At 60.4% G+C, this 57033-nt stretch carries 50 protein-coding genes, 2 tRNA genes and 1 pseudogene (2 of these 53 only partly in view); 34 read left to right on the forward strand and 19 right to left on the reverse strand.

Going from position 1 to position 57033, the window contains the following annotated elements; all coding sequences use genetic code 11:
* The 3 genes in view from AC2CGI_RS02980 to AC2CGI_RS02990 are tightly spaced (at most 50 nt apart) and all read left to right on the forward strand, a layout consistent with a single transcriptional unit that may run on beyond the window.
* On the forward strand, positions 1–3 hold the end of the coding sequence (locus AC2CGI_RS02980; RefSeq protein ID WP_015378472.1) for an SDR family NAD(P)-dependent oxidoreductase. 831 nt of this gene lie to the left of the window's left edge; 3 of the gene's 834 nt are visible here — the last part of the coding sequence; the start codon falls outside the window, past its left edge; the stop codon is at positions 1–3.
* A 20-nt stretch (positions 4–23) separates the two neighbouring features.
* Entirely contained in the window at positions 24–674 is a 651-nt protein-coding gene (locus AC2CGI_RS02985; RefSeq protein WP_076740657.1) for a flavodoxin family protein, read from the forward strand.
* A gap of 50 nt (positions 675–724) precedes the next feature.
* The gene (locus AC2CGI_RS02990) at positions 725–1852 is read left to right on the forward strand and encodes an NADH-dependent flavin oxidoreductase (protein ID WP_021505879.1); all 1128 of its coding nucleotides are present in this window, start codon (positions 725–727) and stop codon (positions 1850–1852) included.
* 191 nt (positions 1853–2043) lie between these two features.
* Here AC2CGI_RS02990 and AC2CGI_RS02995 read toward each other — a convergent pair.
* A tRNA-Asn gene (locus AC2CGI_RS02995) sits at positions 2044–2119 on the reverse strand.
* A gap of 433 nt (positions 2120–2552) precedes the next feature.
* On the opposite strand from AC2CGI_RS02995, the gene AC2CGI_RS03000 reads away from it, so the two are divergent.
* From AC2CGI_RS03000 to AC2CGI_RS03020, 5 genes are all read left to right on the forward strand, one after another.
* Positions 2553–3671, forward strand: coding sequence for a branched-chain amino acid ABC transporter substrate-binding protein (locus AC2CGI_RS03000; RefSeq protein ID WP_015378469.1), 1119 nt, complete (start codon positions 2553–2555; stop codon positions 3669–3671).
* Positions 3672–3794: 123 nt separating this feature from the next.
* Positions 3795–4709, forward strand: a complete 915-nt coding sequence (locus AC2CGI_RS03005) for an ABC transporter permease subunit (RefSeq protein WP_004928592.1) — start codon at positions 3795–3797, stop codon at positions 4707–4709.
* A 10-nt stretch (positions 4710–4719) separates the two neighbouring features.
* Positions 4720–6006 (forward strand): high-affinity branched-chain amino acid ABC transporter permease LivM, encoded by a 1287-nt coding sequence (gene livM / locus AC2CGI_RS03010; protein WP_049187882.1) that lies wholly within the window; start codon positions 4720–4722, stop codon positions 6004–6006.
* Entirely contained in the window at positions 6003–6878 is an 876-nt protein-coding gene (locus AC2CGI_RS03015; RefSeq protein ID WP_004928596.1) for an ABC transporter ATP-binding protein, read from the forward strand. Before livM ends, AC2CGI_RS03015 begins: the two co-directional genes overlap by 4 nt.
* Positions 6875–7591 (forward strand): ABC transporter ATP-binding protein, encoded by a 717-nt coding sequence (locus AC2CGI_RS03020; RefSeq protein ID WP_015378467.1) that lies wholly within the window; start codon positions 6875–6877, stop codon positions 7589–7591. Before AC2CGI_RS03015 ends, AC2CGI_RS03020 begins: the two co-directional genes overlap by 4 nt.
* A gap of 30 nt (positions 7592–7621) precedes the next feature.
* Here AC2CGI_RS03020 and AC2CGI_RS03025 read toward each other — a convergent pair whose 3' ends face one another.
* Positions 7622–8044, reverse strand: coding sequence for a winged helix-turn-helix transcriptional regulator (locus AC2CGI_RS03025; RefSeq protein WP_076740658.1), 423 nt, complete (start codon positions 8042–8044; stop codon positions 7622–7624).
* Between the two features lie 86 nt (positions 8045–8130).
* Between AC2CGI_RS03025 and AC2CGI_RS03030 the strand changes: the two genes are divergently transcribed.
* The gene (locus tag AC2CGI_RS03030; RefSeq protein WP_076740659.1) at positions 8131–9063 is read left to right on the forward strand and encodes an aromatic alcohol reductase; all 933 of its coding nucleotides are present in this window, start codon (positions 8131–8133) and stop codon (positions 9061–9063) included.
* Positions 9064–9080: 17 nt separating this feature from the next.
* Here the strand turns inward: AC2CGI_RS03030 and AC2CGI_RS03035 are convergent, their stop codons facing one another.
* Positions 9081–9767, reverse strand: a complete 687-nt coding sequence (locus AC2CGI_RS03035) for an aspartyl/asparaginyl beta-hydroxylase domain-containing protein (RefSeq protein WP_041922355.1) — start codon at positions 9765–9767, stop codon at positions 9081–9083.
* A gap of 260 nt (positions 9768–10027) precedes the next feature.
* Between AC2CGI_RS03035 and AC2CGI_RS03040 the strand changes: the two genes are divergently transcribed.
* From AC2CGI_RS03040 to AC2CGI_RS03065, 6 genes are all read left to right on the forward strand, one after another.
* Complete coding sequence (locus AC2CGI_RS03040; RefSeq protein ID WP_031300703.1) at positions 10028–11218, forward strand: sugar transporter; 1191 nt, start codon at positions 10028–10030, stop codon at positions 11216–11218.
* Between the two features lie 171 nt (positions 11219–11389).
* Positions 11390–12787 (forward strand): MFS transporter, encoded by a 1398-nt coding sequence (locus AC2CGI_RS03045; protein ID WP_076740660.1) that lies wholly within the window; start codon positions 11390–11392, stop codon positions 12785–12787.
* A 142-nt stretch (positions 12788–12929) separates the two neighbouring features.
* On the forward strand, positions 12930–13760 hold the full coding sequence (locus tag AC2CGI_RS03050) for an alpha/beta fold hydrolase (protein ID WP_015378462.1): 831 nt from the start codon (positions 12930–12932) through the stop codon (positions 13758–13760).
* A 9-nt stretch (positions 13761–13769) separates the two neighbouring features.
* Entirely contained in the window at positions 13770–14195 is a 426-nt protein-coding gene (locus tag AC2CGI_RS03055; RefSeq protein WP_004928622.1) for a DoxX family protein, read from the forward strand.
* Entirely contained in the window at positions 14188–15798 is a 1611-nt protein-coding gene (locus AC2CGI_RS03060; RefSeq protein ID WP_015378461.1) for an MFS transporter, read from the forward strand. The genes AC2CGI_RS03055 and AC2CGI_RS03060 overlap by 8 nt, the downstream gene beginning before the upstream one ends.
* Before the next feature lie 96 nt (positions 15799–15894).
* Complete coding sequence (locus tag AC2CGI_RS03065) at positions 15895–16947, forward strand: NAD(P)H-dependent flavin oxidoreductase (RefSeq protein WP_130054809.1); 1053 nt, start codon at positions 15895–15897, stop codon at positions 16945–16947.
* Between the two features lie 167 nt (positions 16948–17114).
* On the opposite strand, the gene AC2CGI_RS03070 is transcribed toward AC2CGI_RS03065, so the two are convergent.
* The 8 genes from AC2CGI_RS03070 to AC2CGI_RS03105 all read right to left on the reverse strand — a co-directional run bounded on the left by AC2CGI_RS03070 (position 17115) and on the right by AC2CGI_RS03105 (position 29765).
* Entirely contained in the window at positions 17115–17390 is a 276-nt protein-coding gene (locus AC2CGI_RS03070) for a hypothetical protein (protein WP_071796825.1), read from the reverse strand.
* A 15-nt stretch (positions 17391–17405) separates the two neighbouring features.
* On the reverse strand, positions 17406–19436 hold the full coding sequence (locus AC2CGI_RS03075; protein ID WP_275543232.1) for an S-type pyocin domain-containing protein: 2031 nt from the start codon (positions 19434–19436) through the stop codon (positions 17406–17408).
* A gap of 243 nt (positions 19437–19679) precedes the next feature.
* On the reverse strand, positions 19680–20822 hold the full coding sequence (locus AC2CGI_RS03080; protein ID WP_049242452.1) for a tail fiber domain-containing protein: 1143 nt from the start codon (positions 20820–20822) through the stop codon (positions 19680–19682).
* Between the two features lie 424 nt (positions 20823–21246).
* Positions 21247–22629 (reverse strand): serralysin family metalloprotease, encoded by a 1383-nt coding sequence (locus AC2CGI_RS03085; RefSeq protein WP_076740662.1) that lies wholly within the window; start codon positions 22627–22629, stop codon positions 21247–21249.
* Positions 22630–23130: 501 nt separating this feature from the next.
* Positions 23131–24420 (reverse strand): alginate export family protein, encoded by a 1290-nt coding sequence (locus tag AC2CGI_RS03090; RefSeq protein WP_076740663.1) that lies wholly within the window; start codon positions 24418–24420, stop codon positions 23131–23133.
* 41 nt (positions 24421–24461) lie between these two features.
* The gene (locus AC2CGI_RS03095; protein WP_207225539.1) at positions 24462–25259 is read right to left on the reverse strand and encodes a VOC family protein; all 798 of its coding nucleotides are present in this window, start codon (positions 25257–25259) and stop codon (positions 24462–24464) included.
* A gap of 626 nt (positions 25260–25885) precedes the next feature.
* Entirely contained in the window at positions 25886–28081 is a 2196-nt protein-coding gene (gene katG, locus AC2CGI_RS03100; protein ID WP_076740665.1) for a catalase/peroxidase HPI, read from the reverse strand.
* Positions 28082–28340: 259 nt separating this feature from the next.
* Entirely contained in the window at positions 28341–29765 is a 1425-nt protein-coding gene (locus AC2CGI_RS03105; protein ID WP_242517192.1) for a coniferyl aldehyde dehydrogenase, read from the reverse strand.
* A gap of 199 nt (positions 29766–29964) precedes the next feature.
* Here AC2CGI_RS03105 and AC2CGI_RS03110 point away from each other — a divergent pair, with 199 nt between their 5' ends.
* From AC2CGI_RS03110 to AC2CGI_RS03120, 3 genes are all read left to right on the forward strand, one after another.
* Positions 29965–30795 (forward strand): alpha/beta fold hydrolase, encoded by an 831-nt coding sequence (locus AC2CGI_RS03110; protein ID WP_015378452.1) that lies wholly within the window; start codon positions 29965–29967, stop codon positions 30793–30795.
* A gap of 130 nt (positions 30796–30925) precedes the next feature.
* The gene (gene hchA / locus AC2CGI_RS03115; protein WP_076740667.1) at positions 30926–31801 is read left to right on the forward strand and encodes a glyoxalase III HchA; all 876 of its coding nucleotides are present in this window, start codon (positions 30926–30928) and stop codon (positions 31799–31801) included.
* On the forward strand, positions 31798–32526 hold the full coding sequence (locus AC2CGI_RS03120) for a PA1136 family autoinducer-binding transcriptional regulator (protein ID WP_075685870.1): 729 nt from the start codon (positions 31798–31800) through the stop codon (positions 32524–32526). The genes hchA and AC2CGI_RS03120 overlap by 4 nt, the downstream gene beginning before the upstream one ends.
* Here the strand turns inward: AC2CGI_RS03120 and AC2CGI_RS03125 are convergent.
* Positions 32523–33413 (reverse strand): LysR substrate-binding domain-containing protein, encoded by an 891-nt coding sequence (locus AC2CGI_RS03125; protein WP_015378449.1) that lies wholly within the window; start codon positions 33411–33413, stop codon positions 32523–32525. The two genes, AC2CGI_RS03120 and AC2CGI_RS03125, sit on opposite strands and share 4 nt — an antisense overlap.
* A 128-nt stretch (positions 33414–33541) precedes the next feature.
* Here AC2CGI_RS03125 and AC2CGI_RS03130 point away from each other — a divergent pair, with 128 nt between their 5' ends.
* Positions 33542–34114, forward strand: a complete 573-nt coding sequence (locus AC2CGI_RS03130) for a hypothetical protein (protein WP_021505862.1) — start codon at positions 33542–33544, stop codon at positions 34112–34114.
* A 50-nt stretch (positions 34115–34164) separates the two neighbouring features.
* Here AC2CGI_RS03130 and AC2CGI_RS03135 read toward each other — a convergent pair whose 3' ends face one another.
* The 3 genes from AC2CGI_RS03135 to AC2CGI_RS03145 form a co-directional block, all read right to left on the reverse strand.
* Positions 34165–35871 carry a hemolysin gene (locus tag AC2CGI_RS03135; protein WP_076740668.1) on the reverse strand — a complete coding sequence of 569 codons (1707 nt, stop codon included), beginning with the start codon at positions 35869–35871 and terminating at the stop codon, positions 34165–34167.
* Positions 35872–36440: 569 nt separating this feature from the next.
* Entirely contained in the window at positions 36441–36929 is a 489-nt protein-coding gene (locus AC2CGI_RS03140; protein WP_004928661.1) for a GNAT family N-acetyltransferase, read from the reverse strand.
* Positions 36930–37166: 237 nt separating this feature from the next.
* On the reverse strand, positions 37167–38066 hold the full coding sequence (locus AC2CGI_RS03145) for a LysR family transcriptional regulator (protein WP_004928662.1): 900 nt from the start codon (positions 38064–38066) through the stop codon (positions 37167–37169).
* Between the two features lie 227 nt (positions 38067–38293).
* Here AC2CGI_RS03145 and AC2CGI_RS03150 point away from each other — a divergent pair, with 227 nt between their 5' ends.
* From AC2CGI_RS03150 to AC2CGI_RS03170, 5 genes and pseudogenes are all read left to right on the forward strand, one after another.
* Positions 38294–38644, forward strand: coding sequence for a cyclophilin-like fold protein (locus AC2CGI_RS03150; protein WP_015378446.1), 351 nt, complete (start codon positions 38294–38296; stop codon positions 38642–38644).
* Between the two features lie 127 nt (positions 38645–38771).
* On the forward strand, positions 38772–39989 hold the full coding sequence (locus tag AC2CGI_RS03155) for an MFS transporter (RefSeq protein WP_071591411.1): 1218 nt from the start codon (positions 38772–38774) through the stop codon (positions 39987–39989).
* Positions 39990–40005: 16 nt separating this feature from the next.
* A pseudogene (locus tag AC2CGI_RS03160) lies at positions 40006–40134 on the forward strand (alcohol dehydrogenase); the annotation flags it as partial.
* A 34-nt stretch (positions 40135–40168) separates the two neighbouring features.
* Positions 40169–41197: an alpha/beta hydrolase gene (locus AC2CGI_RS03165; protein WP_004928673.1), complete on the forward strand. Its 1029-nt coding sequence runs from the start codon at positions 40169–40171 to the stop codon at positions 41195–41197.
* A gap of 25 nt (positions 41198–41222) precedes the next feature.
* Positions 41223–42209: an aldo/keto reductase gene (locus tag AC2CGI_RS03170; protein ID WP_015378445.1), complete on the forward strand. Its 987-nt coding sequence runs from the start codon at positions 41223–41225 to the stop codon at positions 42207–42209.
* Between the two features lie 195 nt (positions 42210–42404).
* On the opposite strand, the gene AC2CGI_RS03175 is transcribed toward AC2CGI_RS03170, so the two are convergent.
* Positions 42405–43325, reverse strand: a complete 921-nt coding sequence (locus tag AC2CGI_RS03175) for an AraC family transcriptional regulator (protein WP_015378444.1) — start codon at positions 43323–43325, stop codon at positions 42405–42407.
* Positions 43326–43430: 105 nt separating this feature from the next.
* Between AC2CGI_RS03175 and AC2CGI_RS03180 the strand changes: the two genes are divergently transcribed.
* Positions 43431–44264, forward strand: coding sequence for an oxidoreductase (locus tag AC2CGI_RS03180; protein WP_004928681.1), 834 nt, complete (start codon positions 43431–43433; stop codon positions 44262–44264).
* Positions 44265–44358: 94 nt separating this feature from the next.
* Here AC2CGI_RS03180 and AC2CGI_RS03185 read toward each other — a convergent pair.
* From AC2CGI_RS03185 to dpiA, 3 genes are all read right to left on the reverse strand, one after another.
* Positions 44359–44434, reverse strand: a tRNA-Asn gene (locus tag AC2CGI_RS03185).
* 114 nt (positions 44435–44548) lie between these two features.
* Positions 44549–47638 carry a beta-galactosidase gene (locus tag AC2CGI_RS03190; RefSeq protein ID WP_076740669.1) on the reverse strand — a complete coding sequence of 1030 codons (3090 nt, stop codon included), beginning with the start codon at positions 47636–47638 and terminating at the stop codon, positions 44549–44551.
* Positions 47639–47740: 102 nt separating this feature from the next.
* Positions 47741–48427, reverse strand: a complete 687-nt coding sequence (gene dpiA / locus AC2CGI_RS03195) for a two-component response regulator DpiA (protein WP_004940807.1) — start codon at positions 48425–48427, stop codon at positions 47741–47743.
* A gap of 313 nt (positions 48428–48740) precedes the next feature.
* Between dpiA and citC the strand changes: the two genes are divergently transcribed.
* The 9 genes from citC to AC2CGI_RS03240 form a co-directional block, all read left to right on the forward strand.
* Positions 48741–49811: a [citrate (pro-3S)-lyase] ligase gene (citC, locus tag AC2CGI_RS03200; RefSeq protein WP_046896435.1), complete on the forward strand. Its 1071-nt coding sequence runs from the start codon at positions 48741–48743 to the stop codon at positions 49809–49811.
* Positions 49811–50119, forward strand: a complete 309-nt coding sequence (gene citD / locus AC2CGI_RS03205; RefSeq protein ID WP_004940811.1) for a citrate lyase acyl carrier protein — start codon at positions 49811–49813, stop codon at positions 50117–50119. The genes citC and citD overlap by 1 nt, the downstream gene beginning before the upstream one ends.
* Positions 50103–51023 (forward strand): citrate (pro-3S)-lyase subunit beta, encoded by a 921-nt coding sequence (gene citE / locus AC2CGI_RS03210; protein WP_015378441.1) that lies wholly within the window; start codon positions 50103–50105, stop codon positions 51021–51023. Before citD ends, citE begins: the two co-directional genes overlap by 17 nt.
* A complete protein-coding gene (gene citF, locus AC2CGI_RS03215; RefSeq protein WP_076740670.1) occupies positions 51023–52528 on the forward strand; it encodes a citrate lyase subunit alpha in 1506 nt (501 codons plus the stop codon). Before citE ends, citF begins: the two co-directional genes overlap by 1 nt.
* Positions 52529–52531: 3 nt before the next feature.
* Positions 52532–53080, forward strand: coding sequence for a citrate lyase holo-[acyl-carrier protein] synthase (gene citX, locus AC2CGI_RS03220; RefSeq protein WP_060436473.1), 549 nt, complete (start codon positions 52532–52534; stop codon positions 53078–53080).
* Positions 53061–53945 (forward strand): triphosphoribosyl-dephospho-CoA synthase CitG, encoded by an 885-nt coding sequence (citG, locus tag AC2CGI_RS03225; RefSeq protein WP_076740671.1) that lies wholly within the window; start codon positions 53061–53063, stop codon positions 53943–53945. Before citX ends, citG begins: the two co-directional genes overlap by 20 nt.
* Before the next feature lie 25 nt (positions 53946–53970).
* Positions 53971–55434: an anion permease gene (locus AC2CGI_RS03230; RefSeq protein ID WP_015378437.1), complete on the forward strand. Its 1464-nt coding sequence runs from the start codon at positions 53971–53973 to the stop codon at positions 55432–55434.
* A gap of 146 nt (positions 55435–55580) precedes the next feature.
* Positions 55581–56810 (forward strand): bifunctional glucose-1-phosphatase/inositol phosphatase, encoded by a 1230-nt coding sequence (agp, locus tag AC2CGI_RS03235; protein ID WP_076740672.1) that lies wholly within the window; start codon positions 55581–55583, stop codon positions 56808–56810.
* A 162-nt stretch (positions 56811–56972) separates the two neighbouring features.
* Positions 56973–57033: the 5' end (the start) of a 4'-phosphopantetheinyl transferase family protein gene (locus AC2CGI_RS03240; protein ID WP_080497830.1), read on the forward strand. Its footprint extends 632 nt past the window's final position; the window shows 61 of its 693 coding nt (coding positions 1–61); the start codon lies at positions 56973–56975; its stop codon lies beyond the right edge, outside the window.

The raw sequence follows: 57033 nt of genomic DNA on the forward strand, positions 1-57033 counted from the left end.
TAATGGCATCAAGGCGCTTACCTATGTATGGAACCCTCATCGGTTTGACGGTCGTTTTGCTGGCCATTTTGGGCGTATTGGCCTCTGTCACGCTGATTGAAAATCGACAAGCCGCCCAGTTGGCCAAGATAGAGCCTCATGCGCATTCAGGAGAAAACGCATCGCGTACCGCCGTCGTTTATTTTTCTCGTTCAGGGAATACGGCGCTGGCCGCTCGCCATATCGCTCACCGCCTGGATGCACAGCTCTTCAGGCTTGATGCGCCGAACTATGCCCCTGGCTTGCCGGGGCTGGCGTATGCGCTGAAAGACGCCACTTTGCTGAAAGAGCGGCAGGATGCGTTGCCCGAGATAACGCCGGCCAAGATTGACTTGACGCCGTTTGACACCCTCTGGTTGGGCTCGCCGATCTGGCTATACAGCCCGGCGCCGCCGATTTGGGCTTTTATCGAGAACAGCGATTTCAGCGGTAAACGGGTCATCCTGTTTAATACCCACAACAGCCACTTTTCGGACGAGCATATCGCGCGTTTTAAAGCCCAGGTGCTTGCACGGGGAGCAGTAACTTTCGAGCATCGCACGGTGCTGCGAGGGCGGATGACGCAGCAAATCACACCGGAGCAGATGCTGCAATTTATCGATGATCGCTGGCTGGGACCCCCGCTGGCGAAGTGATTGTTTATGATTTTTGATTTTAGATCAAAATGTTAAATGCTGAGAGAGTTATGAAAGATCCATTAATGCAGCCATTTTTATTTAAAAACGGTCTTGAGATGCGTAATCGCATCGTGATGGCCCCAATGACCACCTGGTCAGCCAATGATGATGAAACTATTTCAGATGCGGAGTTAGCCTATTATCGGGCACGCGCGACCGGTGTTGGGTTGGTGCTGACAGGCTGTTCCCATGTACAGCGAAATGGCATCGGGTTTACTCATGAGTTCGCGGCCTATGACGATCGCTTTATTCCGAGCCTGAAACGGCTGGCGGATGCCGCTAAAAGCGGCGGCGCGCCGGCGATCCTGCAACTCTTTCACGCGGGAAATAAAGCCGTTCCGGCCTTGATCCCCGATGGCGAGCTCGTTAGCGCCAGTGCGCTAGCCGCACCGGCAGGCCCGTTTAACGATGGCAAAAAAGCCGGCCGCGCGTTAAGCCATGATGAAATTCTGACTGTGATCCGCGATTTTGGCGAAGCCACTCGCCGCGCGATTGAGGCGGGGTTCGATGGCGTGGAATTGCATGGCGCGCATGGTTTCCTGCTCCAAAACTTTTTCTCCCCGTATTTCAATCAGCGCACGGATGAATGGGGCGGTTCGCTAGAGAATCGCATGCGTTTCCCCTTGGAAGTGGCGCGCGAAGTTCGGCGAGTTATCGAACGCCATGCTACGCAGCCTTTCTTATTGGGGTATCGGTTGTCTCCGGAAGAATCCGGCGAAAAGGGACTGCGTATAGATGATTCTCTGGCGTTGGCGAACCAATTGACGGAAGAGGCGCTTATCGATTATTTGCACATCTCGCTGCACCATGTACTGACGGACACCCCTCGGGATGACGATGATGAAAAGGGTACGCTGGCAAGGTTCATTGAGCAGAATAACGGCCGTTTACCGATACTGGCCGCCGGAAAAATCACGTCGTCGGACGTGGCACGGCAAGCGCTGGATGCCGGATTGTCCATGGTCGCTTTGGGACGCGCGATGGTTATGAATCCCCAATGGGTGGAGAGAGTACAATCAGGTCATGAAGGAAGCATGAACGTCAAACTCAATTTGTCGCAAGATCCGGATGAATTACAGATCCCACATAAACTGTGGCAAGCGATTCAAAATACCCCAGGCTGGTTCCCGAGCTGAACCGCCATTGTCATGTTGTCCCTGGGGCGGTGATGATGTGCTGACATGCACCGTAAACCCTATTGAAACACTGGTTAGCGATCCAGGTAACCGGTCGTCATTCCTGGATGAATGACCCCTCTCTTGCAGCGAGTTATAACCCGAAAAGCAAAAAGCCCGCTTAAGTTGCCTTAAGCGGGCTTTTCTAAATATGGCTCCTCTGACTGGACTCGAACCAGTGACATACGGATTAACAGTCCGCCGTTCTACCGACTGAACTACAGAGGAATCGTGTGAACGGGGCGAATAATAGCGGGGTGCCTGGGGTTTGTCAAAGCGCTAAACTGCAATAAAAGCGCGTTTGCTGGCGGAATGAACATCTTGCGCTGTTTTTCGGCATTTTCCATCGCTGTGCGGTGATTTTGCGGCCCACAACGATTGCACAAGCCTTTGCACGGCGATGGTGCAAGGCCGTTCTCCCTCTCACGCTAGCCGCACTGCCCAGACTCTCGGTTATCCCCGCCACACGCCGCGCTGCAACTGATATGTAGGATGAATAAGCAAACAATATGTATTCGTCGTCACAATGGCTGGATTTTTGCTTACCCATTTTTGGGGAATGCGACTGCGCTCTCAAGAAAATTATTTTCCCCGTCTACACATAAAGTGACTGATCCGCGCCCCAGGGCGTTTCGCTACAACAGTGCTGAGGAAGATAACAATGTCATCGAAATTGATAAAAAGTCCGCTCGCTGCTTTGCTCATCGGTTGTTTAGGTACGGCTTTTTCCGCGCAGGCCGATATCGTCATCGGCGTCGCCGGGCCGTTCTCCGGGCCGAACGCCACCTATGGCGATCAGTATTGGCGCGGGGCTTCGCAGGCGGCGGCGGACATCAACGCCGCCGGCGGGATCAAAGGGGAAAAAATCAAACTGGTGCAGGGGGATGACGCCTGCGAACCGAAGCAGGCGGTCGCGGTCGCCAACCGGCTGGTGGATCAGGACAAGGTGTCGGCGGTGGTCGGCCACTTCTGTTCCTCATCCACCATGCCCGCCTCCGAGGTGTATGACGAGGCCGGCATTATCGCCATTACCCCCGGCTCCACCAATCCGCAGATCACCGAGCGCGGCATGAAGACCATGTTCCGCATGTGCGGGCGCGACGATCAGCAGGGCGTGATCGCCACCAACTACATGTTGGATACGCTGAAGGCCAAGCGCATCGCGGTGATCCACGATAAAGACACCTACGGCCAGGGGCTGGCGGACGCAGCGAAGGCGGCGATGAACAAGCGCGGGGTCAAGGAAGTGCTGTATGAGGGGCTGTCGCGCGGTGAGAAAGACTTCAACGCGCTGGTGACCAAGATCGCCTCGGTCAAGCCTGACGTAGTCTACTTCGGCGGCTGCCATCCGGAAGCCGGGCCGCTGGTGCGCCAGATGCGCGAGCAGGGCGTGACCGCCAAGTTCTTCTCCGGCGACTGCGTGGTGACCGAAGAGCTGGTGACCGCCGCCGGCGGGCCGCAGTACACCAACGGCGTGCTGATGACCTTCGGCAACGATCCGCGCCTGATCCCGGAGGGCAAGGCGGTGATCGCCAAGTTCCGCGCCAGCGGCTTTGAGCCGGAAGGCTACACCCTCTATTCCTACGCCTCGATCCAGGCGATCGCCGCCGCCTTCAACGCCACCGGCGGCAAAGACAGCGCCAAGGCCGCCGAATGGCTGAAGTCACACGACGTGGACACCGTGATGGGCAAGAAAGCCTGGGACCAGAAGGGCGATCTGAAGGTCTCGGACTACGTGGTCTATCAATGGGATGACAAGGGCAAATATCACCAACTGTAAACGGCCGAACCGTGAAGTTATGACCCTATGACCGACGGGCCGCCGCCCTGGCGCGCCCGTTCCGCGATGACCTTTGGCCGCGTCGGACTGCGTTGGCGGCCTTACCAGGCGAGACTGCTCATTATGGATGTATTCTTTCTGCAACAGCTGATCAACGGCCTGACCCTCGGCGCGGTGTATGGCCTGATCGCCATCGGCTACACCATGGTTTACGGCATCATCGGCATGATTAACTTCGCCCACGGCGAGGTATATATGATCTCCGCCTACCTGTGCGCCATCGGTTTGGCGCTGCTGTCGTTCTTCGGGCTGCACTCGTTCCCGCTGCTGATCCTCGGCACGCTGGTGTTCACCATCGTCATCACCGGGGTGTACGGCTGGGTAATCGAGCGCATCGCCTACAAGCCGCTGCGCAACTCCACCCGCCTGGCGCCGCTGATCTCCGCCATCGGCATGTCGTTAATCCTGCAAAACTACGCGCAGATAAGCCAAGGGCCGCGCCAGCAGGGTATCCCGACGCTGCTGAGCGGCGTGTTCCGCCTGGAGTTCGACGGCGGCGTGGTGCAGATCACCTACACCAAAGTGTTCATTCTGGTGGCGTCGCTGCTCGGCATGGCGATCCTCACCTACATCATTCAGCGCACCCGGCTGGGGCGCATCTGCCGCGCCACCCAGCAGGATCGCAAAATGGCCTCGATTCTCGGCATCAATACCGATCGGGTGATCTCGCTGGTGTTCGTGATCGGCGCCGCCATGGCCGGGTTGGCCGGGGTGCTGATCACCATGAACTACGGCACCTTCGATTTTTACGTCGGCTTTATCATTGGCATCAAGGCCTTCACCGCCGCGGTGCTGGGCGGCATCGGATCGCTGCCGGGCGCGATGCTGGGCGGGCTGCTGCTCGGGGTGGCGGAGGCGCAGTTTGCCGGCATGGTGAATTCGGATTACAAGGACGTGTTCTCCTTCGGGTTGCTGGTGGCGATCCTGATCTTCCGTCCGCAGGGCCTGCTCGGCCGGCCCCTGATCGCCAAGGTTTAAGGAGAACGCCATGTCGCAATCCGTGATCAACGGCGGGCTGGACGTTAAACGCAGCCTGCTGGATGCCGTTTTGGCCGGGCTGATCGCCCTGATCGTGTTCGGGCCGATCGTCGGCATCGTGCTGAACGGCTACAGCTTTAACTTCGAGCCGCACCGGCTGGTGTGGATCATCGTCGCGGTGATGGCCGGGCGGCTGCTGCTGAGCCTGTTCCTGCAAACCGCGCCGGGGCGCAGGGTGTTGGCGCGTTTCGACGGCGGCAACGACGGCGTTTACGTGCGGCCGCTGGGCTATAAATCCAACCTACGCTGGATCCTGCCGCTGATGGCGGCGATCGCGCTGCTGTTCCCGTTTGTCGCCACCAAATACCTGCTGACGGTGGCGATCCTCGGCCTGATCTACGTGCTGCTCGGCCTGGGGCTGAACATTGTGGTCGGGCTGGCGGGGCTGCTCGATCTGGGGTACGTGGCGTTTTACGCCATCGGCGCCTACGGGCTGGCGCTGGGCTACCAATATCTCGGGCTGGGGTTTTGGGCGATGCTGCCGCTGGGCGCGCTGATGGCGGCGCTGGCTGGCGCATTGCTGGGCTTCCCGGTGCTGCGCATGCACGGCGACTACCTGGCGATCGTTACGCTGGGGTTCGGCGAGATCATTCGGCTGGTGCTGAACAACTGGATGTCGCTCACCGGCGGGCCGAACGGCGTCTCGGTGCCGGCGCCGACGGTGTTCGGCCTGGAGTTCGGCCGGCGCGCCAAAGACGGCGGGGTGCCGATCCACGAGTTTTTCGGCATCGATTACAACCCGAATCTCAAGTTCATTTTCATCTACGCGGTGCTGTTTTTGGTGGTGCTGCTGGTGCTGTATATCAAGCACCGGCTGACGCGCATGCCGATCGGCCGCGCCTGGGAGGCACTGCGCGAGGATGAGATCGCCTGCCGTTCTCTGGGGCTGAATCACGTGCTGGTGAAGCTGTCGGCGTTTATGCTCGGCGCTTCCACCGCCGGGCTGGCGGGGGTGTTTTTCGCCACCTACCAGGGCTTCGTCAACCCGACTTCGTTCACCTTCTTCGAGTCGGCGCTGATCCTGGCGATCGTGGTGCTGGGCGGCATGGGCTCCACCCTCGGCGTGGTGCTGGCGGCCTTCGTGCTGACGGTGGCGCCGGAGCTGCTGCGCAGCTTCGCCGAATACCGGGTGCTGCTGTTCGGCGTGCTGATGGTGGCGATGATGATCTGGCGGCCGCGCGGGCTGGTGCGCATCAGCCGATCCAGCTTCGCCGAACGCAAGGGGGTGGCGCCATGAGCGACGCCATTTTGCGGGTGGAACACCTGATGATGCACTTTGGCGGCATCAAAGCGCTGAACGACGTCAATCTGGAGGTGGAACGCGGCTCCATCACCGCGCTGATTGGCCCCAACGGCGCCGGCAAGACCACGGTATTCAACTGCCTGACCGGCTTTTACCGCGCCAGCGGCGGCGCGATCCTGCTCAATACCCACAAGCGGCCGACCGACGTGATCCAGGTGCTGGGGCAGAAGTTCCGCGCCGGCGACTGGATACGTCCAAAGCGGCTCGGTTCGCGCCTCTACTACAAGATGTTCGGCGGCACCCACCTGGTGAACCGCGCCGGGCTGGCGCGCACCTTCCAAAATATCCGTCTGTTCCGCGAAATGTCGGTGGTGGAGAACCTGCTGGTGGCGCAGCACATGCAGAGCAACCGTAACCTGATCGCCGGGGTGCTGAATACGCCGGGCTACCGCCGGGCGGAGAGCGCCGCGCTCGATCATGCCTTCTACTGGCTGGAGGTGGTGGATCTGGTGAGCTGCGCCAACCGGCTGGCGGGAGAGATGTCTTACGGCCAGCAGCGGCGGCTGGAGATCGCGCGCGCCATGTGCACCGCGCCGGAGATGATCTGCCTCGATGAGCCGGCCGCCGGGCTGAACCCGGTGGAAACGGCCACGCTGAGCCGCATCATTCGCTTCCTGCGGCAGCATCACGGCATCACGGTGCTGTTGATCGAGCATGACATGGGCATGGTAATGGAGATCTCCGATCGGGTGATCGTGCTCGATCACGGCGATGTGATCGCCCGCGGCACGCCGCAGGAGATCCAGCACAACGAGGCGGTGATCGCCGCCTACCTGGGCGCGGACGAAGAGGAGCTGGCGGGATGAGCGAAGCGATGTTGGAATTTCGCGAGGTCGATGTGTTTTACGGGCCGATCCAGGCGCTGCGCCAGGTGTCGCTGCAGGTAAACGCCGGGGAGACGGTGGCGCTGATCGGCGCCAACGGCGCGGGCAAGTCCACGCTGTTGATGTCGATCTTCGGTCAGCCGCGCATCGCCGGCGGACAGATCCTGTTTCGCGGCGAGGACATCAGCCGCCGCTCCACGCACTTTGTTGCCAGCAGCGGCATCGCGCAGGCGCCGGAGGGGCGGCGCATCTTTCCGGACATGAGCGTGGAGGAGAACCTGCTGATGGGCACCATCACCGTCGGCAATCGCTACCTGGAAGAGGATTTGCCGCGCATGTTCGAACTGTTTCCGCGCCTCAAGGAGCGGCGCAACCAGCGGGCGATGACCATGTCCGGCGGCGAACAGCAGATGCTGGCGATCGCCCGCGCGCTGATGAGCCGGCCGAAGCTGTTGCTGCTGGACGAGCCGAGCCTGGGGCTGGCGCCGATCGTGGTGCGGCAGATCTTCGGCGTGCTGCGCGAACTGACCCGCAGCGGCATGACGCTGTTTCTGGTGGAGCAAAACGCCAACCATGCGCTGAAACTGTCCGATCGCGGCTATGTGATGGTCAACGGCCAGATCCGCCTCACCGGCAGCGGGGAAGAACTGTTGAACGATCCGGAGGTGAGAAAGGCCTATCTGGGCGGCGGCTGAGCGCCGCCCCACGGGCAGGGATGCCCGCGTTCATTTTTCAGCGGCGTTGCGCTCTTGGCCATCGTAGTGCGAACGGGCCGCTCTGAAGGCGTCGGCGGAGGCGATAATCCACGACCAGAGCGGCAGCATGTTGAGCAGCATCTCTTCCCCCGCGTCGGTGATGGTGTAAACCACGCGGGGCAGTTTCTCCTGATAATCGCAGCGCGATATCAGCCCGTCCCGCTCGAGATGGCGCAGCGTCCGCGTCAGCATTCTCTGCGTCACGCCCGCCAGTTGGCGGCTTATCTCGCCGTGGCGCAGCGGCCCGTGAGTGCCCAGGATATGCAATACCCCCAGCGACCAACGGTTGCCCGCATGCGCGAGGATCTCACGCTTCAACCCTTCATCGTCGTTGTTCAGTTCTTCACAGAACGCCTGCGAAAATTGCAGCAGCGCTTCCCGATCGCTCGTCATATTCCTCTCCGGTATCACGCGTGTACCTAATTGAACCCGTTTTTGTCAGCTGTCAGGATGACGCAGTGTCAAGACAGGAGGCAAGAATGAAATCCACAAATCCATCTATCAATACCGTGCTCATACTCGGCGCCGGTGAACTGGGGCTGCCGGTATTGCGTGCGATGAGCCGGCAGGCTCGGTTATCTCCATCTTTAAAAATCAGCGTGCTGCTCCGGCCGGAGGCTGCACGCGCCGTCAGCAGCCCGCTCCGGGCGCGGCGGGATGAACTGGCGCGGCTCGGCATCGCCGTGGTGGAAGGCGATCTGCAGCAAAACGGCGTGGAGGCGCTGAGCGCGCTATTCCGTTCCTTCGACGCGGTGATCAACTGCAGCGGCTTTGTCGGCGGGGCGGGCACGCAGATAAAGATCACCCAGGCCGTCTTGCAGGCGGGCGTGGCGCGCTACTTCCCGTGGCAGTTCGGCGTGGACTACGATGTTGTCGGCAAAGGCAGCGGGCAACAGGTGTGGGATGAACAGCTTGAGGTGCGCCACCTGCTGCGTGCGCAGCGTGTGACGGAGTGGGTGATTGTTTCCACGGGCATTTTCACCAGCTACCTGTTTGACCCCGGCTTTGGCGTGGTGGATGCGGCAAGCAAAACGGTGCGCGCGCTGGGCGACTGGCGCTACGCGGTGACGCTGACCACCCCTGAGGACATTGGCCGGCTTACGGCCGCGATTTTTTTCCATCGGCCCGCGTTTCGCAACCAGGTGGTCTATATCGCCGGCGACACGCTGACCTACCGCGAGCTTGCCGATCTTATGCAGGCGCACTGGGGCGTGGAGGTCAACAGGATCCTGTTGGACAAAGAGCGGCTGCAGGCGGAGGTGCGCAATCATCCGCATGATGTCGGCGCCAAATACCGGCTGGCTTTCGCCCGGCCCGACGGCGTGGCCTGGGATAAGGCAAAAACCTTCAATGCGCGCCAGGGCATAGCCACCACCACCGCCGAGCAGTGGCTGGCTTCTCAGGGCGGTTAATCGCCTGAGCGCCGCAGTCAGAACTGGCGCTGCATCCAGCGCACGTTCAGCCGCACCAGCGCGATGATGGCGCTGGAGAGCAGCCGCAGCCCGGCGGGCATGTCGCGGCGGCGGATGTCCAGCAGCAGCACGGTGCGCACCTGCGGGCTGTCGTTCCACACCTCGTGTTCGAAGGTATCGTCCCACAGCATGAACTCCCCCTCGTGCAGCCGGTATTCGCGGCCGTCCACTTTCAGCACCGCCGCCGGCGCGCCGTCGGCGCGTTTGGGCATGTCCAGCACCAGATAGCCGCGCAGAATGCCGCGAAACGGCCCGCGATGGGGCGGCACCTGTTTGCCGGGCGCCAGGAAGGAGAGCGAGGCGGACAGCACGTCAGGCGACGAAGCGATCAGCGCCGCCAGCGTCGGGCAGCGCGCCAGGTTGTGGGGGATGGGCTGGCCGTAGGCCTTCATGATGAACATGCGCCAGTCGCGCGCGTCGTTGGCGGAGATCGACGCCTGCTGGCTCATGATCTCGTGAAAACGGGGAATATTGTGCAGATCGTGGGCGACGGTCAGCGCCTCTTCGCGGATCTGCCGCCATTGGGCGGTGAAACGTTCGGCGTCGGGGAACAGCGCGGCGCTGTCGAGCACCGGCTTGCCCTGAATGCGGCGATCGTAAACATTGCGCAATGCGAGCACGGACCAATCATAAATCGCGGACATCATAATGACCTCGCCTCAGGAAACGCCAAAGGGACACTGCGCGCTTCTTCGGCGCGGCGCGTGGACGGCCTGGGAAGAACGGCAGGAAAAATTGGTACGCTTCAATAGATTAGCACAGCATTTTGGCAACCGTGCGTCGGTGAGCGTGTCGATGGGCGGTGAAAAAAACCACACAATTAAAGTGTGACGTATATCGCATTTAGCGGGCCGGTTGGTTAAAATATCGCGACTTGCCCGCACCTGTCCGGATTTTGTTTACCATGGAACACGCTCCCGTTTCGCGCTCAACCGCCTGGTTGCGCGTGGTTATCCTCGCCGTCTCGGCCTTTATCTTCAACACCACCGAGTTTATTCCGGTCGGTCTGCTGAGCGATATCGCCGCCAGCTTCTCGATGCAAACCGAACAGGTCGGCTTGATCATTACCATTTACGCCTGGATCGTCGCCGCCGCCTCGTTGGCGTGCATGCTGCTGACCAGCAAGATTGAGCGCCGCAAGTTGCTGATCGGCGTGTTCGTGCTGTTTATCGCCAGCCACGTGCTGACCGCCGTGGCCTGGAACTTCACCACGCTGGTCATTTCGCGCGCCGGTGTGGCGCTGGCGCACTCGGTGTTCTGGTCTATCACCGCCTCGCTGGCGATCCGCGTGGCGCCGCCAGGCAAGAAAGCCCAGGCGCTGAGCCTGCTGGCGGGCGGCACCGCGCTGGCGATGGTGCTTGGGCTGCCGCTCGGGCGGGTGGTCGGGCAGCTGCTCGGCTGGCGCATGACCTTTATCGGCATCGCGGTGTGCGCCACCCTGGCGCTGGTGCTGCTGTGGCGCCTGCTGCCAGTGCTGAAAAGCGAGCATTCCGGTTCGCTGGCCAGCGTGCCGCTGCTGTTCAAGCGCCCGGCGCTGGTGGCGCTTTACATGCTGACCATCATTGTGGTGACGGCGCACTTCACCGCCTACAGCTACATTGAGCCGTTTATCCAGACCGTGGCCGGGCTGTCGGAGAACTTCACCACGCTGATGTTGCTGCTGTTCGGCGCCGCCGGCATCGTCGGCAGCCTGCTGTTCAGCCGCTACAGCGAGCGGTTTCCTTCCGGCTTCTTCATCGGTGCCATCACGCTGCTGGCCTTGAGCCTGCTGCTGCTGTTGCCGGCGGCCGGCAGTGAAGGCCACCTGACGGTGCTGTGCATCTTCTGGGGGATGGCGATCATGGCGATCGGCCTGTCGATGCAGGCCAAAGTGCTGAGCCTGGCGCCGGACGCTACCGACGTGGCGATGGCGATTTTCTCCGGCCTGTACAACTTCGGCATCGGCAGCGGCGCGCTGCTGGGCAACCAGGTGAGCCTGCATCTGGGCATGGGCAACATCGGCTTCGTCGCCGCGCCGCTGGCGCTGATCGCCCTCGGCTGGTGCCTGTTGAGCGTCTACCGCAGCGAACGGCTGCAGCAGCACCACAGCCGTTAACCTGCCGATTCGGGATGCCGCTGCGGCATCCCGCGCTACATTTTCCTGCTATAAAACAGGCTGCTGCAGCGTTTTATGCTTAACTTTTTTTCATAGTCTGCTAATTAAAAATTTAACTCCGACGCCGCTTCGCTAGCATAGAAAGTCATCAAAAATGTTAATGCGAGGTTAATGGTGAGTGAATCTGTAGCGGCGTCGCCAATCCATGCGCGGGATTTGGCGGCCAGAATCGACGCCTTGCCCGCGTCGGCCGGCCTGTGGCGCTTTATCATTCTGCTGTCGCTGGGCGGCTTTTTCGAACTCTACGATCTGTTCCAGACTGGCTATATCAGCACTGGCCTTATCGCCGACGGCATTTTCCACACCGGCGCGCAGGGCGTTTTCGGCGTGTCGGATCAGGCGGCCTTTGCCTCCGCCACCTTTCTCGGCCTGTTCGTCGGCGCCAGCCTGCTGAGCCCGTACGCCGATCGCTTCGGCCGGCGCGCCACCTTTATGTTCGCCCTGATCTGGTATGGCACCTTCTCGCTGCTGTTGGCGTTTCAACAGCAGGCGGAATGGGTGATCTTTCTGCGTTTTCTGGTGGGCGTCGGGCTCGGCATCGAGTTGGTGACCATCGATACCTACCTGACGGAGTGGGTGCCCGCGCACTTGCGCACCCGGGCTTTCGCCTTCGCGTTCTTCGTGCAGTTTCTGTCGGTGCCGGCGGTGGCGCTGATGTCCTGGTGGCTGGTGCCGCAGACGATTTGGGGGCTGAGCGGCTGGCGCTATGTGGTGATCGCCGGCGCGCTGGCTTCGCTGGTGATTTGGCTGGTGCGCAAGGGGCTGCCGGAGTCGCCGCGCTGGCTGGTGCAACAGCGGCGCTATGCGCAGGCCCGGCAGGTGATGCGGGACATGGAGCGGCGCTGCGGCGTGGCGGCCGCGGACTTCCCGTCGCGCCCGGTGGACGATGCCGAGGGAGCGCCGCTGCGCGGCCGCTTTCGCGACATCTGGGCGCCGCAATATCGCGATCGCACGCTGATGCTGGTAGTGATGAATTTCTTTCAGGCCATCGGCTTCTTCGGCTTCGGCAACTGGCTGCCGGCGCTGCTGTCGGGCAAGGGCGCTTCGGTCACCCACAGCCTGCTGTACGCTTTCTTTATCACGCTGGCCTACCCGCTGGGCTCGCTGCTGTGCAGCTTCTACGCCGACAAGATGGAGAACAAGTGGCAGATCGTGTTGTCCTGCCTGGTGACGGTGATCTTCGGCTCGCTGTTCGCACTGCAGAACAACCCGCTGTGGCTGATCCTGTGCGGTTTCTTCATCACCTGGTCCAACGCCTGGCTGACCTACAGCTACCACTCGTATCAATCCGAGATCTTCCCGACCCATATCCGCGCCCGCGCCGTCGGTTTCTGCTACTCCTTCAGCCGGCTGTCGACGGTGTTCAGCAGCATCATCATCGGCATTATCTTGCAGTACGGCGGTTCGCTGGGGGTGATCGCGTTTATCGTCGCCAGCATGCTGATCGTGATGCTGGTGATCGGGCTGTTCGGCCCAAAAACGCGCGGTATCGATCTGGAAAACATCTGACGTTTTGCGCCGGCGGCGACGCCGGCTTCTTCAGCAAAAAAACTCGCGATCATGCGAAAATTATTCCGTTATCACTGCCTTTACGCCTGCCGTACTGTTAACCCGTACAAAATCCAATTCGATACCGAGCGGGGAACACGTCATGAGCACCCTTACCGCGCCCGATGGCGCACGCATTTTCTATAAGGATTGGGGCCGCGGCCAGCCGATCCTGTTCTCCCACGGTTGGCCGCTGTCCGCCGACGCCTGGGACAACCAGATGCTGTTTTTCGGCCAGAGCGGATTCCGCGTGATCGCCCACGATCGCCGCGGCCACGGCCGTTCGGAGCAAACCTGGCACGGCAACGACATCAACCAATACGCTGACGATCTGGCCCTGCTGATCGAAACGCTGGATCTGCGCGATCTGATCCTGGTCGGCCATTCCACCGGCGGCGGCGAAGTGGCGCGCTACATCGGCCGTCACGGCAGCGATCGGGTGGCGAAGGTGGTGCTGGTCGGCGCCGTACCGCCGCTGATGCTGCAAACGCCGGTCAACCCTGAGGGTACGCCGATGGCGGCCTTCGACGGCATTCGCAGCGGCGTGGCGGGCAACCGCTCGCAGTTCTTCAAAGATTTGGCGGTGCCGTTCTATGGCCTCCACTGCGACGAGGTGGAGAGCAATGCGGGGCTGATCGACCACTTCTGGCTGATGGGCATGCAGGGCGGCGTGAAAGGGCAGTACGAGTGTGTGCGCGCGTTCTCCGAAGTGGATTACACCGCCGACCTGCTGGCGATCGACAAGCCGACGCTGCTGGTGCACGGCGACGCCGATCAGATCGTGCCGATCGGCGCCTCGGCGCTGAAAGCCGCTAAGCTTATGCAACAGGCGGAGCTGAATGTTTACGCCGGCGGTTCGCACGGTTTGGCGCAGATCGATCCCGATCGCTTCAACGCCGATCTGCTGGCCTTCATCCAAAATTCGCCGTTTTAAGGGGGCGCGATGAACCTGACTGCTATCGCCGCCCGCTGCGCACAGCGGCTGCATGCGCCTGTGGTGCGCTGGCTGCTGCTGCTCGCCATTTGCGCCGCCTATATTCAGGGCGGGTTGGTCAAAGCGCTGAACGTCGAAGGCGCGGTCGCCGAGATGAGCCACTTCGGCCTGCAGCCGGCGGCGCTGTTCGCCGTGCTGGTGACGCTGCTGGAACTGGCTGCGTCGGCGCTGATCCTGAGCGGCTTTTATCGCTGGCTCGGCGCGCTGGCGCTGGCCGGTTTTACCCTGATGGCGACGCTGATGGCCAATCCGTTCTGGCAGTTCGACGGGGCGGAGCGCGGCCAGATGATGAACGGATTTTTTGAACACCTTGGGCTGGCCGGCGCGCTGTTGCTGGTGGCATTTAACGATTTGAAGGAGCGAACAGATGGCTGAGCAGACGGAAAACAAGGCGGCGGCGGGCGGCTTCGCGCCGCTGAAAATCCCATTATTTGCGGTGCTGTGGGGCGCGACGGTGCTCGGCAACGTCGGCAGCTTTATGCGCGACGTCGCCAGCTCGTGGTTGATCACTGACCTGTCGAGCAACCCTTCGGCGGTGGCGCTGATGCAAACCGCCGCTACGCTGCCGGTGTTCCTGCTGGCGATCCCGGCCGGGGTGCTGTCGGACATTCTCGATCGGCGACGCTTTCTGATCTTCGTGCAAATTCTGCTGGCCTGCGTCAGCGGCAGCCTGCTGGTGCTGTCGCAGACCGGCGCGCTGACGGTGGAATACCTGCTGGCGCTGACCTTCGTCGGCGGCATCGGCGCGGCGCTGATGGGGCCGACCTGGCAGGCGATCGTGCCGGAGCTGGTGCCGCGCGCCGAGCTGAAAAACGCCGTGGCGCTGAACTCGCTGGGCATCAACATCGCTCGCTCCATCGGCCCGGCGGCCGGGGGGCTGCTGCTGGCCAGCTTCGGCGCCGGCGCGGCCTACGGCGCGGACGTGATGAGCTATGTGCTGGTGATCGCGGCGCTGCTGTGGTGGAAGCGGCCGAAGGTTGAGGACAGCGGCCTGTCGGAACACTTCTTCGGCGCCTTCCGCGCCGGCCTGCGCTATGCCCGCTCCAGCCGCGAGTTGCACGTGGTGCTGCTGCGGGCGGCGGTATTTTTCGCCTTCTCCAGCTCGGTCTGGGCGCTGTTGCCGCTGGTGGCGCGCCGCATGCTGGGCGGCAGCGCCGGCTTTTACGGCGTTTTGCTGGGGGCGGTGGGCGCCGGGGCGATCCTCGGGGCAATTGTGCTGCCGCGCCTGCGTCAGCGGCTGAATGCCGACGGGCTGGTGTTGCTGGCGGCGGTGTTGACGGCGGCGGTGATGGCGGCCCTGTCGCTGGCGCCGCCGCAGTGGCTGGCGGTGGTGCTGCTGTTGGTGCTGGGCGCAGGCTGGATTATCGCGTTGACCACGCTCAACGGTGCGGCGCAGGGCGTGCTGCCCAACTGGGTGCGCGGCCGCGGCCTGGCCATCTACCTGATGGTGTTCAACGGCGCGATGGCGGCGGGCAGCCTGCTGTGGGGGCTGGTGGCGCAGGAGCTGGGCGTGGCCGCCACGCTGCTGGTCGGCGGCGTCGGCCTGTTGGCGGCGGGGCTGCTGTTCCACCGCCTGCGTCTGCCGACCGGTGAGGCCGATCTGCAGCCGTCGAACCATTGGCCGGAACCGTTGGTCAACACGCCGGTCGAAAACGATCGCGGCCCGGTAATGATTCAGGTGGAGTACCGCATCCGCGAACAGGATCGCCCGCAGTTCTTGCGCACGCTGCTGATGCTGGAGCGGGCGCGCCGCCGCGATGGCGCTTACGCCTGGGGTATCACCGAGCATACCGGCGATCCGGAATGCATCATGGAGTGGTTCCTGGTGGAGTCCTGGGCGGAGCATCTGCGGCAGCACCAGCGGGTGTCGCACGCCGACGCCGATCTGCAGCAGGAGGCGCTGCGCTTCCATATCGGCCCGGAGAAACCGGTGGTGCATCACTTCCTGTCGTTGGACAGGCGGCAGGTGAAGCATTAACTGCACGGCCAGGCGGTGAGAAGGTGCTATGCTTTTGGTCGGTTCGGCGGCGCGGCCGCCGTAAGACGAATGTAGTCAGTACAGGGAGACACATTGATGACGGCACCTTCTGCTTTTGCCCGCGAGCTTGGGCTGCGCTATCCGATCGTTCAGGGGCCGATGAACGGCGCGTCACCGCCGGCGTTGGCGGTGGCGGTGAGCAACGCCGGGGCGCTGGGATCGTGCGCGGCGGCGCTGTTTTCACCGGCGCTGATCCTCGAACGTGTGCAGCAGATCCGCGCGCAGACCGCCGCGCCGTTCAACATCAATCTGTTTCTGCTCAATGAGCAGCACCCGGATCTCGCCGAACTGAAGCGCGCCCAGCACCTGCTGCGGCCGTTCCGCGAAGCGCTGGGGCTGAGCGAGCCGCCGATCCCCACTCAATTCGCCGAAAACAACCGCGACCAGATCGCAGCCTTGCTGGAGGCTGCGCCGCCGGTGGTCAGCTTCACCTTTGGTGTGCTGCCGCGCGCCACGGTCACGCAGTTCAAGAAGGCCGGTTCACGGGTGATCGGCACCGCCACCACGGTGGCGGAAGCCCGCGCCTGGGAAGAGGCGGGCGCCGACTTCGTTTGCGTCTCAGGCTCGGAGGCGGGCGGCCACCGCCCGACCTTCCTCGGCGATATCGAACAATCCTGCGTCGGGCTGATGGCCCTGCTGCCGCAGGTGGTGGCGGCGGTGAAAATCCCGGTGATCGCTGCGGGCGGCATCATGAACGGGCGCGGCATCGCGGCGGCGCAATTGCTGGGCGCGCAGGCGGCGCAGCTCGGCACCGCGTTTCTGTGCAGCCCGGAGTCGGGCATCGCCGAAGCCTGGCGGGCGGCGCTGAGCAACGCCGGCGATGACAGCACGCGCCTGACGCGCGCCTTCAGCGGCCGCCCGGCGCGCGGCATCGTCAATGATTTCATGCGGCAGATGCGCGCGGAAGAGGCGCAGATCCTGCCTTATCCGGTGCAGAACGCGCTCACCGGCGATATCCGCCAGGCGGCGGCCAAGGCCGGGCGCGGGGAGTTTATGTCGCTGTGGGCCGGGCAGGGTGTCGGCCTGGCGCGGCCGATGCCGGCGGCGGAGCTGGTCGCCACCCTGGCGGCGGAGCTGGAAGTGGTGTGAGCTCGTCTGCGCGATTTGGGGGGAGCAACGGAGCCAAAACCGTTGTTTTCTGACCCTGGGCTGGACTGAAAACCAATCTGGCGTGGAATTAGCTATCAACGAAAACGTCCAACAAACTCTTGTTTGTTGGACGCTGCTTAAAACGCACTTATGGAAGGCACTGGTAATTACTCAATACCGTATTTTTTCTCGGTTACGAATGCAGGTTCTTTCCAGTTTGGACCTCTTTTATAGCCACCTTTTCCATTAGATGATACATCCCCTTTTTCTCGCATACTTTTCACTAATGAAATCAGTTCAATGTTTGATATACGTTTATTACCATACATAGTGCAATACCCATCTAATTGAGGATGAGATATCCCGTTTTCTTTTCGTCCCGACAAGAATAAAACTATGTCTCGGATTTGTTCATTTTCAAACATAGGTTTAAAATCAATCATATATAGCCTCTAGATTTATTCATCACCAGCTTTTAATGCTTCTGGTGTATATAACAGAGAGCGATCGCTACTTAATTTGTAATCTTCCAACGTCGCCGTATGAGTGTTATTCCACGTAGCACCATCGTCATCAGGTGATATTCCATCAGGAACACCAATTGCTCTATAACGCTCCAATTCCCTGATTTCGTGGGTGTAAAAACGCTTGTCGGTATCGGTGGGCTGTACTGCTCCCTTCAGGATTTTTTCCAGGCGGTCAATCATCACCTTGTTATCGGGAGATTCGCCAAACCGCCCGGTATGCAGCTTCACCTTGTCCACGCCGGCGCGGTCAATGGTGGCGGTTTTCCAGTCCAGATTCTGAATTGGCCCACCGGCCTTGTCCGTGTTGTAGTCGCGACCACTGTATTGCCCTTTAGCGTTGGTTTCACCATAGATACCACTGAGCATGACATAGACAGGCTCAACGCCGGTCCCCGTTGCATCAGGCTGCCAGTAGATAAAATCCTGCAGTGGCATGTTATCTGCAGGGAACGTCGTCGTGACGATGCTGTCGGCCTGCTTTATCTCCGTACCGGTATGCACCGGCGTTACCGGCGCTGCAGGCGCAGGATTGCCGGTATGCCACGGACCCGACGGGGCAGCGCCCGGGTTTATCAAAATGGTTCGCCCCGGCGCACCGGCCACCGCCGGCAAGGTTATCCGGTCCAGGCCGGTTTTTTCATCGCGAACCGGCCGATACACCGGCACAGTAGCGGAGACGCCGCCCGTTCCTGTTTTGACCAGTATTACCTCTTGCTGACCGTTATTCCCTCGGCGAATAAACCCGCGCACCGGCAAATCGACCGTGGTCATTTCCGGCTTAATTTGTGTTTTCCCTGCGGCAACCAGGCTGGCCGGAACGGTAAACATCTGTGTCAAATCACGACCCAGCAATTTATCAATATCGCTCTGACTTTCACCGGCTTTCCCCGGCCAGAACCCGACAACGAAGGCGCCGACTGCCGGAGCTACCGCACTGAGCGTGGCAATCCGGGACACTTCCACCGCGCCGCGCCACACGGCACTGGATACCCAGCCGGCCAGCTCACTGGCGGTGGTCATCACACTGTTGCCCCATGTCGATAATTGTACCATACCGCCCGCGCGGTTGAGCACCATGACCCCGGCCGTGGCCAACGCGGCATTGGCCGCTTTTATCATGTCGGGTGTATAGACCGGGGCGTCCAGTACGCCGGCTTTGGCGAACAATGCTTTCCGTACAGCCTCAGCTTTGCGGGCCTCTTCGGCTTTGCGGGCTTCCTCGGCCTTATGAGCCTCATCGGCTTTGCGGACATCCTCTTCCTTCTCGCGCAGTTCACTTTCTAAATGTTCAATATTTTGTTTAGCTGCGTCAATTTCTAATTGTATTCTCTTCTCCTCTTCCAGTTTGTTACCCATCTCTTTTCTAGTCAATGATTGCTGCTCCCTAACCCAGGGCGTAGGTTTTTCTCTAGAGAAGAACCAGCTTTCATTATTCAGTTTTAAATATTCCTGATGTACTTTCCTTTTATTAGCTTCGTTTCGAAGAATGGTAAGACGTTCTTTACTTACCTTTAATTTGCTAATAATTACTTTTATACTTGCTCTCTCGAATTCACTAAGTTGACTGCTTTCAGCTTTCTTGCTTAATGCATCAATATCCTTTTGAATTTCTTTAATTTGGTTGTCAATTTCATTGACTTTATTAGCGTAAAACTGAATGGCTTTGTCCGAATCCTCACGATAACTCTCTTTCGCTTCATTGCTGAATGGCCTGATATCATCATCTTCAGGATCAAAAGCACTTATCGGTTTATTAATATCGGAAATTTTTTGATCCCAGATATGGGTAATACTACTTAATTCCTTCTGTCTATCAGGTAAACCCTCGCCAACCCATGCTTCTACAACCATATTGTTATCTGATAAGTCAAACCCTCGTTGCCACCCATGTCCATTCCAGTTGTATCCCATTGAAGTCATTACATCGCGTTCATACTGCGTTGTATCTTCATATCGTGTCATAATCCGATCCCTCTTCAAATAGAACGATGTAATCGACGCGCTACCGAGCTGCGAATAACGCAGACATTACTGAACCGGGAAGCAGCTTCTGCATTTACACCGCCTTGACGTTTCCTTCCTTTACCATCACCGTAATTAAATCCATTCATCATTGAGTTCCTTTTCGTCATCGTATTGTAAGCGCGGTACTCGCCTGTAAAGGCGCTGAGAGGTATTCAGTGCAAACCACTGCAATATTGTTAATCAGGCGCGTTCAATGCCTTTTTCCAAAGCAACCAGTCGTCTTTCAAAAGCCTCTCGCTCTGTTTCGCGCAGTGAGCGTTCTTCCTTAAGCGCTTCAACCAGCAACGCCACTACGCCATTGATATTGATGCTGCGGGCGTCTTTCAGCACGCTGCCGTCATTGAGTTTCAGCTCGGTCTGGGTCACAGATTGGGGGAGAATTTCTTCCACTTCCTGTGCAATCACCCCGGCTTCCGGCACGCCCTGTTTGAGGTAAGTGTAACCACCGATATTGGCCAGCTTGTCCAATGCGCCGTCAATTGTTGTGATATCGGTTTTCATGCGGACATCTGAGCTGCTGTTCCAGGCGCCATTGGTGTAGGCATGGCCATCATTGCGGAATTCATACCAACCATCAGCGCCGCCATTGGCCACGTGCAACGCGAGCATGTGGTGTTTGCCGATGCGCTCGTAGTGGTACAAATCGGCTGACAGGTCGCCTGCACCCTGTATATGCATACCGTTGGTAATGCGGTCTGCATTATTGTTTACATTCTGGTTACCGGCCGCCCAAATCCATCCATTAGCATTACGCTTAATCAGTTGTCCTACTGACAATTCGGCATTCGGCCTGACCTGGAGTTCGTTCCAGTTTCCCTGCCAGTCGCGGTAAGAGAGCAGGCCATAATCCTCTTTGCCGGCGATCACGCGTGACCCCATCAACATGGCCGTAGTGACGTTACCGCTGGTGAAATTGGTATGTACGGCAGCCGCATCATAGATTTGCCCATTAATAAGTGGTGCTGGACCGGTGGTCGCGGTGGAGATGCCGGCATTATGCGATACCATCGCACCACCGGAAATATCAACGCCGTTGCCGAGTGCAACCCTGCCGGAAGCCAGGCTGAAAGCGAAAGGACGCGAGGTGTTCCATTGTCCGTTTTGAGCTTGCCCAGCCTGAGTTGTCAGTAAGTAGAAAGCCTCGCCGTCGTTACGCAGCATCACTCCGGTATTGCCATTTGCCAGCCGAAAACCGTTGGCCGATTTGGAGACGATTTCATCGTCGCTGATGACCCGTTTGCGAAGGGTGGTGAGTGATTTAAGTTCGGTGATGTCGTCGTTGACGCCACTCTGTACCTGGGCATTTTTCTTTTGTTCAGCCATGATAATTCCTCAGTTTATTAATAAGTTCCTGCCATGGAAATGGCGCATGGTAACGCCTTAAAGACAGTTAACGACGCTGCGCATTTAAGGCGAAGATGGTTAAAAAAGCACGAAGGCTGTGTGTATGAACAGTAGTTTGTGAGCATCAAGAATAAATATCAAATGATAATGATAATCGTTTGTTGTGTGGTGGATGAGACAAGAAAGTAGAACGGATGATTTCTGGCGATGACGTGATAACTTACTAATTTATAGATGAATAGTCATTTAAATTGACTGCTTAAGTGCGTTTGTTGTTCCGTTGCTCCCCACACCCATTTACTGCTTTGGCGATGGATGTGGGAACCGCGTAAAAAACGCCAGCGGCAGGCCTGAAAAGAAATAAACAGTCCGGCGTGAAGGCCGGACTGCGGGTTTGCCTTGGCTAGACGAGAATATCGGCGGAAGCGTCGACATGCCCAACGATTTTTACAAGGAAATCAGGCAGTTGATTGCCGGAGAGATTGATGGCCAGATCGGTGACATTCTGCTGCGCGTCATAATTCAGCGCCGCTTCATACAACGAGCCGCTTAAACTATCCACGAAGTGCAACTCGCTCCCTTCGGCCTTAGCCGTCTGGTTGAGCCACGACAGATCGATTTTATCCACCGCCGTCTGGAAATCGCGGATCCAATCCGGCGCGGCGGCTTGGCTGTCGCCGGCTTCGTGGAAGACGAAGGTGTCCGCGCCTGCATCGCCCCAAAGCTGATCGGCGCCGCCGGCACCGTAAATGATGTCGTTGCCTGCACCGCCTTTTAGCGTATTGTTCAGCGCGTTGCCCACAAGAATGTCGGCACCGCTGCCGCCGATGATATTTTCAATCTGCGCGCCGTAGGCGATGGCTATATTCGCCTTCAAGCCGCCTACATCAGAGAATGCGCCTTCGTTAATGTTGATGCGCTGATCCTGGCTGTAGCCTGAAAAATCCAGCGTGTCATTGCCGCCGGCATCCCAGATAGCCGCCACGATTTTGTCCGTGGACGCTTTAACGCTCAGAAAGTCTCTGTCCGTATTCGAGTTGAAACCATAGGTGGTATCGCCGGTGCGCGTGGTGGTATTCGCGCCGTAAAGCTTCTGTATGGCGGTAATATCATCCAGCTGCGGTCCTGATGGCCAAACGCCTTTATAGTCAGCGCTGGTGTATTGTTCGTTAAAATAGCTCATCAAAGAATATTGATGGTCGTCTTCATAATACTTCGCCGAGTTGGCGTAGGTGGGGTAGGTGGCATTTGACGCATCATAATTGCCGGGATGAGAAAGCCCCAACGCATGCCCTATTTCATGGGTAAGCGTATCCCTGGCGTAGTTATTGGTTTGCGGATTGGAGGCGTCGTAGCCGTTATTACCGCTGATCCAAATGGTGCTTTTGAGATCGCTCTGCGTACTTTCATACGAGGTGTAATTGCCCCCGCTGGCCGCCTTATAAAAACCAAACTTTATATCTGCATTTTTCGCGTCGTTGCCTTTAACCTCGGTGAACGTGATGTTGGCCACATCCGACCAGGATTGCAATGAAAGCTTGGTTTGGGCTTGTTGAGCGGCGGTAAGCTGCGCGGCGCCCGTCTTGTCGCTGCCGGTATAGACGGGGAAAGAGTAGGTCAAGGTAGCCGCATGGTCTGTCACGCCTTTGCCATTGGCGGAATAATGGCTCCTCAGCAGCAGATCTGAAACCTCTTGCGTGGTATATGACGGTTTACTGCTCTCCGCGTGATCGCCTCTTTCATAACTGGTTAAATAATCGGAAATCTTATCGGTAGCTAATGACATATCAAACTCCTTTGGACGTTGACAATATTGCACCTAACGCTCTATATGCTCGTACACAGGTTTGAAAATCAGGGATAATTAATGTGATATCATTGGCTTGCCTCCTTGGTCTGGCTTGAATATTGCGTTCAAGCGGAATATATCCTTATCATTAGTCACGGTGAGGAATTAATTGTGCACTGCGATTGAGTTAAAGCAGTATAAACACAATTATTTTATTAATTAGTTATTCTTATATGAATCTTTTACATAAGATATGAGTAAAAGACTTGTTTAAATAACTCGTTGGAATTAAATCTTTATTTAATATTTCTCTGTAATCGGCGCGCGGCATTTGCGTTGCTGATTTATCTTTCTGTTTTTCCGGCTTTTTATCTGTGAAATGCGGTGAGTAGCCGCCATTGCCGTAACGCATAGAGGCGGCCGCACTCCGGCTGTCGTCATTAATCGGATACGGGATTATTGAGGGGGCCCGCGTATACCGATTAACTTGCCTGATGCTTAAAAACTGTAGGTGCCCTGCGCCAGCACGAAGTTCATGTCTTTCAGCCCGGCATGGTGCTGCAGGCTGTGGCCGACGTCGAAGTAGACATAGGCTACCTTGAACTGGAGATCGCTTCTCGGCGTCCAGGTGGTTTCGACCTGGTACTGGTTGCCGATAAAGCGCGATCCCTGTTCGCTGCCTTTCACCGGGCGCATTGGCCCGAGATAGAAGGCGTCCTCGCGGCGTTGCCGCCATAAGGCGTCCCAGCTGAAATCGATAGCCAGGGTTCGCCACGGCGTAATGGTGACCGAAGGATGGATGGCGATCAGGTTAGCCGGCGCCACCAGCCCGTTTTCGGTCAGGTAGGGCAGCTTGGGGTACATGGCGTTGAAGGTGTTGAGCTGCCCATCGTGACCGTTTTTGTCGCCGCTGGCGATGCCAATCTTGCCGCCAAAGCGCGGCTGCCAGCGCCAGTCGCTCACCGTATAGCCGGCGTGCGCCGACGCCGACCAGGCGCGGATATCGCGCTGTTCTGCGCTGCCGAACTGCCAGGAAGCTTCATTATCCCAGTCGAACCCCCGCGCTGCGCCGAAGATGCGTGCGCCGACGGTATAGCGCCGCTCTTGCCCGCTAAGCTGCGCGTAGTGGGCGTCGTTATCCTCAAAGCCAAAGGTGTAGAGATCGAGCGAGGACGCCAGCGGCGTCAGCGGCGTGGTGCCGTACAGTCCCCACACCTTTTGGCTGTTGTCGGTATCGTCGTCGAAACTGCCGGTTTTAAGGGTGACGGGATGGCCGATAAAGGCGTCGAGGCGGTTTTTATCCTTGACCCAGCTGGCGCGGATGGCATCGAAGGAACGGCGCACGTTGGGGCCGTCGCGGGTGCCCAGCAGGTGCAGCGAGCCCAGCGCAATCTCCTGGCGGCCGACCCGTAGGGTGCCGAGGCCGTAGGCAGTGGGCAGTTTCATATCCACATAGCCCTGCCCGAGGTAGGCATGATCTTCGTCGGTCGGCTTGCGCCCGCGATCGCGCGGCGTGGCCAGCGACGATCCCACTTGCACATAGGCGCCGAAATAGTCGCCGTAGTCGAGGCGCGCGCCAACCAGCAAGCGCTGCATGAAAGTGTCGTCGCGTCCGCCGCTCAGATCCCGTTGATCCGTCCATTCATAGCGCTCGCGCAGTGAACCGTCGAAAGATAAGGTGGCCGCATCGCCCAACGGGATGTTTTTCCAGGGGGAAGCGGCGGGCTCCGCCGCCAGAGCGGGGAGCGTGGAGAACAGCAACAGTGCGGGTAGCGTGCGTTTCATCATGAATATCCGAAGAAAAAAGCGCGCCGCAGCGCGCCTTGGGTTTATTTGGCTGTCTGGTGAATTTCGGCGATGTAGCCGCCGGGGAAACGCACCAGCGCCGAGGCGCGGCGTTCCGCCGCCGTCGAACGCCACAGCACCTGCGCGCCGCTGGCCGTCGCTTTGGCCAGCGTGGCCTGCAGATCCTCGACGCCATAGCCGGTGCGCTCATGGCCGAACGGATAAGGCAGATGCCCATCGGTGACGAAAATGCGCGTTTTGCCAAAACGCGAGTCCAGTTCGATCTGGCGGATCTTGCCGTTATCGTTGCGGCCGATCGCCGCATCGCTGACCTGCTCGTCGCGCACGACTTCGCCGTGCGAGAACGTCTGATAGCTTTTCAGGAAATCATCGACGCGGTAAGCGGAGAGATACAGGCGGTTTTCCGGCACGCTCAGCAGCGGCTTGTAGTTGGGCGCCTTGGTGTGCCAATAAAGCTGCATGTTGACGCCGCCGGGCCATTGGATCACCGCGTCGCGCCCAATCGGATCGTCGAAGGGGGCGACCAGCACATCGGCGCCGGCGGCCCTGGCCTGCCGGATAGCGGCGTCCATATCCCTGACCAGAAAACCGTTGCGTTCGACGCCGAACGGGTACGGGATCGGCGTTTTGAAATCGAACACCGAGAAGCTGCCGGCCGGCGTCAGTATCAGCTGGGAGTAGGTTTCGCTCGGCGTCGGCGTGACGTTGACCAGCACGCGTTCGGTGCTGGTGCCGCCGAAGGTTTTCAGGATGCTGTCGACAAAGGCATCCATCTTGCCGCGTTCGACGTAGACATGGGTGGTGTCATATTGTGGCCCCACGGCGAGAGATGCCGTATCGGCCGCCCATGATACGGCAGGGAGCAGCAGCGCAAGGGCCGATATCCTCAGCCGACGAGAAGAAATACCGATAATGTGTTGCATGATGACCTCCAGGTAGCGGTTATTTTCCTGAGTGAAACGTCATTTCCTATGAGCTTTCCCGTCGGCTGAAAAATAAAAGCTAAAAACGCAACGCGCGTGATGAAACGCTAAATAGGGGCGAAGTTCTGACGCCCCGGCGAATATGGCGCAGGGGCAGAACATTTATTCTTATTGGCGTAAACGGTGAGGCGCCGGGCCAGCAGGCCCGCTATCGCTAAGGGACGGCGCTGATAATACGGCCCGCCTCGCCGCGTGTTGAAGTGAATTGAGGATAATCCATAACGGTGTTCTCCTTGATGGGATATATCGTATTAGCGCGCTGAATTTACGTTCTTCATTGCCCTCTAAATATAAATACAGCATTAAAAGAATTGCCGCCCATCAAATTTTTATATGACTTGTTGAGTAAATACGAATAAGCGGGAAAAGAAATATAACGACGTGCGCTACGGCTGGCGCTGAGCGGGGGCAGTGTTGCTCTCGGGAGGAAAAACGGCCTGCCGAAGCAGACCGTTGCGGGGAGTTTACGCCAGATCGAAACGATCGAGGTTCATCACTTTGTTCCAGGCGGCGACGAAGTCGTGGGCGAACTTCTCTTGCCCGTCGGCGCTGCCGTAGACTTCGGCCAGCGCGCGCAGCTGCGCGTGCGAACCGAACACCAGATCGACGCGGGTGCCGGTCCATTTGACCGCGCCGCTGCGGCGATCGCGGCCTTCGAACAGGCCGTCCTCACCCACCGGGTGCCAGGTGGTGCCCATGTCGAGCAGGTTGACGAAGAAGTCGTTGGTCAGCGCCTGCGGGCGATGGGTGAACACGCCGTGCTGCGTGCCGCCAACGTTGGTGCCGAGCACCCGCAGCCCGCCGACCAGCACCGTCATTTCCGGCGCGGTCAGGGTCAACAGCTGCGCCTTGTCGACCAGCAGCGTTTCGGCCGGCACGCGGTATTTGCCCTTCAGGAAGTTGCGGAAACCGTCGGCGAGCGGCTCCATCGCCTCGAAGGAGTCCACGTCGGTCTGTTCCTGCGAGGCGTCCATGCGGCCTGGGGCGAACGGCACCGTCAGGGTCAAGCCGGCGTTCTTCGCCGCCTGTTCCACGCCCGCCGCGCCGGCCAGCACGATCAGATCCGCCAGCGAGACGCGCTTTCCGCCGGTCTGCGCGTCGTTGAAGGCGCGTTGGATGCTCTCCAGCTTGGCCAACGTCGCGGCGAGCTGCGCAGGTTGGTTGACGGCCCAGTCCTTCTGCGGCGCCAGGCGAATGCGCGCGCCGTTGGCGCCGCCGCGTTTATCGGAACCGCGGAAGCTCGATGCGGAAGCCCAGGCGGTGGAAACCAGCGCGGACACCGGCAGGCCGGAAGCCAGCACCTTGCTTTTCAGCGCGGCGACGTCCTGCTCGTCGATCAGCGGATGATCGACCGCCGGGATCGGATCCTGCCAAATCAGCTCTTCCTGCGGCACTTCCGGGCCGAGGTAGCGCGCGCGCGGCCCCATATCGCGGTGGGTCAGCTTGAACCAGGCGCGGGCGAAGGCGTCGGCCAGCTCTTCCGGGTGTTCATAGAAGCGGCGCGAAATCTTCTCGTAGGCCGGATCGAAGCGCAGCGACAGGTCGGTGGTCAGCATGGTCGGGCGGCGCTTCTTGTTCGGGTCGAAGGCGTCGGGAATGGTTTCGCCGATGTCTTTCGCCACCCACTGGTGCGCGCCGGCCGGGCTTTGGCTCAGCTCCCATTCGTATTCGAACAGGTGGCGGAAGAAGTCATGGTTCCACTGGGTCGGGGTGGTGGTCCAGGTCACTTCCAGGCCGCTGGTGATGGCGTCTTTGCCGACGCCGGTGCCGAAGGTGCTGTGCCAGCCGAGGCCCTGCGACTCCAGTCCGGCCGCTTCCGGATCGGCGCCGACGTGAGACGCCGGGCCGGCGCCGTGGGTCTTGCCGAAGGTGTGGCCGCCGGCGATCAGCGCCACGGTTTCTTCGTCGTTCATCGCCATGCGGGCGAAGGTTTCACGGATGTCGCGCGCGGCGGCCACCGGATCGGGGTTGCCGTCCGGGCCTTCCGGGTTGACGTAGATCAGGCCCATCTGCACCGCCGCCAGCGGGTTTTCCAGATCGCGGTCGCCCGAGTAGCGGCTGTTCGGCCCGCCGCTCAGTTCCAGCCAGATCTTCTCAGACCCCCAGTAGACGTCGTCCGGCTCCCAGGTGTCGGCGCGGCCGCCGGCGTAGCCGAAGGTTTTGAAGCCCATCGATTCCAGCGCCACGTTGCCGGTCAGGATAATCAGATCGGCCCAGGAGATGTTGCGGCCGTATTTCTGCTTGATTGGCCACAGCAGGCGGCGCGCCTTGTCGAGACTGACGTTGTCCGGCCAGCTGTTGAGCGGGGCGAAGCGCTGTTGGCCTTCGCCCGCGCCGCCGCGGCCGTCGCCGATGCGGTAAGTGCCGGCGCTGTGCCAGGCCATGCGGATGAACAGGCCGCCGTAGTGGCCGAAGTCCGCCGGCCACCATTCCTGCGAATCGGTCATCAGGGCGTGCAGATCCTGTTTGACCGCCGCCAGATCGAGGCTGTTGAAGGCATCGGCGTAGTTGAAGTCTTTATCCATCGGATCGGACAGGGGGGAGTGCTGATGCAGCGGTTTCAGGCTGAGCTGATTAGGCCACCAATCCTGATTGGTGGGGCCGTTCTGCGGTGCGGGCTGCTTGCCGCCCGAAAACGGGCATTTGCTTTCAGTTGTCATAATGCGCTCTCTGCTTCCGTAAAGATGCTCCAGCCGCCGGGCGTGGAGCGGTTAACAAGGCATGCGGGTAAGGCTTGCGTCGGGTGTTGCGCTAAATAACTGAACTCAATCGATTTACGTCACCCCCGTCGCCAACGGACAAAGGGTGACTCATGGCTAAGCTTAGTCAGCGGCGGCGGAGAGATAAAATAGGAATGAGTGAATATTGTGATAGCTTGCGGCGATTCATGGCTGTGCTATTGATTGTCAGCACACCGCTTTATCGGCGCCGCAACATGAACGTGAGCACCGCGTCCGCCAGTTTGCCGAACGGCGCGCGCAGCAGGCCGGTAAAGTGCCAGCGGCTCTGGATGAAAACGCCCTTGGCGTGGCTCAGCGCCCGAAATCCTTCGATGCCGTGACAGGCCCCCATGCCGCTGGGGCCGATGCCGCCGAACGGCAGATCGTCCTGGGCGAAATGCAGCAGGGTGGTGTTGACGCTGACGTTGCCTGAGGTGGTGTGCGTCAGCAGCCGATCCTGCTGCGCGCCTGCCGGGCCAAAGTAATACAGCGCCAGCGGGCGCGGCCCGGCGTTGATAACGTCGATCGTTTCATCAAAGGCGGCGTAGGTGCGCACCGGCAGCAGCGGCCCGAAGATCTCTTCTTGCATGATCCGGCTGTCGTCGGGGGCGCCGACGATCAGCGTGGGGGCCAGGGTTTTCGGCCGTTCAGACGCCGAGTCCGGGCGATGGCCGACCGGAATGATTTGCGCGCCCCGCGCCTGGGCGTCGGCCAGCAGGTCTTGCAAACGCTGATAGTGCCTGTCGCTGATGATGGCGCCGTAGTCGCTGCCCGTCGGCCCTGTGGGGTAAAACGCTTTGACCGCCGCGTCGTAGAGCGCCATGAAGCTTGCCAGATCGTCCTGATGGATTAGCAGGTAATCGGGCGCGATGCAGGTTTGGCCCGCGTTCGACAGCTTGCCGAACGCCACGCTCTGGACGTTTCTGGCGTTAACCGCGCCGGGCGCCACGACGGCAGGGCTTTTGCCGCCCAACTCGAGCGTCAGCGGCACCAGATTTTTAGCGGCCGCCTGCATGACCTGACGGCCGATCGCCGTACTGCCGGTGAACACCAGATGGTCGAACGCCAGCTCGCTGAATCTGGCTCCGATCTCCGGCCCGCCGGTCACCACGGCGATCTCGTCGGCGGGAAACTGCGCCGCCAGCATCGTCTCGATGAGCTGGCTGGTATGCGGCGTGAGCTCCGAAGGTTTCAGCATCACGCGGTTGCCGGCGGCCAGGGCGGTGGCCAGCGGGATGAAGGTCAACGATAAAGGGTAGTTCCACGGCGCCATGACGCCGATCACGCCCTTGGGCTGATATTGCACATAGGCGCGCGCAGCCTGGTACGGCAGGGCAACGTGGCGGCGCTCCGGTTTCATGAAGCGTTTCAGGTTGCGCAGCAGGTAATCGATCGCCTGCACGGTGACCAGAATCTCCAGAATGTCGGTCTCGTAAGGCGAGCGGTGGCCGAAGTCCGCGCTGACGGCCGCCGCCAGCGCGCCGCGCTGGGCCAGAATGGCGCTCCGCAGGCGGCGCAGGACGGCCTTGCGCTGATCCATCGTCGGCGCGCCGTCGCGCAGGAAGGCGTGGCGCTGGGCGGCAAGCCGTTGCTCCATCGTCGTGGCGGTGTCATCTCCTTGCACTTGAATACTCCTGATGCCGATCGAAAGCGGGAATGCGGTTTGCCGAATTGGGTTTGACCTTAAAGTGAGCTTTAAACCTATACTCGTTAAACGATCAACGCAAGATCGTCGGCCAGCCGGGATGAGGGAGCCAGAGATCCCGGCGCCGCGCGCAGTATAAACCTTCTTTTTTAACCATAGTGTAAATGGGAGAAACGACATGGGTTATGTAACGACCAGCGATGGCGTCGAGATTTTCTACAAGGATTGGGGCCCCAAAAACGGCAAGGTTATCTACTTCCACCACGGCTGGCCGCTGTCCAGCGATGACTGGGATGCCCAGATGCTGTTCTTCGTGAACCAAGGGTTCCGCGTGGTTGCGCACGATCGCCGCGGCCACGGCCGCTCCAGCCAGGTGTGGGAAGGGCACGACATGGACCACTACGCCGATGATGTCGCCGCGGTGGTGAAACACCTGGGCGTACAGGGCGCGATGCACGTGGGACACTCGACGGGCGGCGGCGAGGTAGTGCGCTATATCGTGCGCCACGGCGAGGACAAGGTGTCCAAAGCGGTGCTGATCAGCGCGGTGCCGCCGCTGATGGTGAAAACCGACGCCAATCCGCAGGGCACCCCCAAAGCGGTGTTCGATGATTTCCAGGCGCAGCTGGCCGCCAACCGGGCGCAATTCTATTACGACGTGCCGGCCGGTCCGTTCTACGGCTATAACCGTCCGGGCGCCAAACCGTCGGAGGCCATTATCTGGAACTGGTGGCGCCAGGGCATGATGGGCGGCGCCAAGGCGCACTATGACGGCATCGTCGCCTTCTCGCAGACCGATTTCACCGAAGATCTCAAGAAGATCTCCATTCCGGTGCTGGTGATCCACGGCGACGACGATCAGGTGGTGCCTTATCAGGATTCCGGCGTGCTGTCGGCCAAGCTGGTGCAAAACGGCACGCTGCATACCTATAAGGGCGCGCCGCACGGCATCCCGACCACCCACGCCGATCAGGTCAATGCCGATCTGCTGGCGTTTGTGAACAGCTAAGAACAGCGCCCAGGGGGACGCTCCGCCGCCTGGGCGCTGTTTGCGCTGTTTGAGGGATATCCCTCATTGCGGCCCTGCCGGCGGTTATTTAAGCTGAATGGGCAATGCAACGATGAATATGGAGATAATCATGACTGATTCAGTGTCCAACGATCGTAATCCCACCCCGGATGTGGCGGAAGACAACGCGTTCTTCCCATCCCCTTACTCCCTCAGCCAGTACACCTCGTCCAAAACCGACTTCACGGGCGCCAGTTACCCGAACGCCTATCGCGGCGGCAAGTGGAAGGTGCTGATGATCGCCTCGCAGGAGCGCTACCTGCTGATGCAAAACGGCAAGTTCTTCTCCACCGGCAATCACCCGGTCGAGATGCTGCTGCCGATATATCACCTGGATCTGGCCGGTTTCGAGATCGACGTCGCTACGCCGTCCGGCGATCCGGTGAAGCTGGAGATGTGGGCGTTCCCGCATGAAGATGAAGCGGTCAAGGCCACCTACGAGAAGTACCGCAGCCAACTCAAGCAGCCGAAAAAGCTGACGGAAGTGGTGAAGGATCTGGATGGCGGCAACTACCTCGGCGTTTTCATTCCCGGCGGCCACGGCGTGCTCAACGATATCCCGTTCAGTGAAGAGGTGAAAAAGACGCTGCACTGGGCGCATGACCACGATCGCTACGTGATTTCGCTGTGCCACGGGCCGGCCGGTTTGCTGGCGGCGGGCATCGGCGAGAGCAAAGCGGATTTCCTCTATCGCGGCTATGAGATGTGCGTGTTCCCGGACTCGCTCGATACCGGCGCCAACATCGATATCGGCTATATCCCCGGCCCGATGCCCTGGCTGGTGGGCGAGCGCCTGCGCGAGTTGGGCGTTAAGATCGTCAACGCCGACATCACCGGCAAGGTGCATAAAGATCGGCGCCTGCTGACCGGCGACAGCCCGCTGGCTTCCAACAACCTCGGCAAACTGGCGGCAGAAACGCTGCTGGCCGACGTCGCCGCGCGATGAGCGACGAGATCGCGCAGCGCGCTTTCCAGACGGCGTTGGCGATGGACCACGAGCGCACCTTGTCCGCCATTCAGGGGCGGGTTCGCGCCTTCGTCGCGCCGTTCGGTTTCAACCGCTTTGTGCTGTTTTCCGCCTCCGCGGCGGCGGAGGCGGGGATCGAGCATATTTATTGGGTCGAGGGCGACTGGTTCGGTGAGGGGGAGGCGGTCGATGCGCTGACCTACGTGCGGCACTGCCCGGTGACCCGGCACATGCTGCGGGCCGCAGAACCGTTCTTCTGGACCAAAACCCGGGCGCAGCAGGGCGAGCGCTACCGGATTGTGCGCACGCCGCGCGGCGCCGGTCTGCACGGCGTACAGATCCCGGTATTCGGCCCCGCCGGGTTGGAGGGGGCGGTCAGCCTGGGGGGCGAGCGCATCGACGCCTCGCCGCCGGTGCGGCTGGCGCTGTCGCTGGTGGGCGCGGCGGCTTTTCTGGCGGCGCGGCGGCTGTTCGAACCTGCTGCCGGTGAACGGGAGGGCCGGCTGTCGGCGCGCGAGCGCGAGGTGCTGAGCTGGACCGCCATTGGCCGGCGGCAGGCGGATATCGCCGCGATGCTCGGCCTGTCTGAACGCACGGTGGAAAATCACCTGCGGCGCATTCGCCAACGTCTCGGCGCCGCCACCACCGCGCAGGCGATCGGCGTGGCGATCCGCCTGGGGGAAATCGCCCCCGATAGCCGTTAGCCCGCCGCCATTTGCCGCAGCAGCCACGCGCGCAGCGCCATGATATCGGGGCGCTGCGCGGTCTCTTCGGTGGCCACCAGATAGTAGTTGGCGCCGGGCAATGACATCTCGAACGGCGCCGCCAGAACGCCGCGCTGCAACAAATCGCGCGCCAGCAGCCGGCTGGCGATCACCACCCCCTGGCCCGCCACCGCCGCCTGCAGCGCATGGGTCTCGTCGCTGAAGGTCAGCCCGGCTTCCACGTTCAATCCTTCCGGCCCGTAGCGCCGCCGCCAGTTCTCCCAGGTCGGTGAGTCGGCGGGCACCTGCCGATGCTCCACGTGAAACAGCGTCACCCGCAGCAAATCTTCGATGTGCTCCAGCGCCAGCGCCGGGCTGGCCACCACGATAAAGCGATCCTCATGCAGCAGGGTGCAGTGCAGATCGCTTTCCGGCGTTTCACGGTAGCGGATGGCGACGTCCACGGTGCGCTGGCTGAGATCCACCCGCTCGACGCTGGTGTGCAGGCGCAGATCGATGGCGGGAAACTCCGCCTTGAAATCCGCCAGGCGCGGCACCAGCCAGTGGGTGAGAAAGTTGGAGGTGGTGGTGACGGTCAGCGCCGGCGGCTGCCGGGCGCGGGTGATTTGGGCGACGGACTGCTCCAGCGCGGCGAAGGCGCGCTGGGTGCCGGCATACAGGATCTCCCCGGTTTCGGTCAGGCTGACGCCCTGCGCGCTGCGCTCGCACACCCGGCATGCCAGCACCGACTCCAGCAGCTTAATCTGATGGCTGATCGCCGTTGCGCTGACGCCCAGCGCCTCGGCGGCCAGTTTGAAGCTGCGGCAGACGGCCACGGCGTGGAAAGCGCGCAGCGCGCCCAGCGGCGGCAAACGGGTTTTTCTCATGGCTGAATTATTCTCATCCAAGGCTGAAAACTATGAGTTTGTCTTACCGATTATACAAGAGATAGGCTACTGACATGTGAACAGGGAAATGAATTTATTTCATCATTTCCATCATGTCGGAGTGAACGATGAGCCTCTATATCAACAACGGCGCCCTGGGCGCCATGGAACACACGGGAACGGCGGCGAGCGCCCTGGCGCTCAGCGTGCCAGTCGCAGCGGGCGCCTTGCTGCTGAAGACCGAAAATCTGCTGGGCATCGGCGCGACCCTGATGCTGCTGACGGCATTGGCGCTGGCGTTTCTCGGCGGCGCCGCGCTGGCCCGCTGGCGGACGCTGCGGAACCGGCCTGCGCTGGCTATTCTCCGCCACGGCTTTTTACTGGCGGCGGCGGGATGGCTATTGATGCTGCTGATGCTGTTCGGCGGCCACGGCTGGCCGGCCCTGCTGCCGGGCCTCGCCCTCGGCGGCCTGGGCCAGGGCGTCGCCTACCGCACGGCAGGGGGGGAGAAAGCGGCGTTCGCCGTGGCGTGCAGGCTGACGACGGTGGTGACTCTCGTAGCCGTAGTGGTTGCCGTTTCGTTGGTGCAAACCTATGCCGCGCCGGGGATAAAGGGAGCCTGTTTCGCGCTGGCGCTGCTGGTCGATCTGGCGTTGCTGGGGGCGTTGATGGCGCGGATTGCGGAGCGTGACAGGGAGTGAGCCGCCGCGCCGCAGGTAAACAGCCCGCCGGTAAACCCGGCGGGCTTCGCTTAGGCGGCCGCCAGCTCTTGCGGGGCAATGGTTTGCAAACCGACAAGCTGAATGGCCGGCTGCTCCAGATTGATGCCAAAGTATCCTTGATCCCAATTGTAGATATTGACGACGTGCTGATTGAGCGCGCTTTCGCCCTGCATGAATATCGACAGATCCTGCGTATGGGTTTGCGCGTTGTAATTCAGTGAGAAGCTGCTGTTTGATCCTTCGGCGCCGAAGGCCAGCAGGTGGTTATCGATAGACAGGGAGGAGGCCTGTAAAAAGCCCAGCTCGAAGCTGTCGTCGATGTAGATATTGTGGGTCTGCTTCACGGGAATGTTCAGCAGGCTGTTGGGGAAGGGCACATCGTTGGACAGCATGCTCAGGTTTACGCCGAGATAATCCTGCGGCGCACTCCCACCCGGCGCAGTGGTATAACCATGCTCGAAGCGAATCTCGCTGGAGCCTTTGCCCAGGTTGACCTCCAGACCGTTGGCCGGCGTTAGCACCCGATCGTTAAAGGTGACGTTGTCCTTAAAGTCGGTCAGTTTCACCGCTTCGATGTTGTACAGCCCGTCCTTAAAGCCATACAGCCCGATGCCGTTTTTCTCGATTACCCCGCGCCCGCCATAGCTGCCCTGGGCGTCAAACTTCAGGTTTACCCCGTGCGACAGGCTGGAATAATCGACCGTATCGTGGCCGCTGCCGCCGTCGATCACCGTCCAGCCGTAGTTGCCGGCGTTGTTTTGCCAGCCGCGCGGCACGCTGATGGTGTCGTCGCCGCTGCCGGTGTTAACGGCGATATTGCCGAACGCCAACGTGAAATCATCGTCATGCAGCGTACCGACGCGGTACAGATTCGGCGTGGACAGCACGTCGGCAATGTCGTTGAAAATCGCCGAGCCGATATCCAGCTTGCCGGGAATGATGCTGCCGCCGCCGGTCACGCTGCTGCCGTAGGATTCGGTGTAGAAATCACGCGCCGCCTCTGCGGCCAGGCGGATGGTCTCGTGGCCAATGCCCAGGGTGGTCAAATAGGTGGGCACTTCGCCCGCCAGCAGCGTTTCAACCACGTAACTGAGGTTTTTCATCTGCATGGAGACCTGCGCCGCCGCAATCAGATCGTAGGTGCCGCCTTCCACCTTAAAGGCCGAGGTGTCGTTGGTCGCCACCCATTCGGTAAAGAACGAAGTGTCGCCTAAATAGGAGAACAGCGTGGTGCCGGCCCAGGGGGAATAGTTGGGGGCACCGGTCGAGGAGGCGTCGGTGAACACTTCGGATGCCGCCGCACCGGCGTCGATCAGACCAACCTCGTGAATATCCGGCACTTTGGCGCTGGTGGGCGGGGCATCCGGCAGCGGCGCGTTAGGATCGCTGCTCAGATCGACGCCAAACAGCGTTTTGGCGAAGTTTTTGGCGATGTTGTCGGAGGCGTTCTGAATGCGCGTCTCCCAGTCATCGGGGACATGCCCGGTGCGCAGCTCATACTGCAGCTTGGTTTGGTCGCGAATGTAATGGGCAAACGCCCCCTGATTCGAGTTCACGCCATAGGCGCCTTTAATCCAGGTATAGACCGCGATATCCACGCCCTCAATGGGTTGGTTGGCATGGTTGGGATCGGTGAGCGCATCGACGGAGGCGGCATACACGGCCGGCCAGTCGCCGGCTTTGGCGGCCTCCCAAATCGCTTGCAGTTTTTCTCGGTCGGTAATGACGTAAGCCATATAAACACTCCTTGTTGCTGAGAGATTGCTTAGAAATTCAACATGATGAATGGAGGTGCGCGATGGAATAAACCGAAACCCGTACAGCCAGAAACGCGCATGCCGCGAGCCGCAGCGAACGATGGGCAGCAGGCACCCATAGCGAAAGGATAGACGCAACTTGCCGAGCGCGAGAAATTCGCTTATCGATTGTTTTTACAGGATTATTGCTGTAAATCGGCGGGTTAACCCGCGTATTGGCGTCAGGAAGGAATATCCGTCAGCTCGGTTAGGAATCTTCTTAGATAAAAGAGTGGGTTTCGCTGGTGGGGGTTGGCCAAACGTTGGCGTTATGGCGGTGATTGTGGTTACCGCTTTGCGGATTTACACCGATGGCAACGCAGGAGGGCTGTTTTGCTTTGGCGCTGCTGGAGTGTGGAATGGGGGAATGGCTGGCGTGGGGACTCTGGCGGTCGGTTTTGTGCCAGAAGCGGACATTGATGATGTGAAGATATATAGTGGTAGATTGCCTATCGATAGTTGATATTACCCGAGATTGTCTCCGAAAATTATGATTAACGGATTGCTGATCAGTCGGATCCTAGCAAAAGACTCATATCAAAACCAGTTATCCGAAAACCAAATTCTTTATATAATTTCAAAGCCCTTTGATTGTCCGGTGACACTCTGAGTTCCACCTCATATGCGCCCTGTTGAGTCAGCTCATTCAGGAATGCACGGATAAAATCCCGACCCATTCCCTTACCCTGAAATTCTGGGAGAAGCATTATATCTGACAAAAAGGCTGAGTTATCTTCCAGGCTGAACCACAGATATCCCGCAGCCTGACCGTCATGTTCATAAGTTCTAAAATGGTTATTCTGAGTATTGATACCCGCTGGCAAGGCTGCTTTAAATGATTTCGACGCCTCTATCTGGGCTTTTTTACGACTGTATCGATGATTTGCCATCAGGTCTTCAACATAGTCATTTAAAGAGAGGCCCCCCCAGAGGCCAAATTCGTCGTCATGCATGGGCCTATAAATTGATTTGGGGATTTTTGACTGTTTTGTTTTCAATTTACTGTCTCATTCTTAATAGCAACGTAACGCATACTTAGTACTACTCTACCGAATTATCCGCCGATTCAGCATGATAAAATTATATCATATAGCTTTGTCAACTGAGCGTAATTTTGCTGACGCCGAAGTCTGCACTTCGCTCAAAGCAGACCCAATGACCACGTAGCCTGTCCGTTGCGTGCCAGAAGCGGACGTTCACGTCCGTTCTTGAAATATTGGCCCGATAATTCAGCGTTAAATTTTCCGGTTAATACGCAACGCATCCACAACGAGTGAAAACGCTGGGGAAGGCTGTTTACGGCTGGGATAATAAAGATAGTAGCCGGGAAAAGGACGGCACCATTCTTCAAGCACGCGGATCAGTTTTCCTTCCTGCAGATGTGTGCCGAACTCCTCTTCAGGTAAAAAGGCAATGCCCAGTCCGGCAAGAGCTGCGTCAACGACGTGTTCCGATGTGTTAAACGTCATTTGCCCTTCAACCCGAACGTGAAATTTACCGTTTTCCTGCTCAAACTCCCAGGCGTAAATTTTCCCCGATTGAACCATGCGCTCATTAATACAGCAGTGTTGCATCAGATCGCGTGGCGTCTGAGGGGCGGCGCACCGGGCAAAATACTCAGGGGAAGCTACAGCCGCCATGCGCAGTTTCGGGCCAATGGGTACGGCTATCATATCTTTGTCGATAGTGTCTCCGAGCCGCACGCCGGCATCAAAACGGTCCGCCACGATATCCCGGAACCCGTGGTTGGCATCAAACTCAATATGAATATCAGGATATTCGCGTAACAGTGGTGTCAGCTTTGGCAGCAGCGTGGTCTTCAGAACATTAGGTCCACATGTAATACGGACGGTCCCCGCAGGTTTATCACGCAGTGCCGTCAGCATGTCCAGCTCGGCTTCAATCTCATCAATACGATGGCCCACAGACTGCAGCAGGCGTTCCCCGGCGGCGGTCACTGACACGCTGCGCGTGGTTCGCGTCAGCAGGCGGATTTGCATCCGTTCTTCCAGCCCGGAAATCGCCTGGCTCAGTGCGGGCTGGGTCACGCCGAGCTGGGCGGCAGCGCGCGTAAAGCTGCCCTCACGCGCCACGGTGACGAAAGAGAGTAAGTCGTTGAGATTGCGTCTGGCCATGCTCGTTTCCGGTCCATTTATAAATTTTACTTATAAGGGTATTAAGTATTCATTAGCTAGTTAACCCGCTGCATATTGGTAACAATAATGCGATGAAAAAGTCAACGCTAACCCTTATGCAAAACGCTTACTGCAGAACATCACTGCTGCTCCTTGCCGGCCTGCTTTTCGTCACGCAGTCCGCTATGGCGGGTGACAACGACCGGGGAGTGGCGCAGGAGACGCTTATGAAAATTGAGATCATTGTGGAGGGAGAAACCGCCACCGCCACCCTCTTTGATACGCCGACAGGCCGGGACTTTGCGTCTTTGCTTCCCCTCAGCCTGACGCTGGAAGACTATGACGATATTGAGCGTATAAGCGACCTGCCGCGCAGGCTTTCCACGGTGCAGGCACCGGACGGCATGACGCCGGAAGCCGGAGATATCACTTACTACGCGCCCTGGGGCAACCTGGCGATTTTTGCCCAGGGCAGGGCTTACGCCCGTTCACTGATCCCGTTAGGGAAAGTGGATTCCGGACTGCCGGTCCTGCAGCGCCACGGACCTCTTGCGGTGCAGATCAGGGTCGCCAACTGACCCGCAGCACCTTCCGTACCGCGATTATCCCCCTTATCCCGTCTCCGTATGCCGTTTCAGCTCTTCCTGCAGCGCTGAAGGCTCCGGGGCACAGACTTCATGTTATCTACTGAAAAGAAATCCCTGAATGAGTAATAAGACAGACGAAAACAGAAAAAAAAACACCGGAAGCGGGAAACAGCCTGCGCACTGGAGTGGTGTCTTTGCCATGACGCTGTGCGTCTTCGCCCTGATCGCCTCCGAATTCATGCCGGTCAGCCTGCTGACACCGATGGCGCAGACTCTTCGTGTCACCGAAGGCATGGCCGGACAGGGCATCGCCATTTCCGGGGCATTTGCAGTGGTAACCAGCCTGTTTATTTCCGTGCTGGCAGGCACGCTTAACCGGAAAACGCTGCTGCTCGGCCTGACCTGCATGATGGCAATTTCCGGTGCTGTTATTGCGATGGCACCCAATTACCTGACCTATATGGCGGGCAGGGCTCTGATTGGCATCGTAGTCGGCGGGTTCTGGTCGATGTCGGCAGCCACGGCGATGCGTTTGGTTCCGGTGCACCGAGTTCCGCTGGCGTTGGCCATTTTTAACAGCGGCAATGCACTGGCCACGGTCATCGCGGCCCCTTTGGGCAGTTGGCTCGGTTCGGTGATCGGCTGGCGCGGGGCCTTCTTTTGTCTGGTGCCGGTCGCGATCGCCGCGTTTATCTGGCAGTTGTTCAGCCTGCCCTCCATGCAGGTCACCCGGCAGAGTAACGGTGCCAGCAATGTCTTCACGCTGTTTCGCCGTCGAGTGGTCACGTTAGGCATGCTGGGCGTCGGCATCTTCTTTATGGGGCAGTTCACGCTCTTTACCTACATCAGGCCTTTCCTTGAAACGGTGACGAAGGTGGATGCTTCAGTGGTCACCCTAATCCTGCTGGTTATCGGTGTCGCGGGTTTCATCGGCACCACGCTGATTGGCAGAGTGCTGAAACGCGGCTTCTACTCGACCCTGATAGCCATTCCGGTGCTGATGGCCATCACCGCGCTGGCACTGATCGCTTTTGGCAGTCAGGTGGCCATCGTGATGGTGCTGCTCGGGTTGTGGGGGCTGATTTCTACCGGTGCGCCGGTGGGGTGGTGGGCCTGGGTACCGCGTATCTTTCCGCAGAATGCCGAAGCCGGCGGCGGGCTGATGGTGGCAATGGTCCAGTTATCCATTGCGCTAGGTTCAACGGTAGGGGGGCTGCTTTTCGATCACCACGGCTACCAGAGCACTTTCTTGGCCAGCGTCACGATGCTGCTTATCGCGGCCGGGCTGATTTTCCTGACCTCACGCGCAGACACCTCTGCCAGAGACCATTCATAAACCCTGGAGTTATGTCATGACAGGTAAAGCTTACGGTGCCCATGCGGGCACACTGCCGCTGGAGCCGATGGATATCACCCGTCGCGCCTCCGGCGCCCGTGATGTGCAGATTGATTTCGCGTTCTGCGGCGTCTGCCATTCGGATAACGCCACCCTGGCTTAATGATAAGGAGACCATCATGAAAAAATTTACGTTAGCGCTGGGGCTGTTGATCAGTGCATTTGCTTCCTCTGCGGCGGATATGTCCCGTGGGGCCGATAATTTTTATAAAAGCGATAAGGTGACGCAGCAAAAAGTCACCTTTAAAAACCAGTATCAGATGGCCGTGGTCGGCAACCTGTTTATCCCGAAAAAGATGAACCAGAATACCCGACACCCGGCGATCGTCGTTGGTCACCCGATGGGAGCCGTTAAGGAACAGAGTTCGAATCTTTATGCGCAGAAGCTGGCGGAGCAGGGGTTTGTCACGCTGGCTATCGATCTCTCTTTCTGGGGAGAAAGCGAGGGCAAACCGGGGCACCTGATTTCACCGGAAATCTACACAGATGATTTCAGCGCGGCGGTTGATTATCTAAGCACACAGCCGTTTGTTGATCCGGATAGCATCGGTGTATTAGGTATCTGCGGCAGCGGAAGTTTTGTTATCAGTGCTGCCAAGATTGACCCGCGTATGAAAGCCATTGCCACCGTCAGCATGTATGACATGGGGGCTGCATTTCGCAACGGCCTCAACCATTCCCAGACGCCGGAACAACGAAAGGCCTTTATCCGGTCAGCCACAGAGCAGCGTTTAGCAGAGTTTCAGGGAGGCGAGACGGCCTATATTCCCGGTACCGTGAATACACTGGACGCTTCAACGCCGGATATTCAGCGTGAGTTTTTCGATTTCTACCGCACCGAACGCGGTGGTTACACCCCGAAGGGTGAGAAAGAAGCACTGACGACGAAACCGATGTTGAGCAGTATCGGCAAGTTTATGAACTTCTATCCGTTCAACGATATTGAAACCATTTCACCGCGTCCGATGTTGTTTATCACCGGCGATCGGGCTCACTCAAAAGAGTTCAGCGAGGATGCATTCAAACGCGCCGGTCAGCCTAAAGAGCTTTATGTCGTACCGGGCGCAGGGCATGTCGATCTCTATGATCGTACCGACGTGATCCCTTTTGACAAACTGACAGACTTTTTCCGTAAGAACCTGCAATAACACGTTCAGTTAAGGAGCATCTGACATGAACTATAAACATCTGGGTCGTACCGGCCTGCGGGTGAGCCGCATCGGTCTCGGTACCATGAATTTCGGTGAGCTGACGGATGAGCCGGCCAGCTTCAGGATCATGGATGAAGCCGTGGATGCGGGTATCAACTTTTTCGATACCGCTGACGTCTATGGCGGACCGCAGTCACCGGATATGGCAAAGGGGTACGGGACATCCGAAGAAATCATCGGTAACTGGTTGGCGCGCAGTGGCCTGCGTGACCGAATCGTGCTGGCCACGAAAGTTTACCAGCCGATGGATACGGGCCCGAATGACAAATATCTGTCCGCTTACCATATTCGCCGGGCCTGTGAGGCCAGTCTGAAAAGACTGAAAACGGACCATATCGATCTCTACCAGATGCACCATATCGACCGGAACACCCCCTGGGAGGAAATCTGGCAGGCCATGGAACAGCTGATCCGTGAGGGTAAAATCAGCTACGTGGGCAGCAGTAACTTTGCCGGCTGGGATATTGCCACCGCACAGTGCACGGCTGATGCGCGCAACCTGCTGGGGCTGGCATCGGAACAGAGCCTTTACAACCTGACCCAGCGCACGGTTGAGCTTGAAGTCATTCCGGCACTGCGCCATTACGGCATTGGCCTGATCCCCTGGAGCCCGGTCGGGATGGGGATGCTGGGTGGCGTGCTGAAAAAAATTGCCGATGGCCGCCGGGCAACACCGCAGCTGCAGGCACAAATCAATCGCTTGCGGCCGCAACTGGAGGCCTGGGAAACGCTGTGTGATGAGCTGGGGGAGGCGCCCTCAGACGTGGCGTTGGCCTGGCTGTTGCAGAACCCCGTGGTTACCGCTGTGCTCAGTGGTCCGCGCACAGCTGAACAGCTCCGTCAGAATCTCAATGCCCTGACGTTGTCCCTTTCAGGCGATACGCTCAAAAGACTGGATACCATCTGGCCGGGACCGGGTGGGGAAGCCCCTGAAGCCTACGCATGGTAACCGTTATCCGTGTTAACAATGACCGGCCTTCGGGTCGGTAAGTACGTTATTTCAGTCAAATTTATTTATCACCTGAAGATGTTGTTCTTTGCTTTAATACTTTGATGTCCGCTCTCGCTCATAGCGGACTTTCTCCCCAAGTGCCGATCCGCCTGGCGCCAGAAGCGGACTATCGTTCGCCTGACCACATAAGCCTCAGTGCGATGAAACAAATACCGAGGCAGGCTGCGCGGGCGGAATGGCGAAGTGACGCTGCATGCGTTTTATCTCCTCTGCCGGTGGTAGGCCAAACAGACGTTTGAATTCTCGATTAAATTGCGATGGGCTTTCATAGCCAACGGCGTAACTCGCGGCGGCGGCGGTGATTTGTTGGCGCACCATCAGCATCCGTGCCTGGTGCAGGCGTACCGATTTCACATACTGCATCGGCGGCATCTGCGTTATCGCTTTGAAATGGCTATGAAAGGTCGGCACGCTCATGCCGGCCCCCATCGCCAGCTGCGTCAGCGTTAACGGCTCCGCGTAAGCGGCATGGATGTGCTGCAACGCTTTACCGATTTTGCCAAACTGGCCCTGCAAGGCCAGAGCGGCACGCATTGCGTTGCCCTGTGCGCCTGTCAGCACGCGAAAATAAAGCTCACGCACCCGCGCCGGGCCGAGGATCGCCGCCTCAAGCGGGTTGGTCAGGACGTCAAGTAAGCGAAGAACGGCCATTTTTACCCTGTCGTCCATCGGGCTCGACATCATGCTTTGCGGTGCGACGGGAGGATGCGGGGCGCCATGCTGTTCAATCTGCAACATCAGTTCAGCGGCAAGCTGAAAATCCAGATGCATATAAATCGCCAGCAGCGGATGTGCTGCCGACGCGTCGGTTTCCATCACAAACGGCACCGGCACCGAAACCGCCAGGTAGTGCTGCTCATCATATAAATAGGTTTGTTGACCGAAATAACCGCGTTTGCTGCCCTGGCAGACAATCACGATCCCCGGATCGTAAAGCACCGGCGTTCTGGCAAGCGGGCGATCGGAACGCAAAATTCGCACATCAGGTAGGGCAGTGAGGTTGTATCCCTCTTGCACCGCAAGTCTATTCATCAGGGCAATCATGTCGGACATCCCACCACCTCATAAAATCAGGCAAGAAAAAGAGAAGATACGGCCTAAAAATGCGGCAGAGCAGAGAATACCATGCAACCTTCATGGTTCATGGGAGTTCTTTTTATGGCATCTGCAAAAACGATTTTAATCACCGGCGTCAGCAGTGGCTTTGGCCAGGCGCTGGCGCGGGAAGCTCTCGCCGTAGGGCATCGGGTTGTAGGGACGGTGCGCAACAGCGAAGCACTGCAGGCTTTCGGCGCGCTCGATACGCAGCGGGCTTTTGGCTATCTGCTTGATGTCACGGACGTTGAGCGTATTGATGAGGTGGTTGGAGAGATTGAGTCCGCCGTCGGTCCGATAGATGTGCTGGTGAACAATGCCGGTTACGGCCACGAAGGCATTCTGGAAGAGTCCCCGCTTGCAGAGCTGCGCCGCCAGTTTGACGTCAATGTGTTTGGCGCGGTGGCGATGATCAAAGCCGTGCTACCGGGCATGCGCCAGCGCCGTCGCGGCCACATTATCAATATTACCTCAATGGGCAGCTTCATTACCTTGCCCGGTATCAGCTATTACTGTGGCAGCAAATTTGCACTGGAAGGGATATCAGAAACGTTAAGTAAAGAGCTTGACCCGTTCAACATCTACGTGACCGCAGTAGCGCCCGGCTCGTTTCGAACGGACTGGGCCGGGCGTTCAATGGTGCGCAGCCCTCGCCGTCTCCCGGACTATGACGCGTTATTTGAACCTGTTCGTCAGGCGCGTCAGGAAAAAAGCGGTAAGCAACTCGGCGATCCGATTAAGGCGGCTCACGCCATGCTGGCAGTGATTGAGAGCCGGAACCCACCCACGCATCTGTTGTTAGGCAGTGACGCATTAAGTTTGGTGCGGCAAAAGCTCGAGGCGTTAGGTCAGGAAATTGAACAATGGGAGAAACTTACCCGTTCAACGGATGGCTGACCGGTTTCGGGTAGAGAGTGTCGGGGATACTCGAGCATAGCCGCCCAACAGCAAAAAGCCCGCTCAGGTTTCCCTGAGCGGGCTTCTCTAAATATGGCTCCTCTGACTGGACTCGAACCAGTGACATACGGATTAACAGTCCGCCGTTCTACCGACTGAACTACAGAGGAATCGTGTGAACGGGGCGAATAATAGCGAGGCGTCGTCGGCATGTCAAAGGCGGATTACACATTCTGTGACTGTTTGCTTACAGAATGCGCAACCCGTTGAGTTTTTTGGCAGATTTAGCCCTCTGGCGCTCGCTGCAGGCGCAGCTGATAGCGGTAAACGCCGTCGGTGAGCAGGTAATCCCGGTGCACGCTCGGGCTCCAGGAGTCGTCGCCGCCCACCCCCATGTGGAAGCCGTCCAAGTGCAGCCAGGTGCCTGCTTCCGGCTGCAGCAGATGCTGGTGGCTGCAGGCCATCAGCTGTTGCAGGCCGTAGCGGCTGAGCGAGAAGTGGAAGCGGCCGTCGATGCGCCAGCCGCCGTAGCGCAGGCTGCGGGTGTCGCAGCGCAGGCCGTTCTCGCCGGGGAAAATATACGGCGTGTGCAGATCCGCCAGCGGCAGGCGCCAGCGCCCATGCTGCGCGGCCAGGCGGCGATCAGGGTAGTTCTCGTGCGGGCCCAGACCCAGCCATTCCGCCTGCGGCTGCACCGTCGCCAGTTGGCAGTTCAGGCCGATGCGCGCCGGCGGCGGCAGGGCGTCGGCCACCTCGACCTCCACATTCACGCTCACCGCGCCCAGCGCGTCGAACAGCCACTGCTTGCGGCTAATCAGCAAAATCTGCCCGTCCACGCCGAACTGGTGTTCGCTCACCACCCGCACGCCGTTTTGCAGCGCATCCGCCTGCAGCCGCACGCAGCGCTCCTCCAGCCGGTACAGGCCCGCCAGCTTCCAGCGTTCGACCCAGGCGTTGGGATCGATATGGTCCGCCTCGCTGACGCCGATGTCGTTGTCGATCGGCGCGCGCGCAAAGCCGTCGCGCAGCGGCGTCAGCAGCTGCGGCTGCTCATTCTGCCACCACTGCGTCAGGTGGCCGCTGCTGCGCTCGAAGCGCCAACGCTGGTCGCCGTGGGTGAGGGTCAGCCCCTGATCGTCTTCAATCAGCGTGGGCGGCACGCCCTGCGCCGGCGGCGGCGCGGGATGCAGCGCGCGTGGCACCCGCCACTGATCCCAGGCGCAGCGGTGGTGCGCTTCGGACCAGTCGGTGGCCTGCGGTTGCACCACCTCCACGTTCAGCCACAACTCGCCGGGCTGATGCAGCATCGGCAGGCGGTCGAGCAGGGTAAAGCGGGCGCTGCCCTGTGGCGGCAATGTCAGATCGAGGCTGCCGCTGGCGCGCTCCACGCCGTCCAGCTCCAGCCGCCAGTTGAGCTGTTCGTTGTCGGTGTGGCGGAACAGGTAATCGCTGGTGACGGTCAGCGTCAGCGAGGCGGCGTCGAAGGTGAAGCGGAACAGCTGCTGCGCCCGCTGCGCTTCGAACAGCGCCGGGTGCGGGGTGCGATCCGCGAACACCAGCCCGTTCAGGCAGAACTGGCGATCGTTGGGGGTATCGCCGAAGTCGCCGCCGTAGGCCCAGAACTCTTCGCCGCGCTCGTCGCGCTTGATCAGCGCCTGATCGACCCAGTCCCAGACAAAGCCGCCCTGCAGGCGCGGATGTGCGTGGAACGCGCGCCAGTAGCGCTCAAAGCCGCCGAAGCTGTTGCCCATCGCATGGGCGTATTCGCACAGGATCAGCGGGCGCGGCTCCTCCGGCAGGCCGATCCACTTGCCGATCGCCCATTTGGGCACCGCCGGGAACGGCTGATCCTGATCCACCCGCGCATACATCGGGCAGATGATGTCGGTGGCGGCGGTGTCGGCGCCGCCGCCTTCATATTGCACCGGGCGGGTCGGATCCTGGCTTTTCACCCAGCGGTACAGCGCGTCGTGGTTCACGCCGTGGCCGGACTCGTTGCCCAGCGACCAGATAATGATGCAAGGGTGGTTGCGATCGCGTTGCACCATGCGGGTGACGCGCTCGCTCATCGCCGGCAGCCACAGCGGATCGTCAGCCAGGCGGTTCATCGGCTGCATGCCGTGGGTCTCGATATTGGCTTCGTCCACCACGTACAGCCCGTAGCGATCGCACAGCCGATACCACAGCGGGTGGTTGGGATAATGCGAGCAGCGCACCGCGTTGAAGTTGTGCTGCTTCATCAGCAGGATGTCGTGGCGCATCGTCGCTTCGTCCATCACCTGGCCGTGGCGCGGATGATGCTCGTGGCGGTTAACGCCGCGGATCAGCAGCGGCTGCCCGTTAAGCTTCAACAGCCCGCCGCTGATTTCCACCTGGCGGAAGCCGACGTCATAGGCTTCCACCTCGATAATCTCCCCCTCGGGGGAGAGCAGGGCGACGGTGGCGCGATACAGCGCGGGCGTTTCGGCGCTCCACAGCGCCGGGCGTTCCACCGGCAGGCGCAGCGTGACGCGATCGTCATAGGCGCCGCGTTCGTCCACGATCTCGCCGCCGAGCGGCTGGGTGCGCTCGGCCACCCGCGCACCATCGCGCCACAGCTGCACCTGCACCAGCAGCGGGCCGGGCCGGCTGGCGCGCGCCGTCACCACCAGTTCGCCGCGGGTAAAGCCGTCATGCAGCGGGGTGGTGATGCGCACATCGCCCAGGTGCGCGGCGGGTTTGTGCAGCAGGCTGACGTCGCGGAAGATGCCGCTCATGCGCCACATGTCCTGATCTTCGAGATAGCTGCCGTCGCACCAGCGTAGCACCATCACCGCCAGCCGGTTTTCACCCGGCTGCAGCCACGGGCTGAGATCGAACTCCGCCGGCAGGCGGCTGTCCTGCGAATAGCCGACCCAGTGGCCGTTGCACCATAAATAGAACGCCGAGTTGACGCCGTCGAAGATGACGCGCGTCTGGCCGGTGGCCAGCCAGGCCGGATCGACGCTGAAGGCGCGCGAGTAGCAGCCGGTCGGGTTGTCTTCCGGCACGCGTGGCGGATCGACCGGGAACGGGTAGCGCACGTTGGTGTAGATTGGCGCGTCGTAGCCGGCGAGCTGCCAGTTGCCCGGCACCGCCAGCGGGGCGGCGTCCGGCAGATCTTGCTGCAGCCAGCTCTCCGGCGCCGCCTCTGGGCGCGGGAAATAGCTGAAACGCCACTCGCCGTTCAGCGACCGGCGGCTGGCGCTGGGGGCATCGTCGCGCGCGTCTTCCACCGTGCGCCAGCTGGCGAACGGCGGGTGGGCGTCCAGCCGGCGGTAGTGGGTGCAGGCGGGGTTTTGCCAGTCACGGCGGGCGAGGATCTCGGACAGGGAAGCTAGGGGTTCAGCGGGCATCGGCGATCGTCCAGTCGGCTAGGTGATGCTCACCAAGATGCTGACCGGCGCATAAAAAGTAAAGCGGTTACACGCAACCTTGCAAGGGCGATCAAATAACCGCTAATGCGGCTCGCCGGCACGGTAGATCCGCTGTGGGCGGCCCACCTTGCCGTAAATGATCTCGGCGCGCAGCTGCTGCGCGGCGGTGCAAAACTCCAGATAACGGCGCGCGGTGGTGCGGCTGAGCCCCATTTTTTGCGCAACGCTTTCAGCGGTGTGGCGCGCGGCGGGCTCGGCGAACAGCGCGCGGATCTTGCCGAGCGTCAGCTCGTCGATGCCGGCGGGCAGCGCCGCCTGCTGTTCGCCGCGGGCGTAGGTGTTGAACATCTCGTCGATGCGGCGCTGGTTAAGGCGCGCCTTGTCTTTCAGCGCTTCGCGGCGCTGGCTGAAGCGCTGCAGCGTCTGGCTCAGCCGGTCATAGGCCAGCGGTTTGATCAGGTAGTCGAACACGCCGTAGCGCAACGCCTCGGCCACGGTGGCCATGTCGCTGGCGGCGGTGATGAACACGATGCCGCCACGATACCCGCTCAGCGTCAGTTCGCGCAGCAGGGTGATGCCCTGGCCGTCGGGCAGAAAGTTGTCCAGCAGGATCAGGTCCGGCTTGAAGCGTTCGGTCATGGCGCGCGCCTGCGCCAGCGTGCCGGCCAGCCAAATCTGGCGGCAGCCGCCGTTCTGGCGGATAAACTCCGCGTGCATCTCCGCCAGCGGCGTTTCGTCTTCAACGATCAGGATGTTCAGCCATTCCATAGTGCGACCCGTAATTGCAATAAAAATGCTAAGTGAATGTAAGTGAATTGCGGCGCCAAATAAAGATTATCTCAATAATAAACACCATAAGATTAATTAAGCAAATAAAGAACATTAAATAACTTATTAACCGGGATCGGTTTGTGAAATAGGTCAATAATCCGCGTTTTTTTTCTGCTTACCATGGGTTTATTGAACGAGAGGGTGATTTTATCTTCATGGTTTTTAAGGTTTTAATTGCCATTTCTGATGTTAATTAAAATGCATTTTTGTATTTCATTTGTTGTTTGCCAGTTAACCCAGAGAGCGTGTTATGTTAGGCGATGCCGTATTTAATCGGGTAAAGCGATCGGATCATAAAGCGATTTCAGAAATAAGCGCCTTCTTGCGCAGTAACGATCTGAATATCGATACCACGGTTGAAATATTTATTACCGTTACCCAGCACGACAAATTGGTCGCCTGCGGCGGCATCGCCGACAATATTATCAAATGCGTCGCCATCAGCCCGCTGATGCGCGGCGAAGGCTTGGCGCTGGCGCTGGCGACCGAGCTGGTGAACCTGGCCTATGAGCGCCATCACACCCAGCTGTTTATCTACACCAAGGTGCAGAACGAGCCGCTGTTTCGCCAGTGCGGTTTCTACCCGATTGCCACCGTGCCGGGCATCGTGGTGCTGATGGAAAACAGCCCGTGCCGCCTGAAACGCTACGCCGCCCAACTGGCGAGCCAACGTCGGCCGGGCGACACCATCGGCAGCATCGTGATGAACGCCAACCCCTTTACCCGCGGGCACCAGTATCTGGTGCGTCAGGCGGCCAAGCGCTGTGACTGGCTGCACCTGTTTCTGGTGAAGGAAAATACCTCGCGCTTCAGCTATGAAGACCGGCGCCGGCTGGTGCTGGCCGGCACTGCCGACATCCCCAACCTCACGGTACACGAAGGCTCGCAGTACGTGATCTCGCGCGCCACCTTCCCCTGTTACTTCATCAAGGACCAGGGCGTGGCCGACGACTGTTACACCGAAATCGATCTGAAGATCTTCCGCCAGTATCTGGCGCCCGCGCTGGGCATTACGCACCGCTTCGTCGGCAACGAGCCGTTCTGCGCGGTGACCGCGAAATACAACCGCGACATGCGCTACTGGCTGGAAACGCCGGCGCTGCCCAGCCCGCCGATCGCGCTGGTGGAAATCGAGCGTTTGCAATATCAGGGCACGGCGATCTCCGCCTCCTGGGTGCGCAAGCTGCTGGCGGCGGGGGACTTCCACGCCGCCGCGCCGCTGGTGCCGCCGGACACCCTGTACTACCTGCAGGATCTGCAAACGCAGCGCCGGGCCAAGACGGCCCCGCATCCTTTTGAGTCCGCACAATCAGGTGAATGATGAAAATTATCCGAGAAGCAATGGCCGGCACGCTGGAATCCAGCGATGTCATGGTGCGCATCGCGCCCGCCGAGGGGCCGCAGCACGATCTGCTGATCGCCAGCAGCGTGGAAAAACAGTTCGGTGCGGCTATCCGCCGCACCCTGCTGGAGGTGCTGCAGCGTTATGAGGTGGAGCCGGTGCAGGTGATCGTCGACGACAAAGGGGCGCTGGACTGCGTGCTGCGCGCCCGGCTGGAAACCGCGCTGATGCGCGCCTGCGAGGGCGGCCAACTGCCGTGGGAGGCGAAAGATGAAAACGCTGAATAAAACCCGGCTGCGCCGCAGCATGCTGTTCGTTCCCGGCGCCAACGCGGCGATGGTCAGCAACGCCTTTATCTATCAGGCCGATGCGCTGATGTTCGACCTGGAAGACTCGGTGATCCTGCGTGAAAAAGACGCGGCGCGCCGGCTGGTGTACCACGCGCTGCAGCACCCGCTGTACCAGGAGGTGGAAACCATCGTGCGCGTCAATGCGCTCGACTCCGCCTACGGCCTGGCGGATTTGCAGGCGGTGGTGCGCGGCGGCGCGGATATCGTGCGCCTGCCGAAGACCGACAGCGCGCAGGACGTTATCGACATGGAGCGCGAGATTGCCGCCATCGAAGCGGCCTGCGGCCGGCCGGTCGGCAGCACCGGGCTGCTGGCGGCGATCGAATCGGCGCAGGGCATCACCAACGCGGTGGCGATCGCGCACGCTTCGCCGCGTCTTATCGGCATCGCGCTGGGGGCGGAAGACTATGTACGCAATCTGCGCACCGAACGCTCGCCGGAAGGCATCGAGCTGCTGTTCGCCCGCTGCTCGCTGCTGCAGGCGGCGCGCGCCGCCGGCATTCAGGCGTTCGACACCGTCTACTCCGACGCCAACAACGAGGCCGGTTTCCTGCAGGAGGCGGCGCTGATCAAACAGCTCGGCTTCGACGGCAAATCGCTGATCAACCCGCGCCAGATTGAGCTGCTGCACAACCTGTACGCGCCGACCGCCAAAGAGGTGACGCACGCGCAGCGGGTGGTGGACGCCGCCGAAGCGGCGGAGCGGGAGGGGCGCGGCGTGGTGTCGCTGAACGGAAAAATGGTCGACAGCCCGGTGATTGAACGCGCCCGGCTGGTGCTGGAGCGCGCCGCGCTGTCCGGCTTACGGGAAGAACCGGCGCAGCACGGGGAGGAAGCATGATGAACCGCCAACAACGATTGATGACCTTCGCCAACCCGGCGGATCTGCCGGGTTATCAGGACGTGTCCAAAGCCAACCTGCAGGCGCGCAAACCGCGCGATCTCAAGCTGTGCGACTCCTTGCAGGAAGCGGTGCGCCGCAGCGGACTGCAGGACGGCATGACCATTTCCTTCCACCATGCGTTTCGCGGTGGTGATTTGACGCTCAATCAGGTGATGGAGACGCTGGCGGCGATGGGGTTCCGCAACCTGACGCTGGCCTCCAGCTCGCTGACCGACTGCCATGCGCCGTTGGTTGAGCATATCCGCCACGGCGTGGTGAGCCGCATTTACACCTCCGGGCTGCGCGGCCCGCTGGCGGACGCCGTTTCGCGCGGGCTGCTGGCGGAGCCGGTGCAAATTCATTCGCACGGCGGCCGGGTCAACCTGATCGAATCCGGCGAGCTGCAGATAGACGTGGCCTTCCTCGGCGTGCCGGCCTGCGATGAGTTCGGCAACGCCAACGGCTACAGCGGTGAAGCCTGCTGCGGCTCGCTCGGCTATGCGCGTGTGGACGCCGAGGCGGCGGGCACCGTGGTGCTGCTGACCGAGCAGCTGGTGCCGTATCCGCATCATCCCGCCAGCCTGGCGCAGGATCGGGTGGATCTGATCGTGCAGCTGGAGCGGGTGGGCGACGCCGACAAGATCGGCGCCGACGCCACGCGCATGACTTCGAACCCGCGCGAGCTGCTGATCGCCCGCCGCGCCGCTGAGGTGATCGCCGGTTCCGGCTACTTCACCGAAGGGTTCTCGCTGCAAACCGGTACCGGCGGCGCCTCGCTGGCGGTGACCCGGTTCCTGGAGGACAAGATGCGCGCCCGCGGCATTCGCGCCGCGTTCGCCCTCGGCGGCATCACCTCGACCATGGTGGATCTGCACGAGAAAGGGCTGATCGGCAAGCTGCTGGACGTGCAGAGCTTCGATCGGGCGGCGGCGACCTCGCTGGCGCGCAACCCGCGCCATATCGAAATCAGCGCCAACCAGTACGCCAACTTCAGCTCCAAGGGCGCCTCAGTCGATCGGCTCGACGTGGTGGTGCTGAGCGCGCTGGAAATCGACACCGGCTTCAACGTTAACGTGCTGACCGGCTCCGACGGCGTGCTGCGCGGCGCGTCCGGCGGCCACTGCGACACCGCCGCCGCCGCGCGGCTGGCGATCATCGTCGCGCCGCTGGTGCGCGGGCGCATCCCGACGCTGGTGGAGCAGGTGACCACCTGCGTCACGCCGGGCTCCAGCATCGACATTCTGGTGACCGACCACGGCATCGCCGTCAACCCGGCGCGGCCGGAGCTGGCGCAGCGCCTGCGGGAGGCCGGGCTCGAGGTGGTGAGCATCGACTGGCTGCGCGCCCGCGCGCTGCAGCTGACCGGTGAACCGCAGCCGATCGCCTTTACCGACAAGGTGGTGGCTGTGGTGCGCTACCGCGACGGTTCGGTGATCGACGTGGTGCATCAGGTGGCGGAGTAACCGATGGCCGCCGTCGATCCTCAACTGGCCGCCGAACGCGCGGTCAGCCTGCCGGAGCTGCTCACCAGCCGCGAATGCCGCCAGGCGCGCCAGCAGGCGTGGCTGGCGCAGCACCAGTGCACGCTGCTGGTGCTGACGCTGGTGGTGCCCGGCCCGGTGAAGGACAGCGCGCTGACGCGCGGCATCTTCAACCTCGGGTGGGCGGCGCTGCTGCGGCTGTGCGCCGAACAGGGCTGGCCCAGCCCGCAGGCCGAGGCGCTGGCGCTCGCCACCGGCTGCGAAGGGTTTGTGGCGCTGCGCGCCGACGCCCAGCGGGTGAAAGATTGCGCCATGCAGCTGGAGGTGAGCCGCCCGATCGGCCGGCTGTGGGACATCGACGTGCTGGATACGCAGGGGCGCATTTTGTCGCGCCGCGACATCGGCCTGCCGGAACGGCGCTGCCTGCTGTGTGGCCAACCGGCCAAGATCTGCGCCCGCCAGCGGCGGCACAGCAGCGAGCAGCTGCTGCATGAAATGGAAAGGATGTTCAACGATGCGATCTCTGCCGATTAACCTGCCCGCCCGCCGTGCCGAACCGGCCTGCGACTTCGCCCGCGCCGCCTTTCGCGCGCTGCTGGTGGAAGTCAACCTCACGCCCAAGCCGGGGCTGGTGGATCGCCATAACACCGGCGCCCACCGCGATATGGATCTCGGGCATTTTTACCGTAGCGCCCGCGCTATCGGCGTGTGGCTGCCGCGCTTTATCCAACGCGGGCGCGAAGACGCGGCTCTGCCGGCAGAACAGCAGCTGGCGCGGCTGCGGCCGCTCGGCCTGGCCTGCGAAAACCAGATGTTTCGCGCCACCGGCGGCATTAACACCCACAAGGGCAGCGTGTTCTCGCTCGGGTTGCTGTGCGCCGCCTTTGGCCGCCTGCAGCAGCAGGGGCGCGCCATCGGCGCAGCGGCGCTGTGCGCCGAAACGGCGGCGATGTGCCGAGGATTGGTGGACCGCGAGCTGCGGCGCAACAACGCCGGGCAGACCGCCGGCCAGCGGCTGTTCGCGGCCTACGGCCTCAGCGGCGCGCGCGGCGAGGCGGAGGCCGGTTTTCGGCTGGTGCTGGACGGCGCGCTGCCGCTGTATCGGCAACGGTTGGCCGCTGACGGCGACGAACAGCGGGCGCTGCTGGACAGTCTGCTGTGGCTGATGGCCCACAACGGTGACACCAACGTCGCCTCGCGCGGCGGCCTGCAAGGGCTGCGCTGGCTGCGGCGCCGGGCGGCGTTGCTGCTGGCGCAGGGCGGCTCGGCCGGGGAGGCGGGCCTGGCGCGCCTGCGGCGCTTCGATGCCGACTGCATTGCCCGCAACCTCAGCCCCGGCGGCAGCGCCGACCTGTTGATAGTGACCTGGCTGCTGGCGCAGCTGGGTGCCCAAGAATAATAACCAAGCCTTCAGGAGAGTCCCTATGTCCCAAACCCAGGAAAAGATCTGGAAAGCGATAGCGCCGCTGGCGGTGCTCGCGATCCTGTTATTGATACCGGTGCCCGACGGCATGCCGCCGCAGGCGTGGCACTACTTCGCCATCTTCGTGGCGATGATCGTCGGCATGATTCTGGAGCCGATCCCGGCCACCGCCATCAGTTTTATCGCGGTGACCGTCAGCGTGCTGAGCGCCAACTGGGTGCTGTTCGGCGCGCAGGAACTGGCGGAGCCGGGCTTCAAAGCCGGTAAAGAGGCGCTGAAATGGGGGCTGGCGGGCTTCTCCAGTACCACCGTCTGGCTGGTGTTCGGCGCCTTTATTTTTGCGCTGGGCTACGAGGCCACCGGGCTGGGGCGGCGCATCGCGCTGTTCCTGGTGAAATTCATGGGCAAGCGCACGCTGACGCTGGGCTATGCGGTGGTGATCATCGATATCCTGCTGGCGCCGTTCACGCCGTCCAACACCGCGCGCACCGGCGGCACGGTGTTCCCGGTGGTGAAAAACCTGCCGCCGCTGTTCGATTCCTTCCCTAACGATCCCTCCTCGCGCCGCATCGGTGGTTACCTGATGTGGATGATGGTGGTCGGCACCAGCATCAGCTCCTCGATGTTCGTCACCGGCGCCGCGCCGAACGTGCTGGGCATCGAGTTCGTCGGCAAGATCGCCGGGGTGCACATCAGCTGGATGCAGTGGTTCCTGGCGTTCCTGCCGGTCGGTCTGCTGTTGCTGATCATCGCGCCGCTGATTTCCTATTACCTGTACAAACCGGGCGTGACCCACAGCAGCGAAGTGGCCGCCTGGGCGGATACCGCGCTGGGGGAAATGGGCAAGCTGACGCGCAAGGAATACACGCTTATCGGCCTGGTGCTGCTCAGCCTGTGCCTGTGGGTGTTCGGCGGCAAGGTGCTGGACGCCACCGCGGTGTGCCTGTTGGCGGTGTCGCTGATGCTGGCGCTGCACGTGGTGTCGTGGAAAGAAATCACCAAATATTCCAGCGCCTGGAATACGCTGGTTAACCTGGCGACGCTGGTGGTGATGGCCAACGGCCTGACGCGCTCCGGCTTTATCGACTGGTTCGCCCAGACCATGAGCACCCATCTGGACGGCTTCTCGCCGAACATGACGGTGGTGGCGCTGGTGCTGGTGTTCTACTTCGCCCACTACCTGTTCGCCAGCCTGTCGGCGCACACCGCCACCATGCTGCCGGTGATCCTGGCGGTCGGCAAAGGGTTGCCGGGCGTGCCGATGGAGCAGCTGTCGATGCTGCTGGTGCTGTCGATCGGCATCATGGGCGTGCTGACGCCGTACGCCACCGGGCCGGGGGTGATCATCTACGGCTGCGGCTACGTGAAATCGAAAGACTACTGGCGCCTGGGCGGCATTCTCGGCGTGGTGTACATCGCCGCGCTGCTGCTGATCGGCTGGCCGATCATGAGCCTGTGGTACTGAGTTGACGCACAGCGGCCGCCGCCCGGCGGCCGCTGGTACGATCTTTTCCCGTGAACCCTGTCACACACTTGTCACACTAACCCCGCCATCATACTCAGGCAAACGCTAACACCTTAAAAATAATCATTTTCCGGGAGCCTCTGCGGATGAGAAAAAAAACGTTATTGCTGTGCCTGCCCTTGTTATTCACCGGGAACGCGCTGGCGGACGCCGGCGGTTATCAACTGGAACAGGTGCTGGTGATGAGCCGCCATAACCTGCGCGCGCCGCTGGCCAACAACGGCAGCGTGCTGGCGCAGTCCACGCCGAAGGCCTGGCCGGCCTGGGAAACGCCGGGCGGCCAGCTGACCACCAAGGGCGGGGTGCTGGAAGTGTATATGGGGCACTATTTCAACGCCTGGCTGAAGCAGACCGGCCTGTTGCCGCAAGAGGGCTGCCCGACCGCCGGCAGCGTGTACGTCTACGCCAACAGCCTGCAGCGCACGGTGGCCACCGCGCAGTTCTTCAGCAACGGCGCGTTCCCGGGCTGCGACGTCAGCGTGCACCATCAGGACAAGATGGGCGAGATGGATCCGACCTTCAACCCGATCATCACCGACACCGGCGAAGCCTTCAACCAGCAGGCGCTGGCGGCGATGAACGCCGCGCTGGGATCGCTGAAGCTGGACGCCTCTTATCAACAGCTGGCGAAGATCATCGATTACAAGGATTCCGCCGCCTGCAAGACCGACAAACACTGCGATCTGACCAAAGAAGCCAGCGTGATGAGCGCGGTGCCGGGCAAAGAGCCGGGCGTCTCCGGCCCGCTGCGGGTGGGCAACTCACTGGTGGACGCCTTTATGCTGCAGTACTACGAAGGTTTCCCGATGAAAGAGGTGGCCTGGGGCAAAATCGCTACCCCGCATCAGTGGAAACAGCTGGCGCAGCTGAAAGACGGCTATCAGGATTCGCTGTTCACCTCGCCGGTGGTGGCGCAGAACGTCGCCAAGCCGCTGCTGACCTACATCAACAACGCGCTGCTCGGCGAGCGCAAACCGGACGCGCCGAAGCTGACGGTGCTGGTCGGCCACGATTCCAATATCGCCTCGTTGCTGTCGGCCATGCAGTTCCAGCCGTATCAGCTGCCGCAGCAGTACGAGAAAACGCCGATCGGCGGCAAGCTGGTGTTCCAGCGCTGGCGCGACGCGCAGAACAGCCGTGAATTGCTGAAGATCGAGTACGTCTATCAGTCCACCGAACAGCTGCGCAAGGCGACGCCGCTGACGCTGCAAACCCCGCCGCAGCGCGTGACGCTGGCGCTGAAAGGCTGCCCGATCGATAAAGACGGCTTCTGCGCCTGGAGCGATTTCGAGAAGACCATGAAAGGCATCTTGTAATGCCCGGCCTCTCTCCCGAATGCGGGGGAGAGGCATTTTCCCCACTTCGTCCAACGCGCCGCCGCGCGGGACTTAACGCCATTTATTTTGCCCAGGGTCATTGTTGCAGGCCGTTTCGGGGGCTAACATCATCAGCCTGCCTGCTTATCATGGATACCGCCGTTGCCCACTTTTATCCGCAATATCGAATTTTTCACGCCGGACGGTTATCCGGGCCAGGTGG

The sequence above is a fragment of the Serratia sp. LSHTC3 genome (assembly GCF_057197125.1).

Excerpts from the sequence above, each read along its gene's own strand:
- AC2CGI_RS02985 (WP_076740657.1), top strand. The coding sequence starts at position 24 with ATGTATGGAACCCTCATCGGTTTGACGGTCGTTTTGCTGGCCATTTTG.
- AC2CGI_RS02990 (WP_021505879.1), top strand. The coding sequence starts at position 725 with ATGAAAGATCCATTAATGCAGCCATTTTTATTTAAAAACGGTCTTGAG.
- AC2CGI_RS03000 (WP_015378469.1), top strand. The coding sequence starts at position 2,553 with ATGTCATCGAAATTGATAAAAAGTCCGCTCGCTGCTTTGCTCATCGGT.
- AC2CGI_RS03005 (WP_004928592.1), top strand. The coding sequence starts at position 3,795 with ATGGATGTATTCTTTCTGCAACAGCTGATCAACGGCCTGACCCTCGGC.
- livM (WP_049187882.1), top strand. The coding sequence starts at position 4,720 with ATGTCGCAATCCGTGATCAACGGCGGGCTGGACGTTAAACGCAGCCTG.
- AC2CGI_RS03015 (WP_004928596.1), top strand. The coding sequence starts at position 6,003 with ATGAGCGACGCCATTTTGCGGGTGGAACACCTGATGATGCACTTTGGC.
- AC2CGI_RS03020 (WP_015378467.1), top strand. The coding sequence starts at position 6,875 with ATGAGCGAAGCGATGTTGGAATTTCGCGAGGTCGATGTGTTTTACGGG.
- AC2CGI_RS03025 (WP_076740658.1), bottom strand. The coding sequence starts at position 8,044 with ATGACGAGCGATCGGGAAGCGCTGCTGCAATTTTCGCAGGCGTTCTGT.
- AC2CGI_RS03030 (WP_076740659.1), top strand. The coding sequence starts at position 8,131 with ATGAAATCCACAAATCCATCTATCAATACCGTGCTCATACTCGGCGCC.
- AC2CGI_RS03035 (WP_041922355.1), bottom strand. The coding sequence starts at position 9,767 with ATGTCCGCGATTTATGATTGGTCCGTGCTCGCATTGCGCAATGTTTAC.
- AC2CGI_RS03040 (WP_031300703.1), top strand. The coding sequence starts at position 10,028 with ATGGAACACGCTCCCGTTTCGCGCTCAACCGCCTGGTTGCGCGTGGTT.
- AC2CGI_RS03045 (WP_076740660.1), top strand. The coding sequence starts at position 11,390 with ATGGTGAGTGAATCTGTAGCGGCGTCGCCAATCCATGCGCGGGATTTG.
- AC2CGI_RS03050 (WP_015378462.1), top strand. The coding sequence starts at position 12,930 with ATGAGCACCCTTACCGCGCCCGATGGCGCACGCATTTTCTATAAGGAT.
- AC2CGI_RS03055 (WP_004928622.1), top strand. The coding sequence starts at position 13,770 with ATGAACCTGACTGCTATCGCCGCCCGCTGCGCACAGCGGCTGCATGCG.
- AC2CGI_RS03060 (WP_015378461.1), top strand. The coding sequence starts at position 14,188 with ATGGCTGAGCAGACGGAAAACAAGGCGGCGGCGGGCGGCTTCGCGCCG.
- AC2CGI_RS03065 (WP_130054809.1), top strand. The coding sequence starts at position 15,895 with ATGACGGCACCTTCTGCTTTTGCCCGCGAGCTTGGGCTGCGCTATCCG.
- AC2CGI_RS03070 (WP_071796825.1), bottom strand. The coding sequence starts at position 17,390 with ATGATTGATTTTAAACCTATGTTTGAAAATGAACAAATCCGAGACATA.
- AC2CGI_RS03075 (WP_275543232.1), bottom strand. The coding sequence starts at position 19,436 with ATGACACGATATGAAGATACAACGCAGTATGAACGCGATGTAATGACT.
- AC2CGI_RS03080 (WP_049242452.1), bottom strand. The coding sequence starts at position 20,822 with ATGGCTGAACAAAAGAAAAATGCCCAGGTACAGAGTGGCGTCAACGAC.
- AC2CGI_RS03085 (WP_076740662.1), bottom strand. The coding sequence starts at position 22,629 with ATGTCATTAGCTACCGATAAGATTTCCGATTATTTAACCAGTTATGAA.
- AC2CGI_RS03090 (WP_076740663.1), bottom strand. The coding sequence starts at position 24,420 with ATGATGAAACGCACGCTACCCGCACTGTTGCTGTTCTCCACGCTCCCC.
- katG (WP_076740665.1), bottom strand. The coding sequence starts at position 28,081 with ATGACAACTGAAAGCAAATGCCCGTTTTCGGGCGGCAAGCAGCCCGCA.
- AC2CGI_RS03110 (WP_015378452.1), top strand. The coding sequence starts at position 29,965 with ATGGGTTATGTAACGACCAGCGATGGCGTCGAGATTTTCTACAAGGAT.
- hchA (WP_076740667.1), top strand. The coding sequence starts at position 30,926 with ATGACTGATTCAGTGTCCAACGATCGTAATCCCACCCCGGATGTGGCG.
- AC2CGI_RS03120 (WP_075685870.1), top strand. The coding sequence starts at position 31,798 with ATGAGCGACGAGATCGCGCAGCGCGCTTTCCAGACGGCGTTGGCGATG.
- AC2CGI_RS03125 (WP_015378449.1), bottom strand. The coding sequence starts at position 33,413 with ATGAGAAAAACCCGTTTGCCGCCGCTGGGCGCGCTGCGCGCTTTCCAC.
- AC2CGI_RS03130 (WP_021505862.1), top strand. The coding sequence starts at position 33,542 with ATGAGCCTCTATATCAACAACGGCGCCCTGGGCGCCATGGAACACACG.
- AC2CGI_RS03135 (WP_076740668.1), bottom strand. The coding sequence starts at position 35,871 with ATGGCTTACGTCATTACCGACCGAGAAAAACTGCAAGCGATTTGGGAG.
- AC2CGI_RS03145 (WP_004928662.1), bottom strand. The coding sequence starts at position 38,066 with ATGGCCAGACGCAATCTCAACGACTTACTCTCTTTCGTCACCGTGGCG.
- AC2CGI_RS03150 (WP_015378446.1), top strand. The coding sequence starts at position 38,294 with ATGAAAATTGAGATCATTGTGGAGGGAGAAACCGCCACCGCCACCCTC.
- AC2CGI_RS03155 (WP_071591411.1), top strand. The coding sequence starts at position 38,772 with ATGAGTAATAAGACAGACGAAAACAGAAAAAAAAACACCGGAAGCGGG.
- AC2CGI_RS03165 (WP_004928673.1), top strand. The coding sequence starts at position 40,169 with ATGAAAAAATTTACGTTAGCGCTGGGGCTGTTGATCAGTGCATTTGCT.
- AC2CGI_RS03170 (WP_015378445.1), top strand. The coding sequence starts at position 41,223 with ATGAACTATAAACATCTGGGTCGTACCGGCCTGCGGGTGAGCCGCATC.
- AC2CGI_RS03175 (WP_015378444.1), bottom strand. The coding sequence starts at position 43,325 with ATGTCCGACATGATTGCCCTGATGAATAGACTTGCGGTGCAAGAGGGA.
- AC2CGI_RS03180 (WP_004928681.1), top strand. The coding sequence starts at position 43,431 with ATGGCATCTGCAAAAACGATTTTAATCACCGGCGTCAGCAGTGGCTTT.
- AC2CGI_RS03190 (WP_076740669.1), bottom strand. The coding sequence starts at position 47,638 with ATGCCCGCTGAACCCCTAGCTTCCCTGTCCGAGATCCTCGCCCGCCGT.
- dpiA (WP_004940807.1), bottom strand. The coding sequence starts at position 48,427 with ATGGAATGGCTGAACATCCTGATCGTTGAAGACGAAACGCCGCTGGCG.
- citC (WP_046896435.1), top strand. The coding sequence starts at position 48,741 with ATGTTAGGCGATGCCGTATTTAATCGGGTAAAGCGATCGGATCATAAA.
- citD (WP_004940811.1), top strand. The coding sequence starts at position 49,811 with ATGAAAATTATCCGAGAAGCAATGGCCGGCACGCTGGAATCCAGCGAT.
- citE (WP_015378441.1), top strand. The coding sequence starts at position 50,103 with ATGAAAACGCTGAATAAAACCCGGCTGCGCCGCAGCATGCTGTTCGTT.
- citF (WP_076740670.1), top strand. The coding sequence starts at position 51,023 with ATGAACCGCCAACAACGATTGATGACCTTCGCCAACCCGGCGGATCTG.
- citX (WP_060436473.1), top strand. The coding sequence starts at position 52,532 with ATGGCCGCCGTCGATCCTCAACTGGCCGCCGAACGCGCGGTCAGCCTG.
- citG (WP_076740671.1), top strand. The coding sequence starts at position 53,061 with ATGCGATCTCTGCCGATTAACCTGCCCGCCCGCCGTGCCGAACCGGCC.
- AC2CGI_RS03230 (WP_015378437.1), top strand. The coding sequence starts at position 53,971 with ATGTCCCAAACCCAGGAAAAGATCTGGAAAGCGATAGCGCCGCTGGCG.
- agp (WP_076740672.1), top strand. The coding sequence starts at position 55,581 with ATGAGAAAAAAAACGTTATTGCTGTGCCTGCCCTTGTTATTCACCGGG.